This window comes from Marinicauda sp. Alg238-R41 (genome assembly GCF_947331485.1).
In the GTDB taxonomy this organism is placed as follows: Bacteria; Pseudomonadota; Alphaproteobacteria; order Caulobacterales; family Maricaulaceae; genus Marinicauda; species Marinicauda pacifica.
Map to the genome: position 1 here is coordinate 115,134 of NZ_CAMZOJ010000002.1, position 57,171 is coordinate 172,304.

52 protein-coding genes (2 of these 52 running past the window's edge) are annotated in these 57,171 nt (G+C 65.0%); 34 read left to right on the top strand and 18 right to left on the bottom strand.

Going from position 1 to position 57,171, the window contains the following annotated elements:
- The 6 genes from PGP17_RS09020 to PGP17_RS09045 all read left to right on the top strand — a co-directional run.
- Window positions 1-1,051, top strand: partial view of a TonB-dependent receptor gene (locus PGP17_RS09020; protein ID WP_270375085.1) — the end only. The gene continues 2,204 nt to the left of window position 1, outside the view; 1,051 of the gene's 3,255 nt are visible here — the last part of the coding sequence; its start codon lies beyond the left edge, outside the window; the stop codon is at window positions 1,049-1,051.
- 167 nt (window positions 1,052-1,218) lie between these two features.
- The gene (locus PGP17_RS09025) at window positions 1,219-2,817 is read left to right on the top strand and encodes an alkaline phosphatase D family protein (RefSeq protein WP_270375086.1); all 1,599 of its coding nucleotides are present in this window, start codon (window positions 1,219-1,221) and stop codon (window positions 2,815-2,817) included.
- A gap of 83 nt (window positions 2,818-2,900) precedes the next feature.
- Entirely contained in the window at window positions 2,901-3,923 is a 1,023-nt protein-coding gene (locus PGP17_RS09030) for an agmatine deiminase family protein (protein ID WP_270375087.1), read from the top strand.
- An 86-nt stretch (window positions 3,924-4,009) separates the two neighbouring features.
- Window positions 4,010-5,206, top strand: a complete 1,197-nt coding sequence (locus PGP17_RS09035; RefSeq protein WP_270375088.1) for a serine hydrolase domain-containing protein — start codon at window positions 4,010-4,012, stop codon at window positions 5,204-5,206.
- A gap of 9 nt (window positions 5,207-5,215) precedes the next feature.
- On the top strand, window positions 5,216-6,049 hold the full coding sequence (gene aguB, locus PGP17_RS09040) for an N-carbamoylputrescine amidase (protein WP_270375089.1): 834 nt from the start codon (window positions 5,216-5,218) through the stop codon (window positions 6,047-6,049).
- A gap of 233 nt (window positions 6,050-6,282) precedes the next feature.
- The gene (locus PGP17_RS09045) at window positions 6,283-7,833 is read left to right on the top strand and encodes a bifunctional GNAT family N-acetyltransferase/carbon-nitrogen hydrolase family protein (protein WP_135944463.1); all 1,551 of its coding nucleotides are present in this window, start codon (window positions 6,283-6,285) and stop codon (window positions 7,831-7,833) included.
- A 39-nt stretch (window positions 7,834-7,872) separates the two neighbouring features.
- Here PGP17_RS09045 and PGP17_RS09050 read toward each other — a convergent pair whose 3' ends face one another.
- Window positions 7,873-8,052 (bottom strand): hypothetical protein, encoded by a 180-nt coding sequence (locus tag PGP17_RS09050; RefSeq protein WP_135944462.1) that lies wholly within the window; start codon window positions 8,050-8,052, stop codon window positions 7,873-7,875.
- 140 nt (window positions 8,053-8,192) lie between these two features.
- On the opposite strand from PGP17_RS09050, the gene PGP17_RS09055 reads away from it, so the two are divergent.
- The gene (locus PGP17_RS09055) at window positions 8,193-8,762 is read left to right on the top strand and encodes a type 1 glutamine amidotransferase domain-containing protein (RefSeq protein ID WP_270375090.1); all 570 of its coding nucleotides are present in this window, start codon (window positions 8,193-8,195) and stop codon (window positions 8,760-8,762) included.
- A 79-nt stretch (window positions 8,763-8,841) separates the two neighbouring features.
- Here PGP17_RS09055 and PGP17_RS09060 read toward each other — a convergent pair whose 3' ends face one another.
- Together PGP17_RS09060 and PGP17_RS09065 are read right to left on the bottom strand one after the other, a co-directional pair.
- Window positions 8,842-9,039 (bottom strand): CsbD family protein, encoded by a 198-nt coding sequence (locus PGP17_RS09060; RefSeq protein WP_135944460.1) that lies wholly within the window; start codon window positions 9,037-9,039, stop codon window positions 8,842-8,844.
- Between the two features lie 90 nt (window positions 9,040-9,129).
- Complete coding sequence (locus PGP17_RS09065) at window positions 9,130-9,807, bottom strand: MarC family protein (RefSeq protein WP_270375091.1); 678 nt, start codon at window positions 9,805-9,807, stop codon at window positions 9,130-9,132.
- Window positions 9,808-9,996: 189 nt separating this feature from the next.
- On the opposite strand from PGP17_RS09065, the gene PGP17_RS09070 reads away from it, so the two are divergent.
- Window positions 9,997-10,707 (top strand): hypothetical protein, encoded by a 711-nt coding sequence (locus tag PGP17_RS09070; RefSeq protein ID WP_270375092.1) that lies wholly within the window; start codon window positions 9,997-9,999, stop codon window positions 10,705-10,707.
- Window positions 10,708-10,750: 43 nt separating this feature from the next.
- Complete coding sequence (locus PGP17_RS09075; protein ID WP_270375093.1) at window positions 10,751-11,578, top strand: DUF1206 domain-containing protein; 828 nt, start codon at window positions 10,751-10,753, stop codon at window positions 11,576-11,578.
- A gap of 94 nt (window positions 11,579-11,672) precedes the next feature.
- Here the strand turns inward: PGP17_RS09075 and PGP17_RS09080 are convergent, their stop codons facing one another.
- Both PGP17_RS09080 and PGP17_RS09085 read right to left on the bottom strand, forming a co-directional pair.
- On the bottom strand, window positions 11,673-12,722 hold the full coding sequence (locus tag PGP17_RS09080) for a 1,9-bis(guanidino)-5-aza-nonane synthase (protein ID WP_135944452.1): 1,050 nt from the start codon (window positions 12,720-12,722) through the stop codon (window positions 11,673-11,675).
- Window positions 12,723-12,729: 7 nt separating this feature from the next.
- Complete coding sequence (locus PGP17_RS09085; RefSeq protein WP_135944450.1) at window positions 12,730-13,968, bottom strand: type III PLP-dependent enzyme; 1,239 nt, start codon at window positions 13,966-13,968, stop codon at window positions 12,730-12,732.
- A gap of 375 nt (window positions 13,969-14,343) precedes the next feature.
- Here PGP17_RS09085 and PGP17_RS09090 point away from each other — a divergent pair, with 375 nt between their 5' ends.
- On the top strand, window positions 14,344-15,480 hold the full coding sequence (locus PGP17_RS09090; protein WP_270375094.1) for a substrate-binding domain-containing protein: 1,137 nt from the start codon (window positions 14,344-14,346) through the stop codon (window positions 15,478-15,480).
- A gap of 77 nt (window positions 15,481-15,557) precedes the next feature.
- On the opposite strand, the gene PGP17_RS09095 is transcribed toward PGP17_RS09090, so the two are convergent.
- Window positions 15,558-16,634 carry a glycosyltransferase family 4 protein gene (locus PGP17_RS09095; RefSeq protein ID WP_442915156.1) on the bottom strand — a complete coding sequence of 359 codons (1,077 nt, stop codon included), beginning with the start codon at window positions 16,632-16,634 and terminating at the stop codon, window positions 15,558-15,560.
- A gap of 184 nt (window positions 16,635-16,818) precedes the next feature.
- On the opposite strand from PGP17_RS09095, the gene putA reads away from it, so the two are divergent.
- The 4 genes from putA (at window position 16,819) to PGP17_RS09115 (ending at window position 24,406) form a co-directional block, all read left to right on the top strand.
- Window positions 16,819-19,962, top strand: a complete 3,144-nt coding sequence (putA, locus tag PGP17_RS09100) for a bifunctional proline dehydrogenase/L-glutamate gamma-semialdehyde dehydrogenase PutA (RefSeq protein WP_270375096.1) — start codon at window positions 16,819-16,821, stop codon at window positions 19,960-19,962.
- 384 nt (window positions 19,963-20,346) lie between these two features.
- Complete coding sequence (locus tag PGP17_RS09105) at window positions 20,347-22,221, top strand: ribonucleoside-diphosphate reductase subunit alpha (RefSeq protein ID WP_270375097.1); 1,875 nt, start codon at window positions 20,347-20,349, stop codon at window positions 22,219-22,221.
- 262 nt (window positions 22,222-22,483) lie between these two features.
- Entirely contained in the window at window positions 22,484-23,371 is an 888-nt protein-coding gene (locus tag PGP17_RS09110) for a hypothetical protein (RefSeq protein WP_270375098.1), read from the top strand.
- 21 nt (window positions 23,372-23,392) lie between these two features.
- Window positions 23,393-24,406, top strand: coding sequence for a lipid A deacylase LpxR family protein (locus PGP17_RS09115; RefSeq protein WP_270375099.1), 1,014 nt, complete (start codon window positions 23,393-23,395; stop codon window positions 24,404-24,406).
- Window positions 24,407-24,412: 6 nt separating this feature from the next.
- Here the strand turns inward: PGP17_RS09115 and PGP17_RS09120 are convergent, their stop codons facing one another.
- From PGP17_RS09120 to PGP17_RS09135, 4 genes are all read right to left on the bottom strand, one after another.
- Window positions 24,413-25,561, bottom strand: coding sequence for a trans-sulfuration enzyme family protein (locus tag PGP17_RS09120; protein ID WP_270375100.1), 1,149 nt, complete (start codon window positions 25,559-25,561; stop codon window positions 24,413-24,415).
- Entirely contained in the window at window positions 25,558-26,508 is a 951-nt protein-coding gene (gene metX, locus PGP17_RS09125; RefSeq protein WP_270375101.1) for a homoserine O-succinyltransferase MetX, read from the bottom strand. The genes PGP17_RS09120 and metX overlap by 4 nt, the downstream gene beginning before the upstream one ends.
- Window positions 26,508-27,479 carry a homoserine dehydrogenase gene (locus tag PGP17_RS09130; RefSeq protein WP_270375102.1) on the bottom strand — a complete coding sequence of 324 codons (972 nt, stop codon included), beginning with the start codon at window positions 27,477-27,479 and terminating at the stop codon, window positions 26,508-26,510. Before PGP17_RS09130 ends, metX begins: the two co-directional genes overlap by 1 nt.
- A gap of 232 nt (window positions 27,480-27,711) precedes the next feature.
- On the bottom strand, window positions 27,712-28,074 hold the full coding sequence (locus PGP17_RS09135) for a response regulator (protein WP_270375103.1): 363 nt from the start codon (window positions 28,072-28,074) through the stop codon (window positions 27,712-27,714).
- Window positions 28,075-28,363: 289 nt separating this feature from the next.
- On the opposite strand from PGP17_RS09135, the gene PGP17_RS09140 reads away from it, so the two are divergent.
- Both PGP17_RS09140 and PGP17_RS09145 read left to right on the top strand, forming a co-directional pair.
- Complete coding sequence (locus tag PGP17_RS09140; RefSeq protein WP_135944432.1) at window positions 28,364-29,398, top strand: ribonucleotide-diphosphate reductase subunit beta; 1,035 nt, start codon at window positions 28,364-28,366, stop codon at window positions 29,396-29,398.
- A 140-nt stretch (window positions 29,399-29,538) separates the two neighbouring features.
- Window positions 29,539-30,183 carry a MarC family protein gene (locus PGP17_RS09145; protein WP_158291228.1) on the top strand — a complete coding sequence of 215 codons (645 nt, stop codon included), beginning with the start codon at window positions 29,539-29,541 and terminating at the stop codon, window positions 30,181-30,183.
- A gap of 34 nt (window positions 30,184-30,217) precedes the next feature.
- On the opposite strand, the gene PGP17_RS09150 is transcribed toward PGP17_RS09145, so the two are convergent.
- Window positions 30,218-32,797, bottom strand: coding sequence for a bifunctional aspartate kinase/diaminopimelate decarboxylase (locus PGP17_RS09150; RefSeq protein WP_270375104.1), 2,580 nt, complete (start codon window positions 32,795-32,797; stop codon window positions 30,218-30,220).
- Between the two features lie 143 nt (window positions 32,798-32,940).
- Here PGP17_RS09150 and PGP17_RS09155 point away from each other — a divergent pair, with 143 nt between their 5' ends.
- From PGP17_RS09155 to PGP17_RS09180, 6 genes are all read left to right on the top strand, one after another.
- Window positions 32,941-34,233: an alkaline phosphatase family protein gene (locus tag PGP17_RS09155; RefSeq protein WP_270375105.1), complete on the top strand. Its 1,293-nt coding sequence runs from the start codon at window positions 32,941-32,943 to the stop codon at window positions 34,231-34,233.
- A gap of 85 nt (window positions 34,234-34,318) precedes the next feature.
- The gene (locus PGP17_RS09160; RefSeq protein WP_135944424.1) at window positions 34,319-34,534 is read left to right on the top strand and encodes an AMP nucleosidase; all 216 of its coding nucleotides are present in this window, start codon (window positions 34,319-34,321) and stop codon (window positions 34,532-34,534) included.
- A 7-nt stretch (window positions 34,535-34,541) separates the two neighbouring features.
- Window positions 34,542-36,041 (top strand): AMP nucleosidase, encoded by a 1,500-nt coding sequence (locus PGP17_RS09165; RefSeq protein WP_442915143.1) that lies wholly within the window; start codon window positions 34,542-34,544, stop codon window positions 36,039-36,041.
- An 88-nt stretch (window positions 36,042-36,129) separates the two neighbouring features.
- Window positions 36,130-36,900, top strand: coding sequence for a tyrosine-protein phosphatase (locus PGP17_RS09170; protein ID WP_270375106.1), 771 nt, complete (start codon window positions 36,130-36,132; stop codon window positions 36,898-36,900).
- A 17-nt stretch (window positions 36,901-36,917) separates the two neighbouring features.
- On the top strand, window positions 36,918-38,234 hold the full coding sequence (locus PGP17_RS09175) for an anthranilate synthase component I family protein (protein WP_270375107.1): 1,317 nt from the start codon (window positions 36,918-36,920) through the stop codon (window positions 38,232-38,234).
- Complete coding sequence (locus PGP17_RS09180; RefSeq protein WP_270375108.1) at window positions 38,231-39,049, top strand: aminotransferase class IV; 819 nt, start codon at window positions 38,231-38,233, stop codon at window positions 39,047-39,049. The genes PGP17_RS09175 and PGP17_RS09180 overlap by 4 nt, the downstream gene beginning before the upstream one ends.
- Here the strand turns inward: PGP17_RS09180 and PGP17_RS09185 are convergent.
- The 3 genes from PGP17_RS09185 to PGP17_RS09195 form a co-directional block, all read right to left on the bottom strand.
- Window positions 39,046-39,588 (bottom strand): TadE/TadG family type IV pilus assembly protein, encoded by a 543-nt coding sequence (locus PGP17_RS09185; RefSeq protein ID WP_270375109.1) that lies wholly within the window; start codon window positions 39,586-39,588, stop codon window positions 39,046-39,048. The genes PGP17_RS09180 and PGP17_RS09185 overlap by 4 nt on opposite strands.
- Entirely contained in the window at window positions 39,585-40,115 is a 531-nt protein-coding gene (locus PGP17_RS09190) for a TadE/TadG family type IV pilus assembly protein (RefSeq protein WP_135944413.1), read from the bottom strand. Before PGP17_RS09190 ends, PGP17_RS09185 begins: the two co-directional genes overlap by 4 nt.
- 100 nt (window positions 40,116-40,215) lie before the next feature.
- Entirely contained in the window at window positions 40,216-40,695 is a 480-nt protein-coding gene (locus PGP17_RS09195; protein ID WP_135944411.1) for a pilus assembly protein N-terminal domain-containing protein, read from the bottom strand.
- A gap of 274 nt (window positions 40,696-40,969) precedes the next feature.
- Between PGP17_RS09195 and PGP17_RS09200 the strand changes: the two genes are divergently transcribed.
- The 11 genes from PGP17_RS09200 to rmuC all read left to right on the top strand — a co-directional run bounded on the left by PGP17_RS09200 (window position 40,970) and on the right by rmuC (window position 52,228).
- Window positions 40,970-41,143, top strand: a complete 174-nt coding sequence (locus PGP17_RS09200) for a Flp family type IVb pilin (RefSeq protein ID WP_135944409.1) — start codon at window positions 40,970-40,972, stop codon at window positions 41,141-41,143.
- A gap of 186 nt (window positions 41,144-41,329) precedes the next feature.
- On the top strand, window positions 41,330-41,833 hold the full coding sequence (locus PGP17_RS09205) for an A24 family peptidase (RefSeq protein WP_270375110.1): 504 nt from the start codon (window positions 41,330-41,332) through the stop codon (window positions 41,831-41,833).
- Between the two features lie 114 nt (window positions 41,834-41,947).
- Window positions 41,948-42,754, top strand: coding sequence for a Flp pilus assembly protein CpaB (gene cpaB / locus PGP17_RS09210; RefSeq protein ID WP_270375111.1), 807 nt, complete (start codon window positions 41,948-41,950; stop codon window positions 42,752-42,754).
- Entirely contained in the window at window positions 42,751-44,331 is a 1,581-nt protein-coding gene (locus PGP17_RS09215; RefSeq protein ID WP_270375112.1) for a type II and III secretion system protein family protein, read from the top strand. Before cpaB ends, PGP17_RS09215 begins: the two co-directional genes overlap by 4 nt.
- Before the next feature lie 5 nt (window positions 44,332-44,336).
- A complete protein-coding gene (locus tag PGP17_RS09220; protein ID WP_270375113.1) occupies window positions 44,337-44,987 on the top strand; it encodes a CpaD family pilus assembly protein in 651 nt (216 codons plus the stop codon).
- Between the two features lie 12 nt (window positions 44,988-44,999).
- Complete coding sequence (locus tag PGP17_RS09225; RefSeq protein ID WP_270375114.1) at window positions 45,000-46,589, top strand: AAA family ATPase; 1,590 nt, start codon at window positions 45,000-45,002, stop codon at window positions 46,587-46,589.
- 21 nt (window positions 46,590-46,610) lie between these two features.
- A complete protein-coding gene (locus PGP17_RS09230) occupies window positions 46,611-48,140 on the top strand; it encodes a CpaF family protein (RefSeq protein WP_135944400.1) in 1,530 nt (509 codons plus the stop codon).
- A 3-nt stretch (window positions 48,141-48,143) separates the two neighbouring features.
- Window positions 48,144-49,136 (top strand): type II secretion system F family protein, encoded by a 993-nt coding sequence (locus tag PGP17_RS09235; RefSeq protein ID WP_233342059.1) that lies wholly within the window; start codon window positions 48,144-48,146, stop codon window positions 49,134-49,136.
- 12 nt (window positions 49,137-49,148) lie between these two features.
- On the top strand, window positions 49,149-50,123 hold the full coding sequence (locus tag PGP17_RS09240) for a type II secretion system F family protein (protein ID WP_135944398.1): 975 nt from the start codon (window positions 49,149-49,151) through the stop codon (window positions 50,121-50,123).
- Window positions 50,124-50,186: 63 nt separating this feature from the next.
- A complete protein-coding gene (locus PGP17_RS09245) occupies window positions 50,187-50,699 on the top strand; it encodes a hypothetical protein (protein WP_270375115.1) in 513 nt (170 codons plus the stop codon).
- A 107-nt stretch (window positions 50,700-50,806) separates the two neighbouring features.
- Entirely contained in the window at window positions 50,807-52,228 is a 1,422-nt protein-coding gene (gene rmuC, locus PGP17_RS09250) for a DNA recombination protein RmuC (RefSeq protein WP_270375116.1), read from the top strand.
- A 6-nt stretch (window positions 52,229-52,234) separates the two neighbouring features.
- Here rmuC and fghA read toward each other — a convergent pair whose 3' ends face one another.
- The 4 genes from fghA to PGP17_RS09270 all read right to left on the bottom strand — a co-directional run bounded on the left by fghA (window position 52,235) and on the right by PGP17_RS09270 (window position 56,170).
- Entirely contained in the window at window positions 52,235-53,077 is an 843-nt protein-coding gene (gene fghA / locus PGP17_RS09255; protein WP_270375117.1) for an S-formylglutathione hydrolase, read from the bottom strand.
- A gap of 25 nt (window positions 53,078-53,102) precedes the next feature.
- Window positions 53,103-54,209, bottom strand: coding sequence for an S-(hydroxymethyl)glutathione dehydrogenase/class III alcohol dehydrogenase (locus PGP17_RS09260; protein ID WP_270375118.1), 1,107 nt, complete (start codon window positions 54,207-54,209; stop codon window positions 53,103-53,105).
- Between the two features lie 93 nt (window positions 54,210-54,302).
- Window positions 54,303-54,755: a YaiI/YqxD family protein gene (locus tag PGP17_RS09265; protein WP_270375119.1), complete on the bottom strand. Its 453-nt coding sequence runs from the start codon at window positions 54,753-54,755 to the stop codon at window positions 54,303-54,305.
- A 602-nt stretch (window positions 54,756-55,357) separates the two neighbouring features.
- The gene (locus PGP17_RS09270) at window positions 55,358-56,170 is read right to left on the bottom strand and encodes a tetratricopeptide repeat protein (protein WP_135944387.1); all 813 of its coding nucleotides are present in this window, start codon (window positions 56,168-56,170) and stop codon (window positions 55,358-55,360) included.
- A gap of 131 nt (window positions 56,171-56,301) precedes the next feature.
- Between PGP17_RS09270 and PGP17_RS09275 the strand changes: the two genes are divergently transcribed.
- Window positions 56,302-57,171, top strand: the 5' portion of a protein-coding gene (locus tag PGP17_RS09275) for a leucyl aminopeptidase family protein (RefSeq protein ID WP_270375120.1). Its footprint extends 480 nt past the window's final position; only the first 870 of its 1,350 coding nucleotides appear in the window; it begins with the start codon at window positions 56,302-56,304; its stop codon lies beyond the right edge, outside the window.

The following is a 57,171-nucleotide window of genomic DNA, read 5'->3' on the forward strand; positions in this document are numbered from 1 at the left end:
TCCGCAAAACGGATACGTCTGGAACAACCTGGCCCAGACCGAACTCGGCGCGGCGCTGCCGACCGGCACCGCTCCGGACGGCCGCACCATCTACGCCGATCTGCAGGACCTCGGCATCGGCAACCTGACCGAGCTGTCCAACGCGGACGGTTCTGAAAGCCACATCCTGTCGGTCAGCCTGCAGAACGAGTTCGACAACGGCTTCGGCTTCTACGCCAGCTACGCCTACCAGGACGTGGAATGGGTCTCTGAAGGCAGCTCGTCGCGCGGCATCTCCAACTGGCGTGGCCTGACGGCGATCGACCGCAACAACCCGGAAGTTCGCACCTCCTACTGGGAAGTCGAGCACTCCTTCAAGATCGGCCTGTCCTACGAGCGTGACTTCCTGGCGGACCTGACGACGCGCTTCGACGTGTTCGGCGAAATCCGCTCGGGCATCCCGTTCACCTACACGTTCGACGTCGGCTCCAGCAACTCGCTGTTCGGCCGCGCCGGCGACTTCGAAAGCCCGTTCGATAACAGCCCGCTCTATGTCCCGACCCAGGGCGGCGATCCGCTGGTGGTCTATGCCAGCGGCTTCGATCAGACGGAGTTCTTCGACTTCGTGAGCGAGTACGACATCCCGACCGGCCAGATCCACGAAGTGAACACCGCTTCGTCGAACTGGAACCAGCAGTGGGATCTTCGCATCCAGCAGGAACTGCCGGGCATCCCGGGTGTCGGCCGCTTCGTGGGAGACAACAACTTCTCCTTCGTGCTCGACATCATCAACTTCCCGAACCTGCTCAATGACGAGTGGGGCGTGCAAAGCGGTGGCGTCGGCAACGGCCAGGCCGCGATCGTGGCCGCGGACCTCGTCTCGGCTGCCGACGTGGCCGCCAACGGTGTCGACGGAGCCACGGCTCTGACCGGCGACGATGCGCGCACGACCTGCACGACGGCCAGCTCCTGCGTCTATCGCTACAACGAGTTCGACGAGACCGACATCTCGCCGGTCAACCAGTTCGACTCGCTGTACGAAATCCGCGTCGGTCTGCGCTACGAGTTCTAAGCTCGAAGCCGGATTGTCCGGACACTAAAAAGGGAAGGGCGGCTCACACGAGCCGCCCTTTCTTTTTGTGTATCAAACCAAGCGGTTGAGGCCGGGTTTCGTGAAACCGTCAAACCCGTCGGGTATGAGACGTCCTGGCCCTTTTCATTCGCGCAACGGAGCGTCCCATGAGCAAGCTGATCCTTCCCGATCCGACCCGCCGCCTGATCCTGCGCGGGGCCGCCGGCGGTGCGCTGGCGGGGCTGGCCGCGGCCTGCCGGGTGCCGGAGACGAGCGCCTCGAACTATCAGCGCTTCGACACCGATCCGTTCACGCTGGGCGTCGCGTCCGGCGAGCCGACGCCGGAGGGCATGGTGTTGTGGACGCGGCTGGCGCCCAACCCGTTCGAGCCGGATGGGGGCATGGGCGAGTCCACGGTCGATGTCCGCTGGGAGATGGCCGAGGACGAGGCCTTCACCCAGATCGTGCGCCGCGGCGTCGGGCGCGCCGTTCCCGGTCAGGGCCATAGCGTTCACGCCGAGATTTACGGCCTGCCCGCGGGGCGGACCTATTTCTACCGCTTTCATGCCGGAGAGGCGACGAGCCCCGTGGGACGCACCGCGACGGCGCCCGCCTTCCTGTCCGGGGTCGACCGGATGCGGGTCGCCTGGGTCTCGTGCGCGCATTACGAGCAGGGCTTCTTCCACGCCTATCGCAATATCGTGGAGGAGAACGCCGACCTGCTGGTCCACACTGGCGACTATATCTACGAATCCAGCTGGGGGCCGCAGGTGCGCCGCCATGCCGTGCCCGAGCCCTACACCATCGCCGATTACCGCATGCAGCATGCGCTCTACCGGCTGGACCCGGACCTTCAGGCTGCCGCCTCCCATTGTCCGTGGCTGGTGACCTGGGACGATCACGAGGTGGATAACGACTATGCCGGCGATGTCGGGGAGGAGGCAGGCGTTTCGATCGCCGACTTCCGCAAACGGCGTCTGGCCGCCTACCAGGCCTATTGGGAGAACATGCCGCTGCGCCGCCGCTCCATGCTGGAACGCGCCCGCGGCGAGATGCGCATCTGGGGCGAAAGCGTGTTCGGAAACCTCGCCGCCATCTACATGACCGATGGGCGCCAGTTCCGCACCCCGATGGCGTGTCCGACCGAGTCCGACCGCGGCGGCAACATGATTGCGCGCGATTGCGCCGAGCGCCTCGACCCGGCGCGCACCTATCTGGGCAACGACCAGGAAGGCTGGCTGCGCTATAATTTCGCGCGCTCCGGGGCGCGCTGGAATCTGGTGGTCCAGCCCACCTTGTTCAGCCCCTTTTACGGCACCGATCCGGAAACCGGCGCGGCCAATGCCTGGTCGGATGGCTGGGACGGATACCCGGCGGCGCGCCAGCGCATGGTCGACCTGTTCGCCAGCCGGCCGGAATCCAATCCGATCGTGCTGGGCGGGGACACGCATTGCTACTGGGTCTGCGACGTGAAGCAGGACTATGAAGACCCCGCCTCGGCCACTGTGGCGAGCGAGTTTGTGACCACGGCCGTCACGTCTCACCACACCAATCACGACGCGTTTGCCCAGACGGCCAGCAATTTCGGACACATCAAGCATTTCGATGCGCGCGAGCGCGGTTACGGCCTGCTGGACCTGAGCGCGGAGCGTGCGGAGATTACCCTGCGCACCGTGGGCGAGGTGAAACGGCGCGACGGCTATGCACCGGGCGACCAGGCCCGCTTCGTCGTCGAGGCCGGCCGGCCCGGTCCGCAAGCGGTCTAGCAGGAGGTTCCGGCGGCTCTGCCGGCAGGGTGTATCGCGCACCGCCTCGCCCTCTCGCAGGCGGCGGGGCGCCATGGTATCGAATGACCATGACACAGCGCTTCATTCCCCACGAAACCGCCCCTCAGGCCAGCATCCACACCTGCTGGCCGGCCGCCGAAGACCTCTGGGAAGAGGATCTGTCCCCGGCCGAGGAGGAGTTTGCCGGCTTCCTGACCGCGCTCGCCGAACCGGGCCGCGACGCCCGGCGCACGCCGCTGGTGATCTATGCCGCGACGGCACGCGCCGAGGCCAATGCGCGCCGCGCGCTGGGCGCTCGTGCGCGCGTCGTCCGCGCCGAGTACGGTGATGTCTGGGCGCGCGATACCGGGCCGGTCTTCGCGCTGGAGGACGGTGCCCTGAAGGCCGTGCGCTTCCGCTTCAACGGCTGGGGCGGCAAGTATCAGTTTGCCGCCGATCACACGATCGGTGGCGAGATCGCCCGCCAGGCCGGCGCCGAAGAGGACCGGTTCGATCTGGTGGTGGAAGGCGGCGCCCTTGAGTTTGACGGGGCAGGCAGCGTGGTGACTACGCGCCAATGCCTGCTCAATACCAACCGCAATCCCGGCAAGTCGGAACGACAGGTCGCCGACACGCTGAAAGACGCGCTGGGCGTCTCCAATATCATCTGGCTCGACGAGGGCTTGGTCGGCGATCATACCGACGGGCATGTGGACAATATCGCGCGCTTCATCGCGCCGGGGATCGTGGCCTGCCAGAGCCCGACCGGGGCCGACGATCCCAATGCCCGCGTGCTGGGCGAGATCGCACGCCAGCTGGAGACGGCGCGGGACGCCAAAGGACGCAAGCTGCAGGTCGTGCGCCTTCCCTCCCCGGGACTGGTGGAGATGGAGGGCGAGGCGGTGGCCGCGTCGCACATGAACTGGGTTGTGGGCCGTGCCAATGTGGTGATGCCGGCCTATAACGAGCATGCACGCGATGCAGCCAGAGTGCTTGCCCGCGCGTTTCGCGATCATACGGTGGCTGCGCGTCCCGCCAACGCTATCCTCACCGGCGGCGGCGCGTTTCACTGTGTGACCTGCAATGTCCCGGCGCCACACGCCTGATCGATAGCTACGCGAGGGTTGAGCCTTACGTGTTTGCGGTACCGTTCTTCAGCGCTGTTTTTCTGGCCCAGCAAATCGCCGGGACGATGCCGGGCCCGTGGGCGCCCGGCGAAGCCCCGCGTATCGAAAGCGTCGACGCGCCCGTGCCGGCCTTTCCCACCGCCGAGGTGGAAAGCGCGCTGACCGCGCTGGCGCTGCGTCCGCCGGCCGAGCCAGGCTGGCTTGACGCGTTCACGCGCCGGCTGAACGAGGCGGCGCGTGCCGATCAGGTGGTCGGGCTGGCCGCGGCCGTCATCGAGAACAACCAGGTCGTCCTGACCTATACCTACGGCGAGACCGATGCGGGCGGGCGGGAGCCTGTGACGACCGACACGGCCTTCCGGGCCGCCTCGCTGAGCAAGACCTTTACCGGCACGCTCCTGTCCATCCTGCACACGCGCGGCATCGTCAATCTGAACGCCGCCGTGCCCGACACCGTGCTGCAGCTGAAGAGCGGGGAGGAGATCACCTGGCTGCAGCTATTGTCCCACCAGACCGGCCTGCCCAACAATGCCTACGACAATCTGATCGAGGCCGGACGCGACCCGGACCGGGTGCGCGAGCGCCTGGCCGATGTCGACCAGATCTGCGGTGTAGGCGCGTGCTACAGCTATCAGAACGTGGCCTTCGCCCAGGCCCGGGTGCTGATCGAGCAGGCCACCGGCATGAGCTACGAGCAGGCGCTGCGCACCTATCTGTTCGAGCCCTACGGGCTGGATCACGCGAGTGTGGGCACCGACCAGCTGCGCGAGAGCGAAAGCTGGGCCCGGCCCCACCGCGGCTGGCGCCGCTCGGTCGACCGGGCGGGACGTCCCGACACGCCCTATGACGGGCTGCCGGCCGCCGCCGGGGTCAATCTGACGCTGAACGATCTCATCGCGTGGGCGCGCGCCCACCTGGCGATGAGCGGCGGCGTCCCGCAGGAGGCGCGCAATTTTGCCTGGACGCCGCGGGTCAATTCACTGCGCGAGACGGTGCGCCTGGGCGCGGTGCGCGCGCGTGTCGACGAGACCGGCTACGGGATGGGCTGGCGCATCTATTCGTGGGGCGACCGGACGCTGATCATGCACTCGGGATCGCTGTCGGGCTATGGCGCGCAGATCGTGCTGGAACCGGAGACCGGGTTTGCCTATGTGGCATTGTGGAATGCGGATGCGCGCGCGCCATGGCGGCTGTGGCCGACGGCGATGGATTTGCGCACCGGTGACGGGCCGGGCGACTGGCTCGACGATCTAGACGGTTAGGAGGGTTTCATGCCCCGGACGATTTCCATCGGCGTCATTCAGGCCGCCTTCTCCAACGATATGGGCGAGAATATCGATACCGTCTCGCGCCTGGTGCGCGAAGCGGCCGGCAAAGGCGCGAAAATCGTCCTGCCGCCCGAACTCTTCCAGGGACCGTATTTCTGCAAGACGCAGGAAGAGCGCTGGTTCGAAACCGCCTATCCGTCGATGGACCACCCGTGCGTCACCGCGCTGCAGACGGTCGCGCGCGATCTGGACGTCGCCATTCCGGTCTCGATCTTCGAACGCGACGGGCCGCACTATTACAACTCCATCGTCATGCTGGATGCGGGCGGCGAGGCGCTCGGCGTGTACCGCAAGACGCATATTCCCGACGGGCCGGGCTATCAGGAGAAATACTACTTCCGCCCCGGCGATACCGGCTTCAAGGTGTGGGACACAAAGCATGGCCGGGTCGGGGTCGGCATCTGCTGGGACCAGTGGTTCCCCGAAACCGCGCGCGCGATGGCGATGATGGGCGCGGACGTCCTGCTCTACCCGACCGCGATCGGGTCCGAACCCCACGATACCAGCCTGGACACCGCGATGCGCTGGCGCCGGGCCATGCAGGGCCACGCGGTCTCCAATGTGATGCCCATCGGCGCGGCCAACCGGGTCGGCGACGAGGACGGGCAGGTCTTCTACGGGACGAGCTTCATCTGCGACCATACCGGCGAGGTGAAGGCCGAGCTCGACCGCGACCAGTCCGGCGTGCTGGTGGCCGAGTTCGATCTCGACTTCCTGGACCGCCACCGGGCCGCGTGGGGGTTCTTCCGGGACCGGCGGCCGGAGTTTTACCGGTAGACTTTCAATGCTGTCATCCCGGCCAAGCCCCGGACTTGATCCGGGGCGCCGAGCCGGGACCCCGCGTTGATGAAGATTGATCGCCGACGCAAGGTCCCGGATAACCGCTACGCAGTTTCCGGGATGACAAGGTTGGTGGCTCCTCGCAGCCCCCTGCTCACCCGCGCCATTTGGAACGCGCGTCCAACCGCTTATGTTGGACGCGAGATACTTCACGCCATTAGGACACCGTCATGACCGACCACCGCCGTTCTGCAACGCTGACCGTGCGCAATGCCACCGTGGAGGACGTGCCGGCGATCCTGGAGCTGCAGGACCGGGCCTATCCGGACATGCCGCCCGACCTGCCGGGTCAGATCCGCGGCCAGATCCAGGCCTTTCCCGACGGCCAGTTCGTGGTCGAGTACGAAGGCGATGTCGTGGGCTGGTGCGCCACCTTCATCATCGACGAGGCGACCGCGTTCGCGCCCCACACCTATGCGGAGATCACCGGCAACGGCTATGCCGCGCGCCATGACGATGACGGCGACTGGCTGTACGGCATGGAGGTCGCGGTCGACCCCAGCCGGCGCCGCCTGCGCATCGGCCAGCGCCTGTACAATGCGCGCAAGAGCCTGTGCCAGGAATGGGGCCTGAAGGGTGTGGTGTTCGGCGGGCGCATGCCCGGCCTGAAGCGGCGGCGCAAGAGCTATCCCAACCCGGAAGACTATCTGGCGGCGGTCCAGGCGCGCGAGGTCAAGGACCCGGTGGCCAATTTCCAGCTGCGCATGGGGTTCGAACCGGCCGGGATCCTGAAAGCCTATTATCCCGACGACAAGGACTCGCTGGGCAATGCCGCCCTGATGGTGTGGCGCAACCCGAAATATGTCGAGGTCTCCAATAATGGCCGCCGGCCCGACCCGCAGACGGTGCGCGTCGCGGCGGTCCAGTTCCAGGCCCGCGCGGTCGACTCCGTGCGCGAGTTCGAGCGCAACGTGGAGTATTTCGTCGACGTCTGCTCCGACTACAAAGCCGATTTCTGTGTCTTCCCGGAGATGTTCACGGTCGCGCTCCTCTCGCTGGAAAAGAAGAAGCTGACGCCGCAGGAGAGCATCGAGGCGCTGACCCGGCACACGCCGCGCTTCCTGGAATTCATGAGCAAGCTGGCCGTGCGCTACAACATCAACATTGTCGGCGGGTCCCACCCGACCAAGACCGATGACGGGGATATCCAGAACGTCGCCTATATCTTCCTTCGCGACGGCTCGATCCATTCCCAGGAGAAGATCCACCCGACGCCGAACGAGAAATACTGGTGGAACATCAAGGGCGGCGATTTCGTGCACGCCATCCCGACCGATTGCGGCCCGGTGGGTGTGCTGATCTGCTATGACATGGAGTTTCCCGAACTCGCCCGGCGCATGGCCGACGAGGGCGCGCGCATCATCTTCTGCCCCTACGCCACCGACGACCGCACCAGCCATCTGCGCGTGCGCTACTGCTCCCACGCGCGGGCGATCGAAAATCAGGTCTTCGTGGTGACGGCGGGCAATGTCGGCAATCTGCCCGATGTCGAGAACATGGACATCAACTATGCCGAGAGCGCGGTCATCACGCCGTGCGACTTCCCGTTTGCGCGCGACGGCCTGGCGGCCGTGGCCAGTGAAAGCGTGGAGACGGTCGCGGTCGCCGACCTGCGCGTGGACGACCTGACGGAAGCGCGCCGTTCGGGCACGGTGAGAAACCTGCGCGATCGCCGCTTCGACCTGTACCGGATCGTGTGGAGCGAACCGTCCGACCGGTAGACCGGGAGGGGGTGCCGGCCAGAACCGGCCGGCGAACGCCTAATCCTGCGTGCGCGAGGGCATGACCATGATGAGGGCGAGTGCGGCGCCGAGGCCGGGCCAGGCAAAGGCGATGGCCTGGTCCAGCGTGCCGTTGGCGAAACCGAACGCTCCGGCGAAGACGCCGAGCGAGGCGAGGCAGGCTGACGCCGCCATCAAGATGAGCCGTATACGCATCATCGTGCAAACCTGGGTTACAAGACCTCCCCATCATGACAGCACAGGCCTAAGATTGGGTGAATGGCGCGCGGAACAGAGTCCGGCTCATCCCGTTTCCTAAGCTCCCGCCCCATAATGCAAACACAAAGGGAGCCTCCCCCATGACCCAACGCCTCGCCAACAAGACGGTCGCCATCCTCGCCGCGGACGGCTTTGAAGAAGCCGAGCTGTTCTCGCCCAAGGAGGCGATCGAGCAGGCCGGCGGCAAAGCCGTCGTCGTGTCGATCAAAGGCGGTGAGATCCAGGCCAATCGCCATCGCGAACACGGCAAGTCGATCCATGTCGATGTGACGCTGGACGAGGCGAAAGCCGATGACTTCAATGCGTTGCTGATCCCCGGCGGCCTGTTCTCGCCCGATGCGCTGCGCATCCAGCAGAAAGCGCTCGATTTCGTGCATGACTTCTTCGCGCAGAAAAAGCCGGTCGCCTCGATCTGCCACGGTCCGCAGGTTTTGATCGATGCGGATGTGGTCGCGGGCCGTCAGATGACGTCGGTGAAGAATATCCGCACCGACCTGGCCAATGCCGGCGCGAAGGTGCGCGACGAGCCGGTTGTCGTCGACCAGGGCCTGGTGACCAGCCGCACGCCGGACGATCTGGAGGCGTTCAATGCCAAGATCGTCGAGGAATTCTGCGAGGGCAAACACGCCGAGCAAGCCCGCTCGGCCTGACCGGACGCCAGCACTTCGCACACAAAAAGGGCGGCCCATCGGGGCCGCCCTTTCGCGTTCGGTTATCGGGTGGGACCGATTATTTCTTTTCGATCCACTCGTTGACTTCTTTTTCGGCCTCGTCCTTGTCCTTGCCGTAGCGTTCCTGGACCTTGCCGACGAGTTTGTCGCGATCGCCTTCGATCGTCTTCAGGTCGTCATCGGTGAGCTTGCCCCAATGGCGCTTCGCTTCACCGGTAACCTGTTTCCATTTGCCTTTAAGTTCAGTCGCATTCATGGCGGTCTTCCTTTTTCGCGAGGGGGAGTTGTCTCGCCCTCATGAAACGCCGCGTGCGTGAAGCCTGTTCCCGCCCGCGCACCGCCGCCGTCAGGCCTGAAGCAGCGCCCCGGCGATGCCGTCGAAGATGAATTGCGCGGCCAGGGCCGCCAGGATGACGCCGAGGATGCGGGTGATCATCGCAGCCAGCGTGTCCCCGATCAGGCGCATCAGCGGACCGACCAGAAGGAAGAGCACCAGGCAGACGAGCAGGATGATACCCATGCCGGCAAAGACGAGGCCCTGATTGTAGAGGTTTCCGCCCGCTTCGCTCATGAACAGCATGATCGAGGCGATCGCGCCGGGACCGGCCAGCATGGGAATGGCCATCGGGAAGACAGAGATATCCTCGCCCGCCTTCAGAGGCTCGCCCGACGCGCTCTCGGCATCTTCATGCTCCTCCTCCCATTTCTCCGCGCGCTCCTCGCGCCGTTCGGTGCGCTTCTCGAAGATCATGTCGAGCGCGAGCATGAAGAGCAGGACGCCGCCCGCCGCGCGGAAGGAATCAAGGCTGACATGGAGGGCGTTCAGCAGCCACTCGCCGCCATAGGCAAAGCCGAACAGCACCGCGGTGGAAATGAGTACCGACTTGATCGCCATGCGCCGCTTGTGGGCGCCATGCGTGCCTTCGGTCAGGCTGGCGAAGATCGGCGCGACGCCGATCGGGTCGATCACCACGAAGAATGTGACCAGCGAGGCCGTCAGCAAGGAATAGTCGATCGCGTCCATTTTTCAGTCTCCGGCACGAGGGTGCGAGCAATGGGGTCGGCCTTATCACCGCTGACCGGTTATGGCGAGCCGCGCCATTGCATGGCGGGTTTGCATCCGGCGCCGCTTCACCCCCGTGGGTAAGGGCGGCCTTGACCCGCCCCCGATTGAAGATGACAGTTTGTTCATCTTGGCCAGGGGGCACAAAAAATGGCAGTGTTTGATCGGCTCGCGCAAGTCAACGCGTTGAGACAAGGCTATGAATCCAATGGATGGGCCTTGGCGCAGCATCTATTTCCCACAGAGGTGGTCGATTCTCTGCTTTATCAGTTCCAGACCGATCTGGGCGGATGCAAGGAGGATTACAAAGGGCGGTGGGAAAAGGGGCCGTTCACGAACGCGCACTGCTTTGAATCCTATGCCTACGACTATGCCGCTCAGGCCACGATGCTGTGGTCGATGACGCCGTGGATGCAGGCGCTGACCGGCAAGGAATTGCTGCCCGCGCACTCCTATTTCCGGGTCTATCGCAAGGGCGATATCTGCAAGCTGCATCTGGACCGGTGCGCGGCCGAACAGTCGATCTCGCTGACCCTTGGATATTCCGACGATATCGAATGGCCGCTCTGGGTCAGCGAGCAGCGCTATGAGGACGAGGTGAAGAAGAATGTCCACGGCGAGCTGCTGCCGCCGGGCCAGAAGCTGAGCTTCTACAAGGTCCCGATGAAGGCCGGCGACGCGGTGATCTACAAGGGCATGAACCATATCCACGGCCGCAACGACCCGAACCCGAATACCTGGTCGGCGCATCTGTTCCTGCACTGGGTCGACAAGAACGGGCCTTACGCCGAGCACGCGTTCGACGGCAATGCCGGGACAGTGGTGCGCAAGGCGCGGTTCGAGTTTCCCGAAGCCGTGTGAGCGGCGCGCGGAACGGGGCCGAAGCGCTCGCGTTTGAGACGCGATGTTCAGCCCCGAAAGCCGCTCACCCTATTACGAGATTGCCGGACGCACCGGCCTGTCGGCCCGCGCCATCGTCTATGCGCTGATCGCGGGGTTGATGCTGCGCGCCGTGTTTCTGGGCGGCGAAGATGACGGGGTCAGCCCGGGCGACGCGTTCAACTGGCTGGAAACCAGCTGGCCCGGCAAGGCCATGCTGATCGTGCTGGGCACCGGCCTGCTGGCCTATGCCGGGTGGCGTCTGACACAAGGCTTTCTGGACATGCCCGGCAAGGGCGACGACGCGATGGGCCGGACCGCGCGCCTGGGCATGATCATGTCAGGCCTGGGCTACGGGCTCGTCGGTCTGGGCGCCTTCGGCGTGCTGCTCGGCCAGAATGACGGCGGCGGACCCGGCGCCACGCAGAGCACGGTTCAATGGCTTCTGGGACAGCCGTTCGGGCGCTGGCTCATCATGACGCTGGGTCTGGTGTTTGCCGGCGTGGGCAGCGCGCAGATCTGGCGCGCGCTCGACGGAAGCTGGAAGGACTCCCTGGACCTGTCCGGCCCGGCCGGCTGGCTGACCCCGGTCGTCGGCTTTGCGATCATCGGGCGCGGCCTGCTCTTCCTGGTGCTCGCCCTGTTCGTTGTGATTGCCGGCTGGCAGGCGTCTCCGGAGGAGGCCAAGGGCCTGTCGGCAACGATCACCTGGCTGCGCGATCAGCCCTACGGGCTGGCGCTCTATCTCGGCTCGGCGCTCGTCCTGGCCGGCTATGCGGTCTATTCGGGACTGCAGGCGCGCTGCATGCGACTGAGTGAGCACTGCGCGGGCAGCTCCCGGCCAGCCACGTAAAGTCCGGCCACGTAAGCTCCGGACCTATGAGACCGGATATGAAAACGCCCCGGCCGATGGCCGGGGCGTTTGTCTGCCGGCTCGTGAGACGAGCCTAGTCTTCGAACATGTCGGCGAAGCGGTGGCGCGGACGCGATTTGTGGTTTCCGCGATGGAAGACGTCCGACACGATGATCGGCGCGACCGAGCTGGCCTCGGCAAACACCATCTGCTCGAGCGCCACGTCGACCTTGCCCCAGCTGGAGGCCTCTTTCAGCGTGGAGGAGGAGCAGGCCCCGTCGCGCACGTCGGCGACGGTGATCTGAACCGCATAGGCGTGCATCTCGACATCCTCGTGGCCGAGGATTTCCGCGCACACGACCGTGTCCTGGGCGAAGTTCTTCGGCACGCCGCCGCCGACCATGAACAGGCCGGTGCGTCCCGCCTTGATCTTGATGTCGGTCAGTTCGCGGAAATCGGCCACGGAATCGATGGACAGGTAGGGCTTGCCCTCCTTCATCCGCTCGACCTGGTGACGCACGAGGCCGAAGCCGGCCGAGCAGTCGGAGAAGGCCGGAACGAAGATCGGGACGCCCTGGTGGTAGCATTCCTCAAGCAGCGAGCCTTCTTTCTTGGCGTTGCCGTCGGCGAGCCATTTGCCCATCGCCTTGAGGAAGGCGCGCGAGCTCATCGGCTTGGCCGGCAGGGAGTCGGCGATGTCACCGATGGTGTGATCGCACGCCTGCAGCTCTTCCTCGTCGATATAGGTGTCGTAGATGCGGTCGATATAGAGCGAGCGCAGCGTGGTGTCGTCGGGCACTTCGTGGGCCTGGTAGTGCTTGAAGCCGAGGGCTTCGAAGAAATCCATGTCCACGATGGAGGCGCCGGTCGCCACGATGGCGTCGATCATGTTGTGGCGCACCATGTCGCGCCAGACATGCATGCAGCCGCCGGCCGAGGTCGAGCCGGCGAGCGTCAGGATGACGGCGCAGTCGGGATCGGCGACGGCCTTGTCCAGAATTCGCGCGGCCCGCGCGGCATCGCGCGAGGTGAAGCTCATCTTCTCCCACGCGTCGATGATCGGACGGCCATCGAAGCTGGCGATGTCGATGTGCTCGACCGGGCTGGAAAGAAGCTCGGCCTTGCGGTTGGTTTGATCGGTCATGATGTCTCTAACGTTTCTTCAGGAGGCGTTGGCGGCGGCGGCGGACCCGCGCGAAGGGGACGACCGAGCCTTCCCGGCGGGCCGGGCGAACGATCGTCTGGTCGTAAAGCGATTTGAACGGGAAATCGTTCACCTGAACGGTCTCCACGTCGCCAAACCCGTTAAACCGGGTGGCCATCGCCGTGCCGTACGCGCCCAGCATGCCGAACTCGATCACATCGCCTTCGCGAATGTCGGCCGGCAGTGTGTAGGGCCCCGGCATGGAGTCAATGGAATCGCAGGTCGGACCGTAGAGCTTGAACTCCGCGGTCTGACTGGACGGCTCGCCCTCGCGGCGGTGGACTAGCATCGGAAAGGGCCACCGCGCGTGAACCATGTCGAACAGCGTCCCGTAGGCGCCGTCATTCATGTAGATCGACTCGCCCTTGACCAGCTCGACGCGCGTGAGCACCGAGACGGACTCGGCAATGAGCGCACGGCCGGGCTCGCACCACAGATCGGCGTTTTCAAGGACCATCATGTCCTCGAACGCGTTTTCGATGGCCGCGATATAGTCTTCCAGCGGCGGCGGGGTCAGGCCGGGATAGACGGACGGGAAGCCGCCGCCCACGTCGACGATGTCGACCGTGACGCCCGCGCGCGCGATCAGGCGCGAGGCCTCCATCATCGCCGCGCGATAGGCGGCGGGGGCCATGCACTGGCTGCCCACGTGGAAGCTGACGCCCAGCTCTTCGGCATAGGCGCGCGCCTTCTGCATCAGATCCGGGGCCTCGGTCTCGTTCGCGCCGAACTTGCCGGCCAGCGGCAGGGTCGCCCCGTCATTTGACACGGCGATGCGCACGACCAGGGTGAGGTCTTTCGCATAGCCGGTCTCGGCGAGGATCTTGTCGAGCTCCGCCTCGCAATCGAGCACGAAGATGCGCACACCATGGTCGAAATACGCGCTCGCGATCGCGGCGCGCGATTTGACCGGGTGCATGAACGCCATCTTCGCATCCGGACAGCGCGCGGAAACGAGTTCGACTTCCGGAAGGGAAGCGACATCAAAAAAGCGAATACCCGCCGCGTACAGGGTGTCGATCACCCAGGGCGAAGGATTGGCCTTCACGGCGTACAGAACGTCGCCGGGAAAATTTTTCTGGAACCAGGTTGCTGCGATCGTCAGTCGATCGGGCCGCGCACAGGCGACCGGGCCTTCAACAGGCCGAGAGCGGACCAGGTCCAGGGGCGTATGGTAGTCGTGCAATTCACGAGACCCCCTGTTGGCAGTTAACCCAATCCGGCATCGTCGCCTCCGCCGGGACCGCGGCTGATAAGGCTTCCCTTCGGCCATGTAAAGTGGAATTCCATCCGTTGCAGCTCTCATGAGGGCGCGCGCGTCAGGAACGGACATTAGGTCACTGACAGGCTCCTGCCAAACGCGGGGATTTTTCGGCTTAAAATTAATAGCTTGATCGATATCCACCGTCCGGACGGCGAGGCTGCGGCCGGTGCAACTGCGTCCGGCGGGCCGACTGCCATCTTCGTGTCACACAGCTGTGGTTTTCACAGGCGAACAAAACCGCGGCCGCACACTCCCGGGTGCCGCGCGTCGTCCAACGTTTGAACGGATCCAGCCCAAATGAAAAACCGTCTTCTTCTGGCCGCCGCAGCGGCCGCTTGCACTGCAGCCGGTCTGGCCGGCGCCCACGCGGTGCAGAACCGCGACGTGCTGCGCGTGGTCGGGTCGTCCACCGTCTTCCCCTTCACCACGGCGGTGGCGGAGAATTTCGGAGCGCGAACCAATTTCCCGACCCCGGTCGTGGAATCGACCGGCACGGGCGGCGGAATGAATCTGTTCTGTGCGGGCGTGGGGACCAACCATCCCGACATCACCGGCGCGTCGCGGCGCATCAAGGCGAGCGAGTTCGAGCGCTGCCGCAATAACGGCGTCACCGAGATCACCGAGATCATGATCGGCTATGACGGCATCATCATCGGCAATTCCAGCGCCGCGCCGGCAACCGAGATGGACCGGTCCGATCTGTTCCTGGCGCTGGCCGCCGAAATTCCGGCCCCGGTCGATGCCGAGGGCGAGCTGCTGGTGACCGAATCCGGCGCGCTGCGGCCCGGAGCCAGCTTTTCCCAGGTTGCCGGCTATAGCTGCGAGACGATCGTTGCGAACCCGCATACGCGCTGGTCGGACGTGAGCCCGGCCCTGCCGAACGAGATCATCGAGGTCTACGGCCCGCCCCCGACCTCGGGCACACGCGATGCGTTCGTGGAGCTGGGTCTGCACCCCGGCGCGGAAGAGATCGAATGCCTTCACACCATGTCGCAGTCGGATGCGGACCGCTTCAACGCCATTGCCAGCCGGATCCGTGAAGACGGCCGCTGGATCGACTCCGGGGAAAACGACAACACGATCGTGCAGACCCTCGCCAATACGCCGACCGCGTTCGGCATCTTCGGCTACTCTTTCCTGGAGCAGAATGGCGACCGGATCGAGGGTGTTGTCGTGGAAGGCGTCGAGCCGACCTATGACGCCATCTCGGATGGCGACTACCCCATTTCGCGCTCGATGTATGTCTATGTGAAGAACCAGCATGCCGACGTGGTGCCGGGCGTGCGCGAGTTCGTCAGCGAGCTGACCAGCGAGGATGCATGGGGCCCGTTCGGCTACCTGGCCGAGCGCGGGCTCATCGCGCTCCCCGACCAGGCCCGCGCCAGCGAGGCGGCCTCCGGCCGGGCGCTGACCGCGATGGATGCGCCGGAATAGACGGCAGGTATCAGGCGAGAAAACAGAAAGGGCGGCCCCGCTGGAGGCCGCCCTTTTTCTTGTCCGAAGCCCGACGCCTAACCCGGGCGGCCGAAGCGGCGGATGCGGCGCCAGATACGGCGGCGCTCCGGGCGTGGCTGGGGCTTGAGGTTCTTGACGAACTCCTCCGCGCACTTGCGCCAGGAGAAGGTCTCGGCATAGGCGCGCGACTCCTCGCGGCTGCAGTCGAGCGAGCCCAGGCAGGCCTCGCGCAGGTCCTCGCTGACCACGCCGCCGCCCGAACCGGGAATGATGTCCTTGGGACCGGGCGCCGGGAAAGCGGCGACGGGTGTGCCGCACGCCATCGATTCCAGGATCACCAGGCCGAACGTGTCGGTCCAGCTGGGGAAGACCGAGACGTCCGCGTCGGCAAAATGGCGCGCCAGCTCCTCGCCCGATTTCGAGCCCGTGAACACGACATCCTTGTAGCGCCGCTTCAGGTCTTCCAGCTGCGGGCCGGGACCGACCACGACCTTGGTGCCGGGAAGATCGAGATCGAGGAAGGCCTCGATATTCTTCTCCACCGCGACGCGCCCGACATAGACGAAGATCGGGCCTTCCAGGCCCTCGTAGACGTTCTTGCCGTCCTGATGCCGGCGGGAGGGGTGGAACTGTTCGGTGTCCACGCCGCGCGCCCAGGGCGTGATGTTGTTGAAGCCGCGCTTGGCCAGGTCGTCACGCATGGTCGGGGTGGCGACCATCAGCCTGTTTCCCGAATTGTGGAACCGGCGCATGTACCAGTAGCCCGTCGAAAGCGGGATGAACGGAAAGCGCGCGTGCACGTATTCGGGAAACCTTGTGTGGTAGCTGGTCGTGAAGGGCAGCTTCCAGTTCAGGCAAATCTTGCGCGCCGCCTCCCCCAGACTGCCTTCGGTCGCGATGTGGATCGCTTCGGGCTCGAAGGCCTTGAAGCGCGCTTCGATGTCCTTTCGGGCGCCGAGGGCCATCTTGATGTCAGGATAGGTGGGCAGCGGGATCGTCCGGTAGCCGAGCCCCGGGTGGATGACCTCGACCTCGTGGCCCATCTCCCGGCATTCCTCGGTGACGCGCGACAATGTGCGCACGACCCCGTTGACCTGCGGTTCCCAGGCATCGGTCACCAGCATGATGCGCAATGGCGCGCCGTCTTCCATGAAAGACTCCCTAGAACAAACAAGAGGGCGTGGCCTCTTAACGCGATTTTGCGTTCACGCGAAGTGCGCACGCAGCAGACTTCACTTGCCGTGCCATGAAACGACTACCATTGTCCCGCGTTGATAGAGGGGGCAAAACCCGACCCTTGGCCTTCAGGATACTCTCATGCGTGACGACGTTGCTATTTCCATCGATTGGGACGGGCTCGACGCCCGCAAATACGCTGATGAACGCGACGCCGTTCACCAGCTGGACGGGCAGATCTCCCTCGACCATGCCCAGCGTCTGAGTGCGGGCGAGACTGCGGTCGATCTGGTCGAACGCGCGCGCAAGGGCAAGAACCGGACCGGGCTCATGGAGTCCTTCCTGCAGGAATTCGGGCTCTCGAACAAGGAAGGCCTGGCGCTGATGTGCCTGGCGGAAGCGCTGCTGCGCGTTCCCGATGCGGAAACGGCCGATACGCTGATCGCCGAGAAGATCGGCTCCGGCAAATGGGCGCAGCACGCCTGGAAGTCGGAAAACTGGCTGGTTAACGCCTCCACGCTGGGTTTGATGCTGACCGGCTCGCTGATGGAAGTCGATCCGGACGCCAAGAATGACCCGGGCAGCTACTTTAAGCGGATGGCCGGACGCATGGGCGAGCCGGTAATCCGTACCGCAACCCGTCAGGCGATGCGGATCCTGGGTGAACAATTCGTGCTGGGCCGGTCGATCTCCGCGGCGATCAAGCGCGGGCGCGGCTGGAAATTTCCCGAGGGCGCCAAGCCGCTCTTCTCCTTCGACATGCTGGGCGAGGGCGCGCGCACCGAAAAGGACGCGCAGCGCTATCAGCAGCGCTACATGGACGCGATCGCGGTGGTCGCCAAGCACCGCCAGGACGGGCCGATCACCGAAGCGGACGGGGTGTCGGTCAAGCTGTCCGCGCTCTATCCCCAGTATCACGCCTATAAGGAAGACGAGGTGATGGAGCACCTCTATCCGCGCGTTCTGGAGCAGGCGAAAGCCGCCCGCGATGCGGATATTGCGCTGTGCCTGGACGCCGAGGAAGCCGACCGGCTGGTCATCCAGATGAAGGTGCTCGAGCGCCTGTCGCGCGAGCCCGACCTGGCCGACTGGCACGGGCTGGGCCTGGCGATCCAGGGATACCAGAAGCGCTGCCGCGACCTGATCGAGCGGCTGATCAAGCTGGGCCGGGATACCGGACGCCGCTTCCCGGTGCGTCTGGTCAAGGGCGCCTACTGGGACACCGAGATCAAGCACGCCCAGCAAGCCGGCGTGCCGGACTTCCCGGTCTGGTCGACGAAATCGGCGACGGATCTGAACTTCATCTCCTGCGCCGAGCTCATGATGAGTGCGCCCGAAGCGATCTATCCCCAGTTTGCCACGCATAACGCGCACACGCTCGCCAGCGTGCGCGAGATCGCCAAGATGACGGGCAATGACGACTACGAATTCCAGCGTCTGCACGGCATGGGCGAGCCGCTCTACAACGCCGCCTACGAGGCGTTCGACGACATGAAGCCGGTGCGCATCTATGCGCCGGTGGGCAGCCATAAGGACTTGCTGCCCTACCTGGTGCGCCGCCTTCTGGAAAACGGTGCCAATACCAGCTTCGTGCACTCCTTCCTGGATCCCGATGTGCCGGCCACCGATGTGGCCCAGGGCCCGTTCGAGGGTGCCGCGACGATGGATCGCCACCCCTTCATTCCGGCTCCCCCTTTCCTATACGGCCCGGACCGGCGCAATTCGCGCGGCCTGGACCTGACCATCCGGTCCAATCTGGACCGGCTGGCCGAGGAACAGAAGACATTCGACGCCAAGGCGCCCTACGCGGCCGGCCCCATCGTCAACGGCAAGACCAGCAAGGGCGAAGAGACCGATACCTTCAGCCCGGCCGATCTCGACTTCAAGGTTGCCAGGCTGTCCCAGGCCAGCGAAGCCGATATCGAGACCGCCTTTTCCACCGCGCATGCCTATTTCGACGAATGGGATCATGCCGGCGGGGCCGCGCGCGCCAGCATCCTGCGCAAGATGGGCGATCTGCTCGAGGACGAGATGGAGCGCCTGATCGCGCTGATGACGCGCGAAACCGGCAAGTCGCTGGAAGATGGCGTGGCGGAGGTCCGCGAGGCGGTCGATTTCCTGCGCTATTACGCGAGCCAGGCCGAGGAAAAATTCGCCTCGCCAGTGCGCCTGCCCGGACCGGCCGGGGAAACGAACCATATCGAGCTGAAGGGCCGCGGCATCTTCGTGTGCATCAGCCCGTGGAATTTCCCGCTGGCGATTTTCACCGGCCAGCTGGCCGCAGCACTGGCCGCCGGCAATACCGTGCTGGCCAAGCCGGCCGAGCAGAGCCCGCTGATCGCCTATGAGGCGGTCAAGCTGTTCCAGAAGGCGGGGCTTCCTACCGAAGCGCTGCACCTTCTGCCCGGCGACGGCAAGGTCGGGGCGGCGCTGGTCAAGGACAAGCGCGTGCGCGGTGTGGCCTTTACCGGCTCGACCGAGGTGGCGCGCATCATCAACCGGACGCTCGCCGAGAAGGATGGCCCGATCACACCGCTGATCGCCGAAACCGGCGGGTTGAACGGCATGTTCGTGGACACTTCGGCCCTGCGCGAGCAGGTGGTCGACGACGCCATCCTGTCCGCCTTCGGCTCGGCGGGGCAGCGCTGTTCGGCGCTACGCGCGATCTTCCTGCCGGAAGATACGGCAGACATCGTCATCGAGGCGCTGAAAGGCGCCATGGATACGCTGGCCCTGGGCGATCCGGCCGATCCGAGCAAGGATATCGGCCCGGTGATCGATGCGGACGCGAAGAAGACCCTGGAAGAGCATATCGAGCGCATGGGCAAGGAGGCGAAGATCGTCCACCAGACCCCGCTCTCGCGCGAGCTCAAGGACAAGGGCTATTACCTTCCGCCGACTCTGGTGGAATTGCCGTCGCTCGACCTGTTGCCGGAAGAGAAGTTCGGTCCGATCCTGCACGTCGTGCGCTACAAGCGCTCCGACCTGGTTGGCCAGGCCAAGGCGCTGGCCGACAAGGGTTACGGGCTGACGCTGGGCGTGCATTCGCGCCTGCAACGCTTCTTCGACGTCATTCGCGAGACCGTGCCGGCCGGCAATGTCTACGTGAACCGCAACATGACCGGCGCAGTCGTGGGCGTGCAGCCCTTCGGCGGTGAAGGTCTGTCGGGCACCGGACCCAAGGCGGGCGGGCCGAACTACCTGCCGCGCTTCGCCTCCGAGCGAGTCGTCACGATCAACATCGCGGCCCAGGGCGGCGACCCGGAACTGCTGAACCTGACGTAGACGGAGCAGGCCCGGGGCAGAAAATACCCCGGCCCGGCGCAGTCAGAATCGCTTGACACGAGCGCTCCCGGATTCGCTTCCGGGGGCGTTTTCGTGCCGGGGTGCAGTTGCGTCCCGTCTTCCACATTTTTCCCCAGCCAATCGCATCGCCCGATCCCTTAATGAGTCCGGGCGCGGAGAGAATTCTGGTACCTTTTGTTAACTAAAAAGTCGCCTCGAACCGCCTTCGACCCGTTGACGATGTTTGGCAGCGCGATCACTATATGTAGCGGTTTCGGATGAAGCCGTAACCAGTTCTAGAGTTTTTCCAGCCGGCACACGGTTTTTGGGGACTGCCCTCGGGCAGGCAACCGGTGTGCGCTGGCGCCAAGGGAGCCGACGATCATGACCGCGTTCGACAGTGCGAGCACCGCCGCCGTAAAATCCTCGCGCGAGTTCCGCCGCGGCAAGCCGAAATCGGTCGAACTCTCGCTCGTCAAGGCGGTGAAGATCGACCGGTCGCGCGATGCGCTGCTGACCGATTTCGGCAAGAAAACGCTGGTCGACCGCTACCTGCTGCCCGGTGAGTCCTACCAGGACATGTTCGCGCGCGTCTCGGTCGCCTATGCCGACGATTCCGACCATGCCCAGCGCCTCTACGACTACATGTCGCGCCTGTGGTTCATGCCGGCCACGCCGGTCCTGTCCAATGGCGGCGCAGAGCGGGGCCTGCCGATCTCCTGCTTCCTCAACTCGGTCCACGATTCGCTCGACGATATCGTCACCACCTGGACGGAGAATGTGTGGCTCGCCTCGAACGGGGGCGGAATCGGCACCTATTGGGGTTCGATCCGCTCGATCGGGGAGAAGGTCGGCCAGAACGGGCAGACCAGCGGGATCATCCCCTTCATCCGTGTGATGGATTCGCTGACCCTGGCGATTTCCCAGGGGTCGCTGCGCCGCGGATCGGCCGCAGTGTACCTGGACGTGCATCACCCGGAAATCGAGGAATTCCTCGAAATCCGCAAACCGTCGGGCGATTTCAATCGCAAGAGCTTGAACCTGCACCACGGCATCAATATTACCGACGATTTCATGGACGCGGTGCGCGAGGACGAGGATTTCGAGCTGAAGAGCCCGAAGACGCAGGAAGTCATCAAGACGATCTCTGCGCGCAAGCTGTGGCAGAAAATTCTGGAGCTGCGCCTGCAGACCGGCGAGCCCTACATCATCTTCTCCGACACGGTGAACCGGGAGCTGCCCGCCCACCAGCGCAAGCTGGGCCTGAGCGTGCGCCAGTCCAATCTGTGCTCGGAAATCATGCTGCCGACCGGCGTCGACCATAACGGCAAGGACCGCACCGCCGTGTGCTGCCTGTCCTCGGTCAATGCCGAGAAATACCTGGAATGGAAGGACGATCCGCAATTCATCGAGGATCTGTTCCGCTTCCTGGACAATGTGCTGCAGGACTTCATCGACCGGGCCCCGGCCGAGATGGACCGGGCTGTTTACTCGGCGATGCGCGAACGCTCCGTCGGCCTCGGGCTGATGGGCTTCCACTCCTTCCTGCAGGCAATGAACGTGCCGTTCGAGAGCGCGATGGCGAGCTCGTGGAACCGGAAAATCTTCAAGCATCTGCGTCAGAATGCCGACCTCGCTTCGGTGAAGCTGGCCGAGGAGCGCGGCGCCTGCCCGGACGCGGAAGAAAGCGGCGTCAAGGCGCGCTTCTCCCACAAGCTGGCGATCGCGCCGACGGCGTCGATCTCCATCATTTGCGGAGGCACCAGCGCGGGCATCGAGCCGATCCCGGCCAATGTCTACACCCACAAGACGCTGTCGGGCTCCTTCACCGTGAAGAACCCCTTCCTGGAGAAACTGCTGGAAGAAAAGGGCAAGAACACCGCCGGTGTCTGGTCCTCCATCCTGGAGCACGAGGGCTCGGTCCAGCATCTCGACTGCCTGACCCAGGACGAGAAGGACGTGTTCAAGACCGCGTTCGAACTCGATCAGCGCTGGGTGATCGAGCATGCCGCCGACCGCACGCCCTATATCTGCCAGTCACAGTCGCTGAACGTCTTCCTGCCGGGCGATGTGAATAAATGGGACCTGCACATGCTGCATTGGACCGCATGGGAGAAGGGTGTGAAATCGCTGTACTATTGCCGGTCGAAATCCATCCAGCGCACCGCGTTCGCCGGGGCTGCGGAGAAGACCGGGATGGAGAAGGCGATGAGCGAGGCGGCGCCCACCGATTACGCCGAATGCCTCTCCTGTCAGTGAGACTCGGCCAGGTGTCTGAAAGATCCACACCCCGCGCTTCGGCGCGGGGTGTTTTCTTGTGCGTCAGGCGTTCACGCGCCAGCGCACCGAGTGTGGCCTTCCATCAACGCAGGCATGCGAAACTTCGCGGGAGCTGCGTCATTCGTTTGTAGTTCGGTAACCAAGCCCCGCATCATACTCAGTGTGAAAGAGCGGGAACATGGTAGTGTATCTGCGAGTTCATAAAGCACTGATGCAAGCTTTTACGGGGACTTGAAACACCGTGCGGATCGAATCCGGACATATCATTGCCGCCGCTGCAGCGATCCTTGCCACGAGTGCAACGGCGAGCGCGCAGTCGGCTCTTCCCGGGCCCTCGCAAGAGACCCGCGCGATGATCATGGGTCCGCTGGTTTCCCGCATCGAGGCGCAATCCGGCGTGCGCGCCGCGAACGAGGCCAGTCTCTCCTCCGCCCCGGCCGTCACCTACATCAACGCCCGATCGACCCGGCCGAACGTGACCCGCTTCGCGGCGGAGGCACTGGATGCGCGCTCCCCGCTTTTCGGACGCCGCGGCGTGTCCGGCTTTTCCGGCCGCGAGGCTACGCTGGAAAGTTCCGGAAATTCGCGCGTCATTGTCTCGATTTCCGAAGCCAACGATCCGTCCAACCTGTTTTCGAACGTCTCGCCCGACTATGTCGAGGCTGGCGGCATGCGGGTGGCGGGTATCGGAGAGGACCGGGCCCGTTCAATGGGCCTGAGCTATGAGACGCGCTTCGACGCGGTCGGCCGCGACAACAGCCTGGATGTCGGCATCGCCCCGCGCGCCGGCGTCAGCCTGGGCCAGTTCGGTCCCTCCTACGAGGCCGGGGCGACCCTGCGCGTGGGTCAGTACGTAAAGGAAGAGCTGGAAGGGCGTCCGGCCTGGTGGCTCTTCGCCGGTGCCGACCGCGAGACCGTGATGTTCGACCCGGGTGAAGGCCTGTCCAACTCGTTCGCCTATGGCGAGACCGCGATGGTCGGCGATGCCCAGGCCGGTGTCGCGATGCGGTTCTATGGCGCCGACCTGTCGGTGGCCTATGTTCATCGCGAAACTACCTATTCCATTCCTACCCATTCGTGGGAGACTTCCGAGGGCTTTGCCGCGTTTTCACTGAGCCTGCAGCACTAACTGCCACGGAAGACCATCATCATGAGATTTCCCGTCCGGGCCGCGCTGGCGGTCCTGGCCTTTTGCGCTGTCCCCGCTGCCCTCGCAGAAGAGGGCGAGGGAGAGCAGCGCAGAGGCGTGCCTGAGGGCAGTGTGGTGTCCCTGGTCGTGGAAAACGATTATTTCGTACGTAGCGACGACAACTATACCAACGGCTTGCGCCTCGAGGTCGTCTCGGCGGCCGACCGGGTCCATCCCTGGCTGCGAGAGCTGGCCAAATTCCATCCGCTGATCGATCTGGAAAGCACCGACCTGCGCGAGGGGTTCACGCTCAGCCACGCCATCTATACCCCCGACGACATCTCACTCGCCGTTCCGCCCGAGGACAGTCACCCGTATGCGGGTTATCTCGGCCTTTCCGGCTTTGCCAGTGCGCGTTCGCTGACGACCGAACGCACGCTGACGGTGGAAATCGGACTCGTCGGGCCGGCGGCCGGCGGCGAGTTTGTTCAAGCCAACTGGCACCGGCTGATCGATGGTGAAGAGCCGGCCGGTTGGGATACCCAGCTGGGCAATGAGCTGGTCTTCGCCGTTTCCGGACAGCGCCTTCAGAGATTCGAGGGTCCCCGCATTCTGGGCCTGCAGACCGATCTGATCAGTCACGCCGGGGCGACGCTGGGTACGCTGCGCACGAGCGCCTCTGCCGGGGCGACCCTGCGCATCGGCACCGATCTCTCGTCTGATTTCGCGCCGCCGCGCATCCGGCCCGCGCTGGCGCCGTCGAGCCTGTTCGTGCCGAGCTCCGGGATTGGCGGGTACATCTTTGCCGGGTTCGGCGGCTATCTGGTCGGCAAGGACGTGTTTCTGGACGGCAATACGTTTTCGGACTCGCGCTCAGTCGACAAACGCCACCTGACCGGTGACTTCCAGGCTGGCGGCGTGTTGCGCGTGGCCAGCTACCGGCTTTCGCTGACCTATGTCGTGCGCTCCGAACAATTCGTGGGCCAGCAGGCTTCCGACAGTTTCGGCGCGATCTCGCTTTCCTACGCGTTCTAGGTCCGGCTACCGGATCTCGAGACCTGCCTGCAAGTCCTCCCAGAGGTCCTCCGCATCCTCAATCCCGACCGAGAGACGCACCAGACCGTCCGCAATACCGGCTTCGGCTCGCGCTTCGGCGCTCATGGCCGCATGGGTCATCGTCGCCGGAATGCATACCAGGCTTTCGACCCCGCCGAGCGACTGGGCGAGGGTGAAAAGCTGGAGCGATTTGACGAGCTCGATGGCTTGCGCCGTTCCGCCCGACACTTCCAGGCTGAGCAGGGGGCCGCCCCCCGATTGCTGGGCGGCCGCGATGCCGCGCCCGGGATGGCCTTTCAGGAAAGGATAGTCGACACGCACAATCGCGGGGTGTGCGGCCAGCCGGGAAGCGAGTTCGAGCGCCGTCTCGCATTGCGCGCGCGCACGCAGCGGCAGTGTGCGCAGGCCGCGGGTCGCCAGAAAGCTGTCAAAGGCGCTGGCGCCCAGCCCAGCCGCATTGGCCCACCACGCGAGGCGCGTGTGCCGGTCGGCGTCCGAGCAAGCGACCACACCGCCGACCATGTCCGAATGACCGTTCAGCATCTTTGTGACCGATGAGACGCTGATGTCCGCGCCCAGCGAAAGCGGGCGCTGGAGGGCCGGGGTGAGAACGGTATTGTCCACGGCCACAATCGCCCCGGCATCGTGACCGAGGCGCGCGGCCTGTTCGATATCGGTAAGACGCAGGCGCGGGTTGGAGGGTGTCTCCACGAAGAGCAGATCGGCACCTTTGCGCAGCGCAGCCTGCAGGGCGTCAGGGTCGGTCGTGTCGGCATAGGTCAGCGCAATGCGCTGCTGCGCCGCGCGCGCATCGAACAGGCGGCGCGTGCCGCCATAGCAATCATGCGCGCACACGACGTGCGCGTGCGGCGGCAGGTCGTTCAGGATGAGGTCGATCGCGGCCATGCCGGACGCAGTGACGGTCGCGCCGGCGGCACCTTCAAGTTCGGCCAGTGCCGATTCCAGAAGAGCGCGGGAGGGCTGCTGGGTGCGGGCATAGTCGAACGCGCCCGGCTGACCGGGATCCTGGCGCCGGTAGCAGGCCGACACGCTGATCGGGGCCACGACCGCGTTGTGGCCGGGATCGGCATTGAGTCCGGCGCGTACGGCCCGGGTCGCAAAACGGTGGGTCACAGAACACTCTCCAGAAAGGCGTTTACGCGCGCGCACTCTTTCAGGAAGCCGTCATGGCCGAAGAGGCTGGGCGCGATTTCATGGCGGGCGCCGCGAATCTGGGCCGCGGTCCAGATGATGTCGCCCGGCGGGACGAGGCGATCGCTCTCGAAGCCGAGCAGGGCGCACGGGCAGTCAATCCTCGCAAAATCGATCTCGACACTGTCCATCGACTTCGACAGTGCGAGGAAGCGTTCCGGCGCCGTCGAGGCGGCATATTGCGCGCCGCGAACCTTCAGATACGCGGCCACCCCGGCGGCATCGCGCGACCCGGGGGCCGGCTCGACGAAGCGCGACTCAAACTCCTCGTGGGTGCGGTAGGTCGTCATTGCGAGCCGGCGGGCCAGCTCCAGCCCGCCAGCGCCATCGTTTCGCGCCAGCGCAAAGCTGACCATGTCGCGCTGGATGGAGCGCCAGGCTTGCGCCATCGGGTGAACACGCCCGGCTGCCGCGAGCAGCGCCAGGCTCGCGATACGCTCCGGCGCGCGCTGGGCCATGGCCAAGGCCACCACCCCGCCATAGCTCGCCCCGACAACCGCGAAGCGTGCGAGCCCCGCCGCGTCGGCCAGGGCCAGCACGGCCTCGGCCTGATCGTGGACGGTCGGGAAGGGGGCAACGTTCTCGGCGAGAAAATCGACCGAGAGGAGCTGGAAGCGGCGCGGATCCAGGGCATGGCCCTCGCCTGCCACGCCCGGCCACCAGCCGGCCTGTCCGTTCTGCGTCACGAGGCAACGCGTTGCGCTGACACCGCCGAGCACGGCGATGGCCGGCGCACCCGCTGGCCCGGTCAACCGCCCGGTCGCCTGGACGAACTGCCCGCCGGACAATTCCAGGCTGACGACATGCTCGCTACAGGCCGGACCGCAGTCTTCGTCCGCGCTGCCGGCTCGGGAGGCTGCTGAGGCCATCAACACGTCTCCGCGAGCAGGCGGGCGATGTCGCCCAGCATGCTGGCCGCCGTCGGACCTTTGCCCGCGCCCTTGCCGGAAAGGACAACCGGCAGGCCGGTCTCGGCATGAAGTACGACGCAATTGGCCTCGTCTTTCGTGCGCGACAACGGATCGTCCAGGCTGAGCGTTTCGAGCCTGACCTCCGCCGTGACCGTACCGCCTTCGCGCCGCAGGCTGGCGACCTGACGGATGCGGCAGCCATTCTCCACCGCGCGGGCCGGTGCGGCCGGATCGAGGTCGCGCAGCGACTGAGCGGGGATGGCGCGGGGATCGAGATCGACGCCCCAGGCCGTGCGCGCCATCAGGGCGAGCTTGCACGCGGCATCATGACCGTCGAGATCTGCGCCGGGGTCGGCCTCAGCAAAGCCGGCCTCCTGTGCGGCGGTCACGGCCGTTTCAAGCGATTGCCCGGCGGCGAGCCGGTCCAGAACGAAGTTGGAGGTGCCGTTCACGACTGCACGGGCCCGGGTCAGTTGCCGGCCCTGGGCCTTCAGCTGCGCGATCGCTTCGAGCACCGGCACCCCGCCGCCTACTGCGGCGGCGTAGGCGAAAGTCCGTCCGGCCTGCCGGGTGCGGGCTTCAAGATCGGGCCGGCGTGCGCAGACATCCTTGTTGGCGCTGACGATATGGCATCCGGCCGCCACGGCGCGTTCGAGCGCGCGTTCGGCCGCCTCTCCGCCGGGGAGGGCCTCGATCACGAGTTCGGGCCTGAGCGAGAGGATGTCGTCGATATCGGTGAAGACCGGCGCCCGGGTGGGCCTCGCGCGCGTCCGGTCCCTGACCAGGATGGCTTCCAGACGGATCGCCCGCGGGAGGTGAAGCAGCACCCCGGAGCCGACCGTGCCGCAACCCAGCATGACCGCGCGAATCGATCCCGTGGACGAAGCCACGGGCGAGGCGGCGGGAGCGAGTGTGAACAGGGTCGTCATGATCGGTCTCCGGTGTCGGTTCAGACGCGGAAAACCTATTCAGCGGACGGTGGGAAGAGACGGAAACTAAACGGGATGGCGTGAGCCGAATGCCCTTTTTTGGTTCTCGTCGCTTCGCTTTAGCCGAATTTGTTCCGCGCCCGCAAGCTGAAGCTCAAATCGGCGCGACTTCACGTATAAGGATATCTTTATGTGATGGCAAGCCCAATTCCGGCAAGGGGCCAGGTGCCGCTCATGACAGGATGCCGACCCGGACAAGAGCATGGCGCAGATCGCTTTTCATGACCGGCTTGGGCAAGAGAGGGGCGGCCGCGAAATCCGATTCGATTTCGCTGTGCGCATAGCCGCTGGCGAGAATCACCGGGATGGAGCGTTCGCGCAGGGCGTATGCGATGGGCCAGCTGCGGTCGGTGCCCAGATTGATATCAAGCATCGCTGCATCGGGTGGCGATTGCTCGATGAGTCTCAGCGCATTTTCCACGTTGGCGGCCGGACCCAGCGTGTCGCAGCCGAAGCTGGCCAGCATCTGGGACATGTCCAGTGCGATGATGGCGTTGTCTTCGACAAGCAGGATGGAGTGAGGTTTCTCGGTCACGCGGTTTCCTTTTTCAGGTTGCCCTTATCAACAGGGTCCCGCGCAATGAGTTCCGGGCGTGAGCAGCGGGCCGGAGGCTGCGGCGTGCGCGCTTCCGCCCCCTTGCGCCGGACCGGTCACGGCCTTCATGATGGCGTTGCACTGATCGTGTCCGTGGAAAACTTGCCATTCTCAGACACAAGGGGTGGACGTTCAGCACCTCTTAACCACTATATATTGAGATAGCCGGACATCGAAGAATCGCCGATCTCCCGGCCGCACGCACCAAGCCGTTCAGGAATTAATCGCCATGACCACGCCACAGATAGACAAACCCGGCCTCTTGACCACGAGCTTGTCCTACAAGCCGTTCCGCTATCCGTGGGCATACGAATTCTGGAAGAAGCAGCAGCAGGTCCACTGGATGCCCGAAGAGGTGCCTCTGGGCGAGGACTGCAAGGACTGGGCGACCAAGCTGAACGATCAGGAGCGCAATCTGCTGACGCAGATCTTCCGATTCTTCACCCAGTCGGACGTCGAGGTCGGCGCCAACTACATGGAAAACTACATGCCGCTCTTCAAACCGGTTGAAGTGCGCATGATGCTGGCGGCCTTCTCCAACATGGAGACGATCCACATCGCCGCCTACGCGCTGCTGCTGGAAACCATCGGCATGCCGGACTCCGAGTTCTCCGCCTTCATGGAGTACGAGGAGATGGCGGCCAAGCACGACTATCTCGGCCAGTTCGGCGTCGACAATGACGAGGATCTGCTGACCTCGATGGCGGTGTTCGGCGCGTTCACCGAGGGCCTGCAGCTCTTCGCCAGCTTCGCCATGCTGATGAACTTCCCGCGCTTCAACAAGATGAAGGGCATGGGCCAGATCGTGACCTGGTCGATCCGCGACGAGTCGCTGCACTGCGAAGGCATGATCAAGACCTTCCACACCTTCGCCGAGGAGAGCGGCGCGTTGACCGCGAAGGTCAAGGAGCGGATCGCCGAATGCTGCCGGACGGTCGTGGCGCTGGAAGACAAGTTCATCGATCTGGCCTTCGAGATGGGCCCGGTGGAGGGCATGACGCCGGACGATATCAAGTCCTATATCCGCTACATCGCCGACTGGCGGATGACGCAGCTTAAGCTCGATCCGATCTACGGCATTTCCGAACACCCGTTGCCCTGGCTGAGCGAAATCCTGAACGGGGTCGAGCACGCCAACTTCTTCGAAGCGCGCGCCACCGAATACTCCAAGGGCGCGACCAAGGGCGACTGGCACGGCGACGAGGGCGTGTGGAACACGTTCGACGTCTGGCGCACGAAGAAGGCGGCCGAACCGGCCGAATAGGGCCTGCGCCAAACGCACAGGTCGAGTATGCACAAACGCGCGTGCTGCAAAGCTTGCGCAGGATGCGGCGAACCCGTAAGGCGCGGGTTCGCCGCTTTGTTTTGCGGCTCTACTCGTGTTTGCAGACGGACGGCCTCGCGATGGATATCGAATTCTTCACCCGGTTTCTCGCCGCGATGTTCGCGATGCTGAACCCGCTTGCGGCGATGCCGGTGTTTCTCTCCCTGACCGAGGGCGAGACCGAGGCCAGCCGGCGGGCCACCGCGGTCACGGCAACGATCGCGACCTTCATCGCCTGCTTTGCCGTCGCGCTTCTCGGGCGTCAGATCCTCGGTCTGTTCGGGATCGGGATCGACAGCTTCCGCATTGCGGGCGGCATCCTGCTGTTCCAGATCGCGTTGACGATGATTTCGGGGGCGCGCCACACTTCCAATGCCGGCACCGAGCGCGAGCGCGGACAGATGGAGCGCGTGGACAATCCGGGCATCTATCCGTTCACCATCCCGATGACGGTCGGCCCGGGCGCTATCGCCACGCTGATCATCTTCTCCGAGCAGGTGGACAGCCCCGTGCGGGCAGGCCTGTTCGCAGGGGTGATTACCCTCATTGTGGGACTGCTCTTCGCCGCGCTGATGATCGCTCCGCTGATCGACCGGGTCATCAGTCAGAGCGCGCGGACCGTCTCCATCCGGATCATGGGCATCATCCTGGCCGCCCTCGCCGTGGAGTTCGTCATCAACGGGCTGAAGGGCTCCGGTCTGCTCAATATCGCCCTGCTGGGGTAGGCGCCGGGCCGTCATGGCCGGGGCTGGCCCCCGTCTAGTCCAGCACGTATTCACCCGCCGGCTCGCGCAGATTGTAGCGCGACCCCATGACCTGACCGTAGGCGCCGGCGGTGGCGATCAGGATGACGTCGTCCTCTTCGGTCTCGGGCATCAGGCGGTCGGCGCCCAGAAGATCGGCGCTCTCGCAGACCGGCCCCACGATCGAGGCCATTCCCGCCGGGGCGTCGCCGAAGCGGGTCAGGTTCACGATTTCGTGGCGCGCGCCGTAGAGCGCCGGGCGGATCAGCGAATTCATGCCGGTCGAAACACCGATGAAGCGGGTCGACATCGTATGCTTGATCTGGGTGACCCGGGTCAGAAGCACGCCGGATTCGGCAACCAGATAGCGGCCGGGCTCCATCCACAGGTCGAAGCCGGGCGCCGCCTTCTTCAGGGTCTGCAGATTGCGCTCCACCTTGGCGAGGTCGAGCACGGGTGCGTCCGGCATCTCCGGCACGCCCAGCCCGCCGCCGACATTGAGCAGCCGGACATGGTCAAAGCGCTCGGCCGCCTGCGCCAGGATCGTCCCGATCTCACGCCAGTGCTCGGCCTCCGCCACGCCGGACCCGGCATGGGCGTGCAGCCCGACGATACGCGCGCCGGCTGCTTCGGCCGCCGCGCGTGCCGCCGGCAGCATGTCGAGCGCAATGCCGAACTTGGCTTTGGGACCTGCCGTCTTGACGTGCTCGTGATGGCCCTTGGGGCGGTCTGGATTGACGCGCAGGATCAGATCCGCGCCCTTGAACAGCTCCGGCCACTGGGTGAGCGGATGCAGACCGTCAATCGTCAGATTGACGCCGAGCCTGAGGGCCGCCTCATACTCCTCGCGCGGGGCGAAGTTGGGCGTGAACAGGATTTCGTCCGGATTCAGAGCGTTCACGTGCTTGCGCGCATGGGCCACTTCGCCCATCGAGACGCATTCCAGGCCCAGCCCGGCTCCGTGGATCGTATTCAGCAGCTCGGGATGATTGTTCGCCTTCATCGCATAGAAGGCGCGCGAGACCGATCCGAGACCTGCAACCGCAGCGGCCTTCGACGCCACGGTGGCGCGGTCGTAGACATAAAGCCCGCCCGTGCCGGGCACGAGGTCGAGCAGCGCGTCGCGCCGCGCCTGCCACCAGGGCGGGTCGCGCCGGTCCTTCGCCTCGGCCGGGCCGGTGATCTCCGCCCAGCTCGGCCCGAAGACCCGGCTTTGCGAAACACTCCCGATCAGGCTTTCATGCAGGCGCGCGGCGAGCGCCTTGCCCTCGGGTCCATCCACAACGACGGTGAAGTTCAGATCGTTGGCCGCCTGGCTGACGAGCAGGATCGGCTTGTCCTGGAAGGCTTCGAGCGCCGGGGCAAGCTGGTGCAGGATCCGCCTTATGCCGTAGCCGACCATGGAGACTGCGGCCGCGTCCTCGATGATGCGCACCCGGCAGAGCGGTTCGAGCTCGCGCTTGAGATGGTCGAGCCGGTTGGTGTCGAGCCCCGGATCGGGGTCGAGGCTCACCGTCACGTTGGTTTCCGACGTCGAGACCAGGTCGACAGAGACGCCGCATGTCTTGAACACGGTGAAGACGTCGGCCAGGAAGCCGGCCTGGCGCCACATGCCCGCGCCTTCCATGACCACCAGCCTGATGTCCGATTTGACCGAAACCGCCTTCAGGCTGGGCCGGTCGTCGCCGGGCGCGCCGGAAATCCGCGTGCCGGGCAGGTCCGGACGAAACGTGTCGCGCACCTCGACCGGGATATTCGCACGGCGTGCCGGGCCGATGCAGCGCGGATGGATGACCTTGCCGCCCATGGTGGCGATTTCCTGGGCCTCCTCATAGCTCAGCGCCTTTAGAAGGCGGGCTCCGGAGGTCAGACGCGGATCGGCGCTGAACAGGCCAGGCACGTCGGTCCAGATTTCCAGCTTCTCGGCCTGCAGCTTGGCCGCGAAATAGGCCGCCGAGGTGTCCGACCCGCCCCGGCCGAGCACGACGGTGTCGCCACGCGCATTACGCGCGATGAAACCCTGGGTCAGGACCAGTGTCTCACTGTTCAGACGCGCCTGTAGCTCCGTATCGGGATCGGCGTCCGACGTATTGTCGAGATAGGCGCGGGCATCCTCGCCGTTATTGCGGGCCGCAATCGCGTCGCGTGCGTCCAGCGCAGTGGGTTCGAGCCCGGCCCGGGCGAGGGCTGCAAGCCCCAGTGCCGACGCCATGAGTTCCCCGTGTGCCATGAGCTCGGCGCGCACGCGCGCGCTCGCCTCGCCGACCAAGGCAATGCCGGCCGCGAGTGTGGCGATACGCTCGAACAACAGCTCAAGCGCGGGCGGGATGGAGAGGCCGGCCTGCCCGGCGAACTCGCGGTGGCGCGCCTCGATCTCGGCCACGGCCGCCTCGGCCCGGCCGTCCATCGCAGCTGCGGGCAGGGCTTCGAGCGCATTGGAGACGCCGGAAAGCGCCGAATGCACGATCAGCACCCGTTTGCCGCTTTCGAGATGACGCCGCGCCAGGCGCGCAATCACGTCCCAGTTTTCGGGGCGGGCAACGGAGGTGCCGCCGAATTTCATCACGATAAAGGGCTGGGACAGTGCGCCGGACATGGCCGATCCTCTTGACGGGCAAAGCAAACTCGAGAGCGATAGCCTGTTTGTTGCGCTGCGAAAAGCGCAAGCAGTGTCACGCGGGCGTCATAAGGGCCGCCTATGCGGTGGCCAAACCACACTAGGGTATGAGGGAGATTATGATGACTGCACGGTTTCACACGCTGGGCCTCGGCGCGTTCGGCCTGGGGGCTCTGGCGCTGTCGGCGTGCGCAAGCCAGGGCGGTGAGGCGCCTCGCATGGCTCAGGCCGACGAGGGCGAAATCGTCCTGATGATTGGGCTGGACGGGCTGCGCGCCGATTTCATCGACCTGTACGACGCACCCAACCTTCAGGCGCTGGCCGCCCGCGGTGTGCGCGCCGAGGCAATGATCCCGGTGATGCCGTCCGTGACTTTCGTCAATTTCTATTCGCTGGCGACCGGGCTCTATCCGGAGAGCCACGGCCTGGTCACGAACGCGCCCTATGACCGGGAGTTCGACACGGTGTTCGAGAACGGAGTCTCGACGCAGGAGGAGCGCTGGTGGGGCGGCGAGCCGATCTGGATTACCGCAGAGCGCCAGGGTGTCCGCTCGGGCGTCATGTTCTGGGTCGGGTCGGAAACTCAAATCGACGGCCAGCACGCGAGTGACTGGTCAGTCTACGAACACGAGAAGCCCTATGACGAGCGGGTCGACACCGTTCTGTCCTGGTTCGACCGACCGGCCAGCGAGCAACCGCGCTTTGCGGCGGTGTATTTCGACCGGGTCGACACAGTCGCCCACCGGGAAGGACCGGAGCATCCGCTGGTCGCAGAGGCGGTCGCCGATGTGGATGCCCGGGTGGGCGCGCTGGTCGCCGGCCTTGAGGCGCGCGGCCTGCTCGAGCGCACGAACATCATTGTCGTGTCCGACCATGGCATGACCGAGATCGACCCGGACAACGCCATCGCGCTCGATACGGTCATCGATTTCGACACGGTCTTCGTGCCGGAGATGGAAGGGCGCGGCGGTGCCGGGCACCGGCCGTTTGCCATGGTGTACGGCGAGCCAGATGCGATCGACGCGGCGTATGCGGCTCTGGATGGCGCGCACGAGCACATGCGCGTGTGGCGCCGCGGCGAGACGCCCGAGCATTATCACTTCAATCACGAGACGCGCGGTCCCGACCTGTTCGTGCTCGCCGACACAGGCTGGTCGCTCACGGCGCCGAGCCTGTGGTCGCGCGGCTATCCGCCCTATCCCGGGGTGCACGGCTACGACAACCACCACCCCGACATGGCCGCGACCTTCGTGGCCGCCGGTCCGATGTTCGAGAGCGGGGTCACCGTGCCGGCGTTCGAGAATGTGAACGTTCATGCGGTCATCGCGTGCGGGCTGGGCATCGAGCCGGCCGAGACCGAGGCCGATCCGGCAACGGTCGAACGTCTCACCGGCGGGCGCTGCCCCGCCCCCTGAGCCAAGTCCAGAGAAGCGCTTGGAAGGTGGGGGCGAACCCTGTATCGAAGGGGTAACCCGTTAGTTCGCGACAAGGAGTGCCGACATGGCCGACCAACCCCACCGCATCACTTTCCTGGCGAAGACCTTCTCGGCCGCCGCACTGGAATTCCACCGCGGACGCATGGCCGAGAAGGGCTACCGCACCGACGGACGCATCGAGTCGACCGTGTTCAACATGATCGACGAGGACGGGAAGATCGACACTGCGTTCGACGGCGCGCCGCTTTTCGCCGTGACCTTCGTCAAGCGCGAAGACTAGATCGCGCATGCAACCCAGCCTCGTCGCCGCAGAAGAGATCGAACACAGCTTCCAGATCGCCGCGAGCGCAGACGCCGCGGTGGACCGGCTCTGCGAGCTTTACGATGAGGCTGTCGCGGCGCTTCGGGAGGAGCTGAAGATCTACCTGGATGGTGGTCCGCCGCCTTCCGAGGCGGACCGGCGCGCCGGCGCGTTTGCCTATCCCGAGCTGCGTATCACCTACCTGCCCGAAGGGCCGGTGCCACCGATCAGCCGGGCTTACGGCAAATTCTCCGAAAGCGGCATCTACGCCCAGTCGATCACTCATCCGGCCTTGTTTCGCGCCTATCTGATCGAGCAGATCGAGCTGCTGCAGTCGGAATACGAGGTGAAGGTCGAGACCGGTCTCTCGCTTCAGGAAATTCCCTTCGCCTATGTGCTGGACGGGGCGGAGGAATTGTCGCTGACCGAGGCCCGTCCGGCCGAGCTGGTGCGCCACTTTCCCTATGCCGACCTGTCGCGCATCGACGATGCCCTGCCGAACGGGGAGCGCGTCCACGCCGATCCCGGTGTGCGTCCGCTTTCGCTGTTCGATGCGCGCCGGACGGACTATTCGCTGCAGCGCCTGCGCCACTATACCGGCACGCCCTACGAGGATGTGCAGCAATTCGTGCTGTTCACGAACTATCACCGCTACATGGATGCCTTCGTGGAGTGGGCGATCGAGCAGGTCCAGTCGCCGGACAGCGAGTACACGGCGCTCTCGGCTGCCGGTTTCGTGCGCATCGACGCGGATACGAAAGATCCTCACAAGGTGATCGACGAGGCGCCCTGGAGGCGCTTCCAGATGCCGTCCTATCACCTGATCGCGCCGAACGGGCGGGGCATCACCCTGGTCAATATCGGGGTCGGGCCGTCGAACGCGAAGACGGCGACCGATCACCTGGCAGTCCTGCGCTCTGAATGCTGGCTGATGATCGGCCATTGCGGCGGGCTGCGCCACTCCCAGCGTCTGGGCGATTACGTGCTGGCGCACGCTTATCTGCGCTACGATCACGTGCTGGACGATGTGCTGCCGCGCGAGATTCCCATTCCGCCGATCGCCGAGATCCAGATTGCCCTGGCCGATGCGGTCGCGCGCGTCAGCGGAGACGAGGGCAAGACGCTCAAGCGCCGCCTTCGGACGGGGACGGTCGTGACCTATGACGACCGCAACTGGGAGCTGCGCTACCACCAGGTGGCCAAGCGCATCAACCAGTCGCGCTCCATCGCCGTGGACATGGAGAGCGCCACGATTGCCGCCAACGGTTTCCGCCTTCGCGTCCCGTACGGGACGCTGCTGTGCGTGTCGGACAAGCCGCTGCACGGGGAGCTGAAGCTGCCCGGCGCCGCGAACCTATTCTACCAGCGCTCGGTTTCCGAACACCTGCGCGCCGGCATCGAGACGGTGGAAATCCTCAAGCGCGAAGGCAGCGCCGCGCTGCATTCACGCAAGCTTCGCAGCTTCGACGAACCGCCGTTCCGGTGAGGCGCAGCTCAGACACAGGGCGGCGCTTGGACACGGTTCGCGCAAGAGCGCGTTGGATCGCGCCCTCTCCGGCATTAGGTATGATCGTATGAAAGATCGCGTTTTTCCGCTCGAGGGCGTCCATAATTTCCGCCGTTTCGGTGACTTTGAAACCGGGTCCGGGCGCAAGGTGGCCAATCGGCTCTACCGGTCGGGTCAGTTCTCGCGTGCCAGCGAGCGCGACCGCGAGACGCTGACGGGGCTCAATATCCGTCAGGTCGCCGACTTGCGGCGTCCGCGCGAGCGCGAGGCGGAGCCGTCCTTCTGGACCGGGGAGCAGGCGGTTTCGGTCTATGAAAGCGACCATGCCGGAGCGGCCGAGCCGCCGCACCTGGTCTTCCTGCGCGAAAGCGACATGTCGTTCGACTCGATCCGCGAGTTCATGACGCAGACCTACCGGCGCCTGCCCTTTGACGAGGGCAATAAATTCGTGTTCCAGCAAGGCTTTCGTGGACTGGCCGAGAGCGGACCGGAGGACGGCTTCATCGTCCATTGCGCAGCCGGGAAGGACCGGACCGGCATGTTCTGCGCGCTGCTCCTGACCGAGCTGGGCGTGGATGAGGAGACGGTTCGCAAGGATTATCTCTTCACCAACGAGGCGGTGGATTTCGACCGCATCACCCCGGCGATACGGCGTCGCCTGAAAGAGCAGACGGGCCGAGAGGTTGGCGAGCGCGAAATGCGCGCCTTCCTGGGGGTCGAGGCCGCGTATCTGGATGCGGCGATGGAAGAGATCGGCGATCCGCGCGAGTATCTGCGCGGCGAGCTCGGCCTCGAGGATGACGAGCTGGAGCGCGTGAAGCGCGCCCTTCTCACCTGACGCAGGAGAAGTCACCGGTGGGCCTGTTCGCCCTGGATAGTGATGGCGACACGGCCTGGGTGGAGCCCGTGAGCGTGCTCGCGGGGCTGGCTGACGAGCCCTACACCCTGCTGATGCATGGCGGGGGTGAGGGCGAGCAGGGCCGGCTGAGCTATCTGTGCGCCTTTCCCAGCTTCACCGTGGAAGGCAAGGGAGCCGGCGTCTTCGAACAGGCACGGGCCGCCAGCCACCGTCTCCAAACGGACTCGTCACGATTTTCCGGCGGCTTTGCCGGACTCTTCTTCTACGAACTCGCCGCCGCGTTCGAGCGGCTGGACCTGCCGCAGGACCCCGGCTGGCCCGATCTTGCGCTCGGCTGGTATCCGGCAGTCGCCGTATTCGATCACGCAGACAGACAGATTTCCATTCTGGGCGAGCCGGCCGCGCGCCTGCGCCTGGCCCATGCGATCAATACTGCCCGCGGCCGGGAGGTCGAACCGGGCCCGGCCGGGTCGCTCGCGCCGGTCTGGAGCGAAACGGACTATCTTCACGCGGCGCAACGCGCGGTGGAGTATGTGCGCGCCGGCGACGTCTTCCAGATCAATCTCTCCCACCCCTTCCGGGGCCAGATCGCCGGAGCGGACGCGCCGCTTCGCGTCTTCGAGCGCCTGGTCAGGCAGAGCCCGGCCGCGTTCTCGGCCTATTTCCGGCTGGACCCGGACCGGGCCATCGTGACGAATTCGCCGGAACGCTTCGTGCGCCTGAACGAGGGAGGGCGTGTCCAGACGCGCCCGATCAAGGGGACGCGCCCGCGCGGCCGCACGATAGAAGAGGACGCGCGCCTGGCTTCGGAGCTGCTGGCTTCGGACAAGGACCGGGCCGAGAATCTGATGATCGTCGACCTGATGCGCAACGATCTCTCGCGCGTCTGCAAACCGGGTTCGGTCAACGTGCCGGAGCTGTTCTCGGTCGAGCGTTATTCCAACGTCCACCATCTGGTTTCCACGGTTGAAGGCGAGCTTGAGCCCGACCGCGACGGCTTCGACCTCGTTGCGGCAAGTTTTCCGCCCGGCTCCATCACGGGCGCGCCCAAAGCGCGGGCGATGGAAATCATCGCGGAGCTGGAAGGCGAGGCGCGCGGGCCTTATTGCGGCGCGCTCGGATGGGCGTCGGATGGCAGGCGCGTCGATCTCAACGTAATGATCCGCACACTCAGCTTCGTGCGCGATCAAGGCGGCTGGGCGCTGGAGGCTCGCTCGGGCGGGGCGATCACGATTGACAGCGATCCGCAGGACGAGCTGGCCGAGACCCACGCCAAGATCGCGGCGCTCAAACGGGCTGTGGAGGCGACATGAGCCGGGTCTGGCTGAACGGCCATCTGGTCGAGGCGCATCAGGCCCGGATCGATCCGGCCGACCGCGGCTTTCTGCTGGGTGACGGCGCCTTCGAGACCATGCGCTTCGAGGCGGGACGCATCCGGCGCTGGCCGGCTCACCGCAGCCGGCTCTCCGCTGCGCTGGATATCCTGCAGATCGCGCAGCCGGACTGGCTCGCGATCGAGGACGCAAGCCGCGCGCTGGCGGACGCGAACGCGCTGACCGCGGCCATCCTGCGGCTGACGATCACACGCGGGCCGCACGGCCGCGGCATGGATGCGGTCCATGGAGAGGCGGGCACGGTTCTGATGACAGCGTTGGCGCGCCCCGACCCGCCCGTGAGCATCAGACTCGAGCCGGTGTCGGCGCCGCGGCGCGACCCGGCCTCGCAAGCGACCCGGTTCAAGCCGATCGGCTATGGCGACGAGCTCCATGCGCGACGCCTGGCCCGTTCAGCAGCAGCCGACATGGCGCTGCTTCACGACGGGGAGGGACACCCCTCCTGCGCCGACTGTGCCAATGTGATGTGGATCGCGGGAAATGACCTGGTGGCGCCGGGCCCCGAAGCCGGAGCGCTTTCCGGCACGACGCGGGCGGCTCTTCTCGAACGCCTGTCCCAAGCCGGTCTGACGCTGGTTCCGTCCGCACAGCTGGCTCTGGAGCGAGCCGAAGCAGTGCTCGTGTGCAATGCGGTTCAAGGCGTGGTTGCCGTCAGGGCAATCGGGTCACACAGCTATCCGGTAGACCATTGGGCCGTGAGGCGTCTGCGCGAGATCGAAGCAGAGCTCGACTAGTCCCTGCGCCGGATCCAGAGCGAGCGGCGCGGGCGCAGATAAGCCTTGTCGGTCAGCGTGAACTCACCCAGCTCCAGCGTATTGAACGGGGTGGAGTAGGTGTAGATCATCTCGACGAATATGATCGAATTGCTCGGGGCTAGCAGCCCCTCGGGCAGGTCGAGAACGCTATCCTGGCCATACCCCGACAGGCCGTTGCGTCCTTCGGACCAGTCGACAAAGATGTCGCCGTCATTATTCATGCGCACTGACGTGATCCGCACGGCCATGTCGGACTCGTCGAAGGGCTGCATGATGGCGGCCCCCGCCGCGACGATGTCGTCGATCTGGGCGCTATCGATCATCTCGGTCTGGGTGACCAGATCGCCGATCACATTCGTGGCCACCGACACCTTGCGGTCCACCGTCAGGCCGAGCGACAGCTGGACCGCGCCGAGGTAGGAGGCGATGAGGATCGGCGCGATCAGCGCGAACTCGATCGCCGAGACCGCGCGTGTGTCGCCCAGGAAGCGGGCGAGGAAGCCGGGCCGGGCACTCATTGATAGGGCTCGTTTCTGAACGCGGTCGCCGAGGCGATCAATCGCTTGTTCCCGGGCAGGTTGGCGAGCCCGATCGAGGGCAGGAACAGCTTCATCGGGTAGTAGGCGCGCACGACAACGATGTCGCTCGGACCGCCCGGCGTGAAGTTGAAGCCGCTGGAATCGAAACTGCCGCCCGCTCCGATCGGGCTGGAAAAGTCGGTCTGGGAGAAGTTTTCGTAAGTGCGCACATCCACCGAGATGAGCGTGCAATCCGAAATCATCGCGACGCGCCGGCACAACTCGTCACGGAAGGATTCTTCGCTGCCGCCCTGTGTCTGCAGGCGTCCGGTGCGGATTTCCCGCGCGCTCTCGTTGAGCGCATTGTCCATCATCGTGCCGACGAAGAAGACAAGGGCTATCTCGATGATGGCCATGATGAGGGTGAAGAAGGGCAGGGCGACCAGGGCAAATTCCACGGCTGTCGCGCCGCTGCGCTCGCGCGCGAAACGCTTGATGAAGCCTGTTCGCGTCTTCAGGCGTGCCATGGTCTTTCCTTCATTCGCCGGCGGGCAGGCCGGCTACAGGCATGGATTATTGCCCGGTTGCGTTTAACGCCGGGTGAAAGGACACGGTTAAGAGGCGGGTCTAGTTGTTCTGAGGACGCGGGCTGCCCTGGCTTGCCGGCAAGCCGGCCTGGGCCGCGCCGATCCGGTCGGCCTGCTGGGAGGCGCGATCGGTAAACCAGTCGGTCTGGTCGCCAACTCGGGGCGCCGCTTCGCAAGTCGGCGCGCAGGAATAGCTTTCCCGGTTCACGTTGCGGAAAACCTCAACCGAGCCGCGATCGGAGCGCGAGACCACGAGATCGTTGGTGTAGACAACGCGCCCGTCAGTATCGAGCGCGATCAGATTGGTGCGTCCGAACAGCTTGCCCGTCACAAACAGGGTCTGGCCGTCGTAAAGGGTCGCATCCGCAATGGAGGGGTTGCCCACCACGACCGCGCTGGCCGTGTCGGGCAAGCGGATCAAGGTGGCATGATCGGCGGGGACCTGAACCGGGCGGGCCTCGGCTGCGGCGCCAAGGGCGACGGCAGAAAGCAGGGCGGCGGTCAGTGCGCGGCGGACCATGGGAGCGCTCCTTGATGGACTCTAAGGTACGCGCGGATTTAACCGCGCCGCGATAAAGGAAGTCTAAACGCGCGTGTACGACCCGATTTTGAACGCCAGATGCCGCCGCCATATTGACCAAGTATTAACTATAGTGATGAGCTGGCCGCGTTTACCGATAATAAAGCATGTCTTTTTACGCGGCCTAAATGGTCTTCGGTTTTACTATGCCTATGTTCAGGACGGGTCGGGACGGACTTGTCTCCTGGGCGTGGCAAACCAACGGAGTATAGTGATGAAGACCCTGTTTTCGCGTTTCATGAATGATGAGTCGGGTGCCACTGCCATCGAGTACGGCCTGATCGCCGCGCTCATCGGTGTTGGCCTCGTGGCAATCCTCGGCACGTTGAGCGGCTCGCTCGAAGGCGTGTTCCAAGGTGCTGCCGACGAGCTGGACAGCGCTCTCTAGTCTGACAGCAGCGTAAGGGCACTTCTCGTGCCCGCGCAGGTGAAAGCCGCCCGACTCCGGGCGGCTTTTTCCGTTTGCCGGTTGCTCGTGCGCGGAGTGTGCCTCGCGCCATTTACCCGATATTGAGCCTATCGCCTCTTACTGGCGCGACGGATTTCGTCTCACAGCGCCGGATACTTCTCTGCCATGATCGCCACTCTTTGCGTGTCCCTCTTCCTGGTGCTGATGCTCACGGCAGCCTGGACCGATCTTGCCGGCTTCCGGATTCCAAACTGGATTCCCGGCGCCCTGATCGCGATCTGGCCCGTAGCAGCGTGGGCAATGGGGATGGGGTGGAGTGAGGCGGGATACGCGCTCCTGACCTTTGTGATCGTACTGGTCCTGGCCGTCGGGCTCTGGATGCCGGGTTTTATCGGCGGCGGCGATGCGAAGCTGATCGCGGCGGTGGCGCTATGGTTTGCCTGGCCGGGCGTGCTGATCTTTGTCCTCTGGAGCGTGATCGCGGGCGGCGCACTGGCTGTTCTGCTTCTGGCCTTGCGCCGGATTGCGCCGGCATTGCCGCTACAGCCGGAATGGGTCGCCAGAAGTCCGCTGGCCGAGGGCGCGCCGGCTCCCTACGCGGTCGCGCTCGCCGCCGGAGCGCTTATCGCCCTGCCGCAAACCACGCTCATTGCCGCATTCGGCCCGTAAAATCGTTCCAGGACACGACAACACAGCCGCAGGCTCCAAGATTAACGCGGCTTTGAGGTTTTCGCGGTCTGATCGCAGGCAGAGTTACTGCGCGCCAAAGGATCGCGAACGGCTATGAACATCGCCCGCATTCTCATTCTGGCACTGGCCGGCCTTGCTGCCGTTGCTGCAGCAATTTTCGTGCGAGGGGCCATGCAGCCCACCAGCACGCCGGCTCCGGCCCGCGTGGAAGCCCCGGCCCAGGCGCCGACTGCGCATGTCCTGGCATCCCGGTCCGGCCTGGAAATCGGCCAAAGGGTCGATGCCAGCACGCTCTACTGGCAGCCCTGGCCGGAAGAAGCGATGTCGCCGGGCTACATCACCCAGAGCGCCCGCCCTGCGGCTATCGAGGAATTCTCCGGTGCGGTCGCACGCGCGCCCATGGCCCAGGGCGAGCCGGTGACCGAGCGCAAGCTGGTTCAGCCCGGCGATGCGGGGTTCATGGCGGTCGTGCTTTCCCCGGGCATGCGCGCCGTTGCGGTGCCCATCTCCGCCAGTAGCGGAGCGGGCGGGTTCATTCTGCCCAATGACCGCGTGGACGTGATCATCACGACCGACGCCAATGGCCGCATGGCGTCGCGGACCGCGATCGAGAATGTGCGCGTCCTGGCGATCGACCAGAGCTATTCGGATTCCGAAGACGGGGTCGTGCTCGGCTCGACGGCCACGCTGGAACTGGCACCGCGCCAGGCCGAGGCGCTGGCCCTGGGCGTGGCCGAGGGCGACGTCTCCCTGGCATTGCGCTCGATTGCCGATACCGGCGAGGGAAACGAGCTCGACACAACCGACACCACGTCCGAGCCCGCCCCGCGGCGCGACACGATGGTGCGCGTCTTCCGCTACGGGCAGGAACAGCAGGTCATGCTGGGAGGCAATCGATGAGATCCTGGCCCGCCCTTCTGCTTTCTGCGCTGACGGTGCTTTGCGGCACCGTCGCGCCCGCTTCTGCCCAGAGCGATCTCGAGCGTAACAATTCGATGCAGATCACGATCCGGGAGCCGCGCGGCGGCCCGGTTTCGGAAAGCCTGAACCTGCCGCTCGGCCAGGCCGCCGTGGTGCATTTGCCGGTCGAGGCCGGTGACGTGATGGTCGCGAACCAGGGTGTGGCCGATGCGGTAGTGCGCACGACGACGCGCGCCGTGATCCTCGGTCAGGCGGTCGGACGTACGAATATCTTCTTCTTTGCGCCGGACGGGCAGCTCATCCTGGACCTCGACGTACGCGTCGAACGCGACCTGACGGCGCTTTCCGATGCCCTGCAGCGCTTCGTCCCCGAGGGCCGGATCGACGTGGAATCCATGAACGCCAATATCGTGCTGTCCGGCACGGTACCGTCGGCATCCGCGGCCAGCACGGCGCTCCAGGTGGCCCAACGCTGGGCGGAGGATCCCGAGCAGGTGATCAGCCTCATCGGCATCGAAGGGCGCGATCAGGTCATGCTGAAAGTGCGCATTGTCGAAATGGAACGCTCGATCGTGCGTCAGCTGGGTGTGAATCTGAGCGGCCAGCACAATTTCGGCGACTTCACGCCTCCGGTCCGCACCCAGATGACGGGCGATAACGGGCAGCCGTTGCTCAACCAGAATGGCAGCCCGATCTTCGAGGTCATTCAGGACGGACGCTACCAGTCCAATTACGGGTACGGCACGGCCAATGCGTTCGGCATTGCCGGACGCGCGCTCGGCGGCCTGGCCGCCTCTGTAGGGACCCAGAACCTGGTCGACGGCGTGCTGCAAAGCTCGCTGGAAGCCACGCTGAACGCGCTGGAGCGCGTGGGCCTCGTCCGTACGCTCGCCGAGCCGACCATCACCGCCATCAGCGGCGAGAGCGGCAGCTTCCTGGCCGGCGGCGAATTCCCGGTACCGGTAGGCCGCGACCGCGACGGCAATATCACGATCGAGTTCAAACCGTTCGGCGTTGGCCTGGGCTTCACCCCGGTCGTGTTGTCCGAAGGCCGGATCAGCCTGCGTCTGTCGACCGAAGTCTCCGAGCTGTCCAATGACGGCGCGATTTCGCTCGGCGCCTCCGATGTCGTGGACGAGAACGGAAATGTGGTCGGCACCGTCCAGGGGCTGACGATTCCCGCCCTGACGGTCAACCGGGCAGAGACCACGGTGGAAATGCCCTCGGGTGGCAGCCTGGTCATCGCCGGTCTCATCCAGGAAGACACGCGTCAGGCGATGGATTCAGTCCCGGGGATCGAGCGTCTGCCTGTTCTGGGCCAGCTTTTCCGCTCGCGCGATTTCGCCAATAACGAGACCGAACTGGTCATCGTCGTCACGCCCTATCTGGTCGAACCTACCGATCCGGACAATCTGCGTACGCCCGGTGAGGGCTACACACCCGCCTCGACCCTGTCGCATGTCTTCCTCGGCCGCCTGAACCGCGTGTACGCGGCACCGGGCGCCGACGTGGAAGGCCGCGGGTGGCTCGGGCCGGTCGGCTTCATGCTGGAGTAAGTGAAATGATGCGTTCTGCCCTTCTTTCGCTCACCGTCCTGACCGCTGCAGCAGGCTGCGCGAGTGCACCGACGGCCCGGCCCGAAGCGACCGCGGTCGCAGAGCAGGTGCGCGTGCCGATGCCGGTCAATCCCAGCGATAACGGCCTGACCTGGGATCAGCAGGATCTCGTCAATGCACTGGCCGCCGAATACAAGGCGGTCGGCCACGGTCCCTTCGTGATCACGTATCCGGCGCACGGCCCGAACTCGGACGCAGCGATCGCGGCGATCGCGCAAGTGCGCACGCGCCTTTACGATGCCGGCCTCGACTGGCGCGACATCAGTGGCAGCGCCTATGACGCAGCCGGCCGCCCCGATGCCCCGGTCATCTTCTCCTTTCAGCGCTACGTCGCCGTGGCTCCGGCCTGCTCGCAGGGTTGGGAGGACCTGGCTCATCCGCGTGCCGGGGAGACGTGGGACCAGTTCGGGTGCGCGACGGCCAACAATCTTGCCGCGATGGTCGCCGATCCGCGCGATCTGGTGACCGCGCGGGGGCTGGCGGCACCCGATGCTGCGCGCCGACAGACCGTCATAGACGCGTGGCGCCGGGGCGAGGGTACCGCGACACGCCGCTCGGACGAAGAGAGCGGCGCTGTGACTGAAGTCGTCGAGTAAGGAAATCGAACCATGGCTGATGCCTTCAAGGACGACAACGCGTTCGACCCGGAAGACGAGTTTCTCGACACTGGCCCGGTCGAAAGCGACTTCGATGATGCTTTCTCCGGCACCGATGAAATCGAGCGCCGCCTGCTGGGCGACGATGAACCGGCTGTTATGAATCGTGGCGGGTCCGATCCGGCCGAGGAAGGGCCGAGCCCGTTTGGCGCGCGCCTGGCCGAGGCCAATTCCTCCGACCGGTTCAAGGCGGACGAGGATGACGATTTCGGTGACGCGGCTGCCGTGCAGACGCGGCCGGAGCCGCGCCGCCAGTCCGCGGCCGACCTGCCGCCACTGAGTGCTGGAACGACCGGGCGCGGCATCTATGGCGAGATTTCTGCCGAGGACGAGGATGAGCTGGTCGCGCCGGTGCCGCGCATTACGATCCACGCCTTCTGCGATCGTCCCGAAACCGGCGCACTGATCCACAATGCCAGCGACGACCGGCGCCTGGCCAAGGCTCATGTGACCGTGGAACTGGGCGGTCTGCCGTCTGCGATCGAACGCTTCTACGACGAATCCACGCCCAACTTGCTGATCGTCGAAACCGGCATGCAGGGCAAGGCCCTCTTCGAGCAGCTCGAGGAACTCGCCGGGGTGTGCGATCCCGAAACGCGCGTCATCGTCGTGGGCGCGACCAACGATATCGGACTTTACCGCGAGCTGATGCGCCGCGGAGTAAGCGAATATCTCGTACCGCCCATGTCTCCGCTTCACCTGATCAAGACGATCTCCGGGCTGTTCACAGATCCCGAGGCACCGTTCGCAGGCAAGACGATTGCGTTTATCGGAGCCAAGGGCGGGGTCGGGTCCTCGACCGTGGCCCACAACGTCTCCTGGTGCATGAGCGAGAACCAGCGTACCGACGCGGTGCTTGTCGATCTCGACCTGTCCTATGGAACGGCCGGACTCGACTTCAACCAGGACCCGGCACAGACCATCTCCGAGGCGCTGGCCGAGCCCGATCGCCTGGACGATGCGTTGCTTGATCGCCTTCTGGTGCGCTGCACTGACCGGCTAAGCTTGTTTTCCGCGCCGGCCACGCTGGAGCGCGATTGGGAATTCCCGGTCGAGTCCTACGATGCTGTGATCGAGAAGGTTCGCCGACAGGCGCCGTTCATCGTGCTCGATTTGCCGCACACCTGGTCGCCCTGGGTGCGCCAGACCGTGCTCTCGGCCGATCAGGTGGTGGTGACCGTCACCCCGGATCTGGCGTGCCTGCGTAATGCGAAGAACCTGTTCGATCTGGTCCGCCAGCAGCGCCCGAATGACGAACCGCCCAAGGTGGTCGTGAATATGGCCGGCTGCCCCAAGCGTCCCGATATTCCGTTGAAAGATTTCGCCGATGCGCTCGGTGCAGCGCCGGCGCTTGTGCTGCCCTTCGACCCGGAACTGTTCGGCAAGGCGGCCAATAACGGTCAGATGATTTCCGAAGTCGATGACAAGTCGCGCGCCGCGGAGGGCTTCGCTCACCTGGCCGGGCAGGTCACGGGGCGTTCCAGCGCAACCGTTTCCAAATCGCGCGGGCTGTTTTCCAGCCTGTTCAAGCGCAAGAGCTAAGAAGCGAAGGTAAGGCATACGATGTTCGGCAAGAGGTCAGGGGGGCAGTCCGGCGGATTTGGTCAGTCAGGACCGAAGGCGGCGCCCGCACGTCCGCCCGAGCCCGCCGATACGGGGGTTGCCACGAAAGCCAGGCCTCAGCCGGCGGCTCCGCGTCCCAAGCCCGCAACGCCAAAGCCGCAGCCAGAGCCGGTCTCGAAACCGGTGGCAGCTGCCGAGCCGTCCAAAGCCAAGCCGCGTCCCAAGGCGGTCGTGGAGACGGTCGGCGCGGAGCGCTCGCGCGAGTATTACGAGATCAAGACGACGATCTTCAACGCGCTGATCGACACCATCGACCTGTCCCAGCTCTCGCGCCTCGACACCGAAACGGCTTCCGACGAAATCCGCGACATCGTCACAGAGATCATTTCGATCAAGAATGTGGCGATGTCGATCGCCGAGCAGGAACAGCTGCTGCAGGACATCTGCAACGATGTGCTCGGTTACGGTCCGCTCGAACCTCTGCTGGCGCGCGATGATATCGCCGACATCATGGTCAATGGAGCCGGGGACGTCTTCATCGAAGTCGGCGGGCGCGTGAAGAAGACCAATATCCGCTTTCGCGACAATGGCCAGCTGATGAATATCTGTCAGCGCATCGTGAGCCAGGTTGGACGCCGCGTGGACGAAAGCTCGCCGATCTGCGATGCGCGCCTCGCCGACGGAAGCCGCGTGAACGTGATCGCGCCGCCGCTTTCGCTGGACGGTCCGACGCTCACCATCCGGAAGTTCAAGAAAGACAAGCTCCGGATGAAGGATCTGGTGGGATTCGGGTCTATCACCACCGAAGGCGCTCGCGTGCTGGAGATCATCTCGGAATCGCGCTGCAACGTCCTGATCTCCGGGGGGACCGGTTCGGGCAAGACCACACTTCTCAACTGCATGACCGGCTTCATCGGCGAGGATGAGCGGATCATCACCTGCGAAGATGCGGCCGAACTTCAGCTCCAGCAGCCCCACGTGGTGCGGCTGGAAACCCGCCCGCCCAACCTGGAGGGACAGGGACAGGTCACCATGCGCGACCTGGTCAAGAACTGCCTGCGCATGCGCCCCGAACGCATCATCGTGGGCGAGGTGCGCGGCCCGGAAGCATTCGACCTGCTGCAGGCCATGAATACGGGCCATGACGGGTCGATGGGGACGCTTCACTCCAACTCGCCGCGCGAGGCGCTGTCGCGTCTGGAATCCATGATCACGATGGGCGGATACAACCTGCCGTCAAAGACGATTCGTGAAATGGTTGCCGGCTCGATCGATGTCGTGATCCAGGCTGCGCGCATGCGCGACGGCTCGCGCAAGATCACCCACATCACCGAAGTCCTCGGCATGGAAGGCGATGTGATCGTCACCCAGGACTTGTTCCTCTACGAAATGACGGGCGAGGATGCGGACGGGAATATCCTCGGCCGCCACGTTTCTACCGGCATTGCCCGCCCCAAATTCTGGGATCGCGCCCGCTATTACGGGCTGGATCGCGACCTGGCCGAGGCGCTCGACGCCTCGGAGGCGTAGACCATGGTCGGTGGCGATCTCGCATTTGTGCTGGCCGCGGCCTGTGCCTTCGTGGCGGTGGCTGGCGTCGGCCTGGCGGTCACCTCCAGCGGACCGTCGAAGACGCAGGCCCGGCGGACCGCGCAAGCCGTCGGTGAGCCGGCACGGCGCACGAAGCGCCAGGGGCCGCTGGATGCCGGCGCGCAGAAGCGCAAGCAGGTCCAAGACAGCCTGAAAGAGATCGAGGAACGCCAGAAGCGGGCGCGCAAGAAGACGCTGACCTTGAACGCGCGGCTGGAGCAGGCTGGCCTGAGCTGGACGCCGCAGTTCTTCTGGATCCTGTCAGGCGTGCTGGCAGTCCTGGCATTCCTGCCGCTGCTCTTGACCGGGCAGAATCTTCTGCTGACCCTGGGCGCAACGCTCGTTGCCGGCCTCGGTGTGCCGCGCTGGATCATCGGCTTCAGGAAAGGGATGCGGGTCAAGGCATTCACCGCCAACTTCGCGGATGCACTGGACATCATCGTGCGCGGCGTGAAGTCCGGTTTGCCGCTGAACGAATGCCTGAAGATCATCGCACGTGAATCCCCCGAACCGATCAAGTCCGAGTTCCAGAAACTATGCGAGGGCATTGCGGTCGGCGTCGATGTCGACGAAGGCATGCGCCGCATGGTCACTCGGATGCCGGCGCCGGAGCTGCAATTCTTTGCCATCGTGCTGAGCATTCAGTCAAAGTCGGGCGGCAATCTGGCCGAGGCGCTGCAGAATCTCTCCGGCGTCCTGCGCGGGCGCAAGATGCTCAAGGAGAAGATCGGCGCGCTCTCGTCCGAGGCCAAGACGTCGGCCATGATCATCGGTGCGCTGCCGCCCCTGGTCTGCGGGATCGTCTCCTTCACCGCACCCGACTACATGGCCCTGATGTTCACCACCTCGAAGGGTCAGATGATGCTCATCGGCGGCCTGACGTGGATGGGAATCGGCATCTTCGTGATGCGTTCCATGATCAACTTCAAACACTAGGGAGGCGCACTCATGCTAGATTCGATTGCCGAGTTCATCACCGCGCCTTCCAACCTGTTTGCCGTGGTCACCGCCGTTCTGGTGTTTGCCACCGTGCTGACCCTGTCCGGACCTGCCCTCAATCCCGACACGACGAACAAGCGGCTCAAACAGGTCGCGAACCGGCGCGAGGAGTTGCGACGCAAGAACCGGGAAGCGCTTCAGGATGCGCAGAATTCTTCGCTTCGGGGAAAGGATACGCGCAGCCTTTACCGCCGGACGGTCGAAAAGCTGAATCTGGAAAAGCTCCTCGAAGACCCCAATCTGAAGATCAAGCTGCTTCAGGCCGGTCTGCGCGGGCCCGGCCCGGTTTCGGCCTTTTATTTCGCGCGCTTCATCGCACCCTTCCTCCTGTTTGCCATCAGCGCGCTCTACCTGTTTTTCGTCAACGATTTCGAACTGGAAAGCATGGCGCGTTTTGCCATTGCGATGGCGTTCGCGGTGCTCGGCTATTACGCGCCGGCTATCTATCTGACCAACCTCGCGTCCAAGCGGCGCGAATCGATCATGCAGGCCTTTCCCGATGCGCTCGATCTGCTGCTGATCTGCGTGGAATCGGGGATGTCGATCGAGGCGGCCTTCCAGAAGGTGGCCAATGAAGTCAGTTCGTCTTCGATCGAGCTGGCCGAAGAGCTGACCCTGACCACGGCCGAGCTGGCTTATCTGCAGGATCGCCGCAAGGCCTACGAGAATCTGGGCATTCGCACCAATCATGCCGGGGTCAAAGCGGTTGCAACCGCCCTGATCCAGGCCGAACGCTACGGCACCCCGCTGGGACAGGCGCTGCGCGTCATGGCCAAGGAAAACCGTGACATGCGCGTGGCGAACGCGGAGAAGAAGGCTGCTGCCCTGCCAGCCAAGCTGACGGTGCCGATGATTGTCTTCTTCCTGCCGGTACTGTTTGTCGTCATTCTCGGCCCCGCGATTATTAGCTACCAGAACCTGTGACGTGACGTGCCGTTCGGTCTAGCCTAGACCTTGCACGCTGCGACAGGTGAGGAGAGGTATCCCATGTTTGGGGGCCGCAAGGCGGAAGAACGGCGCCGCGAAGAGATTCGCATGGCCGACCAGGCCGCCGACCACGCGCTCGCCGCGATGGGAGCAGGCGATCTTGACCGTGCGAGAGACGAGCTCTCCGCCGCGCCGAAGAAACTCGACTTTGCCGATATCGGCTGGAAGGTGGAGGCCGTCAGTGCCCTGCTGGAGCTCGCCACCAACAAGCGCAAGGCAGCGATCAAGCGCCTGACCGAATTTGCCGCCAGGCTGGACGAGACGTCCCTCTCCAAGGACGACAAGGGCTATCTGCGGCTGTTTGCGCTCTACCGGGCGATCGAAGCGAGCAAGACCAACAAGGCCCCGGCCGAGCTTCGCATGCACACCGAGGATTTTCGGTTCGACCACACGCTGGTCTCGGGCGCTCTCAAGAGCCGCTTCCCGCTGAAGAAGACCGAACCGTCCGAACCCGCCCCGCCGCCCATTGCGGCGCCGCCCGCATCGAGCGACGACGGCAAGGGGCCGTTCTGACCGGACTGCCCTGGGCGGGACCTGTGCGCTGGCGCCCGCGGCTCGACTCGGCCATGATGGCGCGCGAACAGAACGCGAACCTCTAACAGGGCAGGAGAATGGACGCGGTGGCGCCGGAACTGATCATTTACATCGTCGGAACATTGCTGCTTGTCGGCCTCTTCGGCTTGCTGTGGATCCGCAAGCCGGACCAGGGCGGGCTCGACCCGGCACTTCTGGAGGAGGCCAAGGCTGACCGCGACGACTGGCGCCGGCAGGCCGAGCAGGCCAGGGGCGAGTTGTCCGAAACACGCGAACGCCTGGCCCGGCTGGAAAGTGCCGGCGAAGAGCGCGACCGGCTTCGCGACCGGCTCGAAACCCTGCAGCAGGACAGGGACGCGCTGAGCCGCGACCTGTCGGGCCTGAAGGAAAAGCACCAGGCCGCCGAGCGCCATCATGGCGAGAAACTGGCCGAGCTGGAGAAGGCTCGTGAAAGCCTGTCCGTGACGTTCAAGAACCTGGCCAACGACATCCTGAAAACGAGTGGCGAACAGCTCAACAAGCAGGGCACCGAGACCCTGTCCCAGATGCTGCGCCCATTGCGCGAGCAGCTGGACGGCTTCCAGAAACGCGTCGCCGAGGATGCCGAGAAGCGCTCGACCCAGACCGGCGCTCTGCACCAGCTCGTCAGCACCCTGCACAACGATGCGCGCCAGATGGGCGAGGACGCGAAGAATCTGGCCAACGCGCTGCGCTCACAGTCCAAGGTGCAGGGCGACTGGGGCGAGTTCGTGCTGTCCAGCATCCTTGAACGCGCCGGACTGCGCGAAGGTCAGGAATTTCACACCCAGGACTCGGTCAGCGACGAGAGCGGAGCGCGCCAGCGCCCGGACGTCATCGTGGACATGCCCAACCAGCAGAAGCTGGTGATCGATGCCAAGGTGTCGCTGACGGCGTTCGAGCGCTGCGTGAACGCCGACACGGACGAGGAGCGGGCGCTGGCCCTGAAACAGCACCTGACCTCGGTACGAAACCATATCAAGGCACTGGGCGAGAAGGATTATCCAAAGCACTATCCCGGCGTGAGCTTCACCTTGATGTTCGTGCCCCTGGAAGGCGCCGCGTCGCTGGCCCTGCAGAATGATCCTGACCTGGCCGCTTTTGCCTGGGACCGCGATGTGATGATCGCAACCCCGACGACGCTGATGATGGCGATGCGCACGGTGCAGAACCTCTGGGTCATCGAGCGCCAGAACCAGAACGCCGCCCAGATCGCGGAGCGCGCGGGCAAGCTCTACGACAAGTTCGAGGGCTTCGTGAAAGACCTCGACACCGTCGGGACCCGCCTGAACCAGGCCCAGGACGCCTGGCACGGGGCCAAGAGCAAGCTGGTCGAGGGCCCGGGCAATGTCGTTCGCCAGACCGAGATGCTCAAGCGGCTCGGCGCGGCCACCAAGAAGTCCCTGCCGGACGAGTATATTGCAGCGTCCGGCGCCGACGAGGACAACGACCCGGCCGCGCTGGAAGCCCCGCGCAGCGAGGAAGACTAGGCCGGCTTACGCCTTCAGGCGCTCGGCAGCCCAGCGGATGTGGTCGCCGATAAAGGTCGAGATGAAGTAATAGCTGTGATCGTAGCCGGCCTGGCGGCGCACGGTCAGCGTGATGCCGGTATCCCGGCACGCCTCTTCCAGGCGCTCGGGACGCAGCTGTTCATCCAGGAAATTGTCGGCCAGGCCCTGATCGACGAGGATTTCGGGCACACGGGCCCCGTCCTCGATCAGGGCGCAGGCATCATAGCGCCGCCAGGATTTGCGGTCCTCGCCGAGATAGCGCGAGAAGGCCTTCTCGCCCCACGGGACCTCGCTGGGCGCGCAGATCGGTGCGAAGGCAGAGACGGATTTGAACCGGTCGGGATGACGCAGCGCCAGCGTCAGCGCGCCGTGCCCGCCCATCGAGTGGCCGGTGATCGAGACCCGGTCCATGTCGAGCCCGGGCGCCGCCATCTCGGCCGCGTCGAGCAACTCACCCCTCACATAGCGGGCCATGTGATAGTGGGCGTCCCAAGGTTCCTGCGTGGCGTTGAGATAGAAGCCCGCGCCGGAGCCGAAATCGTAATCGTCATGCTCGCCGGGCAGGTCGAGGCCGCGCGGGGACGTGTCCGGGGCGAGCAGGGCGATGCCGTGCTCGGCGCAATAGTGCTGCGACCCGGCCTTGGTGATCACGTTTTCATGCGTGCAGGTCAGCCCCGACAGGAAGACGAGAACCGGAACCGGACCCTCCTCTGCCTGGGGCGGCAGGTAGAGCCCGAAGGTCATGTCGGTGGCCGTGGCCTCCGATTTGTGCGTCCAGACCTGCTGGCGGCCGCCAAAGCAGAGCGCTTCAGATGTCTTCTCGATCATGGGGCTCCGGTCTCTCCTGTCGCGCCTAGTATTCGATCACCGAACGGATCGACTTGCCTTCATGCATCAGATCGAAGGCCGAATTGATCTCGTCCAGACCCATCGTGTGGGTGATGAGATCGTCGATATTCAGCTTCCCGTCCATGTACCAGTCGACGATCTTCGGCACGTCGGTGCGTCCGCGCGCGCCGCCGAAGGCACTGCCGCGCCAGACCCGGCCGGTCACGAGCTGGAAGGGCCGGGTGGAAATCTCCTGGCCGGCTCCGGCGACGCCGATGATGACGCTCTCGCCCCAGCCCTTGTGCGCGCATTCCAGCGCCTGGCGCATCGTCTTCACATTGCCGATGCATTCGAACGAATAGTCCGCGCCGCCCTTGGTCAGGTCCACGATGGCCTCGACGACGTTGTCGACCTTGGTCGGGTTGATGAAGTCGGTCATGCCGAACTGTTCGGCCAGCGCCTTCTTGTTCTCGTTGATGTCGATGCCGACGATTTTGTTCGCGCCCACCATGCGGGCCGCCTGGATCACGTTCAGGCCGATGCCGCCGAGGCCGAAGACGACGACATTCGAACCGGGCTCGACCTTGGCGTCGAACACGACCGCGCCGACGCCCGTGGTCACGCCGCAGCCGATGTAGCAGACCTTGTCGAACGGCGCGTCCTCGCGGATTTTAGCCAGCGCGATCTCGGGCATGACGGTGTAGTTGGAGAAGGTCGAGCAGCCCATGTAGTGGAAGATCGGCTCGCCATCGAGGGAGAAGCGGCTCGAGCCGTCCGGCATCAGGCCCTGGCCCTGGGTGCCGCGGATCTTCTGGCAGAGATTGGTCTTGGGGTGGAGGCAATACTCGCACTCGCGGCATTCCGGTGTGTAGAGCGGAATGACGTGATCGCCTGGCTTCACGCTGGTCACGCCGGCGCCGACCTCACGCACGATACCCGCGCCCTCATGGCCGAGAATGGCGGGGAAGAGGCCCTCAGGATCGTCGCCGGAGAGGGTGAAGGCGTCGGTATGACAGACGCCGGTGGCCATGATCTCGACCAGAACCTCACCGGCGCGCGGACCCTCCAGATCGACCGTTTCGATGGAAAGCGGTGCCCCGGCTTTGTGGGCGATAGCGGCGCGTGTCTTCATGGGTCGAACTCCCGGATTGTCTGTCAAAGCTGGCGGGGAAGGTAATCGATCCGCGCGCGAAAGCGATGGTCGGGCTGAAAAAGCCTGGCCGTTCTAGCGCCCGCGTTTCAGTGCCTGGAAGACGCGTTCGAGCCCGTTCAGGAAATCGGACCGGTCGCGCGGGCCGAAGGGTTTGCCGCCGCCGCCTTCCATCTGGCCGGCGCTTCTCAGATCGGTCATCAGATCGCGCATCGCCAGTTTCGACCCGATGGAGCTCTCGGTGAATTCGGTACCGCGGTGATCGAGCACGCGGGCTCCGGCCTTCACGCATCGGTCAGCCAGGGGGATGTCGCCGGTAATGCAGACATCGCCCGGTCCGGCACGCTCCGCGATGTAATCGTCGGCCGCATCCGGGCCTTCCGGCACGATGACCAGCTCGGCCCACTCGCTGAGCGGGCGGCGCAGGCCGCCATCGCAGACCAGCAGGATCCTGGTGCGGTGGCGCTCGGCCACACGGATGGCCTCGTCCTTGACCGGGCAGGCATCGGCATCGATGAAAACTGTCATCGGGTGGAAATAGCGAACTGGCGCCGGACGATCCAGCGCGGTCAGCTTTGAGGGTGCGCTTCGGTGGGGTTTCCGGCGGGATGTCGTGAGACTCCGGGGCCGAAAGGCGGGCGCTGACCTCCTACTACTACGACTATCACGGCGCTTATATTGGGGCGGTGGCGATTCTGGCGTGTTGTCACAGGATGAGAAAGAGCCTCGCGAGGGTAGGGGATGCGGGAGGGGAGGGGGACAGCGTCTCGTCCTCCAGGTCCTTCTCTTTCTCTTTCCTGACGTAAGTCAGGACCCAGAGAGGACAGGGCGCCCTTCGCCCTTTGGGTCGCGTTGCGCCTGCCCTCCGATGCTTCGAGGCTCGCTACGCTCGCACCTCAGCATGAGGGTGCCGGGTGGGATAAGTTTTATATTTTAATACAATGGGTTGATGTCGTCCTCGCCCTTATCCTGAGGTGCTTCGGGCGCAGCCCGGAGCCTCGAAGGGTCGGATGACGGCGCAAGGAGGTGAGTACCCCTCATCGAAGGAGGGCAGTCCTGCCTCTCCTGGGGGGCAAGTGTCTTCAGCGAGGATTGAAGCCTCTTACGCGCTCGATGGCCCAAGCCCCGTCTCAGCCTTCGGCGCCGCGCAGATCGTCCCAGCGGCGCGGACTGCTCATCATGTCGCGCACATAGGCCATGTTGGCTTCGGCCATTTCGGGGGTGACGTCCTCCAGCGCGATCTGCTCGGCTTCGTCGAACCGGCCCTGAAGCGCGACGACGAGGGCGAGATTCTGGCGCACCTGGGAGTCCACGCTGCCGCTCGCGACCGCGCGGCGCAGGAAGTCCTCGGCGCGTTCCGGGTCGCCGGCCAGCGCGTAGGACAGGCCGAGATTGGAGAGGACCGCCGGCTCGCCGGGAGCCAGCAGGAGGGCCTGCGTAAAGCGTTCGCGCGCCTGGGCGCTGCGTCCGGCCTGATCGAAGGCGACCCCGAGCGCATTGATAAGGCGCCAGTCATCGGGGGCATTGCGCAAGGCCGCCGACAAAGGTTCGATGGCCTCGCCGCCCTGGCCGGAGGCGGTCAGGGCCAGACCCAGCTCCCGGTTCAGCTCGGTCGATTGGGGGCGAAGCGCCAGCGCCTGGCGGGCAATCTCGCTCGCGCGCCGGGCATTGCCCAGACGCCGCACGACGGAAGCCAGCTTGTAGGCGGCCTCATGGTCTGCCGGGTTCAGCTCCATCGCCTCGGCCCAGAAGGCGGCCTGGGTGAGCAGGTCCTGATTCTCCATCGCCGCTCGCTCGTCGGCCGTGGCCGGGACGATCGAGGCCGATTGCAGCTGGGCGGCGAGCGCTTCTTCCTGCTCGGTCGGAGCAAGTTCGGCGCTTGTGGCACACGCGCCGAGCGAGATCGAAGTCATGAGAAGAAGGGCGGACAAACGCGTTGCCATGGTCTACCTCTTTGGGCGCCAGACGGTGAAAGCTCAATGTCTCTTGCTCTGGTCAAGAAGGCGTTAACGCTTTGGCCCAACCCTGCGGGCACCGGTCTGGCTGGCATTAGGCAGACGCAAAAAAGAGGCCCATGACCGACACTTTCGCGCCCGAGAACGGCGATGCGCGGACTGCCCGCATCGTCCCCGCCGCCGAGCTGGAATCGCTCCGCGCCAAGATCGGCCATGTCAACCGGACGGCGTTCCAGGCCGATCCGGGCGAGTGCCTGGTTCTGCCCGACGGCCCTGTCGATGCGCTGATCGGCGCCGGTCCGGCGAACGGTCCTTTCGACATAGCCTCGGCCGCGATGTCGCTGCCCGAAGGCGACTGGCGCCTGGAGGCCCTGCCGGAAGACTGGGACCCGACCCAGACACAGATCGCGCTGGCGCTGGGCGGTTATGCCTTTACCCGGTACCGTACGCCACCGCGCAAGCCGGCGCGTTTCGCGCCCATCCAGGGCGCCGACATGGCCGATGCCGCGCGTATCGTGGCCGGGGCTTTCCTGACGAGGGATCTGGTCAATACGCCGGCCGCGGACATGCTTCCAACCCAGTTGGAAGCTGCGGCCCGCACGCTGGCCGAGGCCCATGGTGCGAGCGTCAGCGTGGTCACGGGCGACGACCTGCTGACCCAGAACTATCCCATGATCCATGCGGTCGGGCGCGCCTCCACGGACGCGCCGCGCCTGATCGAGATGGAATGGGGCGATCCCGCTCACCCGCGTGTGGCGCTGGTGGGCAAGGGCGTGTGCTTCGATTCCGGCGGGCTGGACGTGAAGGGCGCGACGGGCATGCGCCTGATGAAGAAGGATATGGGCGGAGCGGCGAACGTTCTGGGTCTGGCGTCGATCATCATGGATGCCGGGCTGCCCGTGCGCCTGCATGTGCTCATCCCCGCGGTCGAGAACGCGATTGCCGGCAACGCCTTCCGTCCCGGCGACGTGCTGGCCTCGCGCAAGGGT

Coding starts and splice junctions, on each gene's coding strand:
- PGP17_RS09265 (WP_270375119.1), bottom strand. CDS start 54,755: ATGACAGTTTTCATCGATGCCGATGCCTGCCCGGTCAAGGACGAGGCC.
- PGP17_RS09180 (WP_270375108.1), top strand. CDS start 38,231: ATGAGCCGGGTCTGGCTGAACGGCCATCTGGTCGAGGCGCATCAGGCC.
- PGP17_RS09145 (WP_158291228.1), top strand. CDS start 29,539: ATGGATATCGAATTCTTCACCCGGTTTCTCGCCGCGATGTTCGCGATG.
- PGP17_RS09045 (WP_135944463.1), top strand. CDS start 6,283: ATGACCGACCACCGCCGTTCTGCAACGCTGACCGTGCGCAATGCCACC.
- PGP17_RS09225 (WP_270375114.1), top strand. CDS start 45,000: ATGGCTGATGCCTTCAAGGACGACAACGCGTTCGACCCGGAAGACGAG.
- PGP17_RS09240 (WP_135944398.1), top strand. CDS start 49,149: ATGCTAGATTCGATTGCCGAGTTCATCACCGCGCCTTCCAACCTGTTT.
- PGP17_RS09115 (WP_270375099.1), top strand. CDS start 23,393: ATGAGATTTCCCGTCCGGGCCGCGCTGGCGGTCCTGGCCTTTTGCGCT.
- PGP17_RS09080 (WP_135944452.1), bottom strand. CDS start 12,722: ATGACCGATCAAACCAACCGCAAGGCCGAGCTTCTTTCCAGCCCGGTC.
- PGP17_RS09200 (WP_135944409.1), top strand. CDS start 40,970: ATGAAGACCCTGTTTTCGCGTTTCATGAATGATGAGTCGGGTGCCACT.
- PGP17_RS09215 (WP_270375112.1), top strand. CDS start 42,751: ATGAGATCCTGGCCCGCCCTTCTGCTTTCTGCGCTGACGGTGCTTTGC.
- PGP17_RS09060 (WP_135944460.1), bottom strand. CDS start 9,039: ATGAATGCGACTGAACTTAAAGGCAAATGGAAACAGGTTACCGGTGAA.
- PGP17_RS09150 (WP_270375104.1), bottom strand. CDS start 32,797: ATGTCCGGCGCACTGTCCCAGCCCTTTATCGTGATGAAATTCGGCGGC.
- PGP17_RS09195 (WP_135944411.1), bottom strand. CDS start 40,695: ATGGTCCGCCGCGCACTGACCGCCGCCCTGCTTTCTGCCGTCGCCCTT.
- PGP17_RS09025 (WP_270375086.1), top strand. CDS start 1,219: ATGAGCAAGCTGATCCTTCCCGATCCGACCCGCCGCCTGATCCTGCGC.
- metX (WP_270375101.1), bottom strand. CDS start 26,508: ATGGCCTCAGCAGCCTCCCGAGCCGGCAGCGCGGACGAAGACTGCGGT.
- PGP17_RS09260 (WP_270375118.1), bottom strand. CDS start 54,209: ATGAAGACACGCGCCGCTATCGCCCACAAAGCCGGGGCACCGCTTTCC.
- PGP17_RS09155 (WP_270375105.1), top strand. CDS start 32,941: ATGACTGCACGGTTTCACACGCTGGGCCTCGGCGCGTTCGGCCTGGGG.
- PGP17_RS09205 (WP_270375110.1), top strand. CDS start 41,330: ATGATCGCCACTCTTTGCGTGTCCCTCTTCCTGGTGCTGATGCTCACG.
- PGP17_RS09245 (WP_270375115.1), top strand. CDS start 50,187: ATGTTTGGGGGCCGCAAGGCGGAAGAACGGCGCCGCGAAGAGATTCGC.
- PGP17_RS09230 (WP_135944400.1), top strand. CDS start 46,611: ATGTTCGGCAAGAGGTCAGGGGGGCAGTCCGGCGGATTTGGTCAGTCA.
- PGP17_RS09050 (WP_135944462.1), bottom strand. CDS start 8,052: ATGATGCGTATACGGCTCATCTTGATGGCGGCGTCAGCCTGCCTCGCC.
- fghA (WP_270375117.1), bottom strand. CDS start 53,077: ATGATCGAGAAGACATCTGAAGCGCTCTGCTTTGGCGGCCGCCAGCAG.
- PGP17_RS09170 (WP_270375106.1), top strand. CDS start 36,130: ATGAAAGATCGCGTTTTTCCGCTCGAGGGCGTCCATAATTTCCGCCGT.
- PGP17_RS09190 (WP_135944413.1), bottom strand. CDS start 40,115: ATGGCACGCCTGAAGACGCGAACAGGCTTCATCAAGCGTTTCGCGCGC.
- PGP17_RS09030 (WP_270375087.1), top strand. CDS start 2,901: ATGACCATGACACAGCGCTTCATTCCCCACGAAACCGCCCCTCAGGCC.
- PGP17_RS09075 (WP_270375093.1), top strand. CDS start 10,751: ATGTTCAGCCCCGAAAGCCGCTCACCCTATTACGAGATTGCCGGACGC.
- PGP17_RS09035 (WP_270375088.1), top strand. CDS start 4,010: ATGCCGGGCCCGTGGGCGCCCGGCGAAGCCCCGCGTATCGAAAGCGTC.
- PGP17_RS09185 (WP_270375109.1), bottom strand. CDS start 39,588: ATGAGTGCCCGGCCCGGCTTCCTCGCCCGCTTCCTGGGCGACACACGC.
- PGP17_RS09160 (WP_135944424.1), top strand. CDS start 34,319: ATGGCCGACCAACCCCACCGCATCACTTTCCTGGCGAAGACCTTCTCG.
- aguB (WP_270375089.1), top strand. CDS start 5,216: ATGCCCCGGACGATTTCCATCGGCGTCATTCAGGCCGCCTTCTCCAAC.
- PGP17_RS09090 (WP_270375094.1), top strand. CDS start 14,344: ATGAAAAACCGTCTTCTTCTGGCCGCCGCAGCGGCCGCTTGCACTGCA.
- PGP17_RS09105 (WP_270375097.1), top strand. CDS start 20,347: ATGACCGCGTTCGACAGTGCGAGCACCGCCGCCGTAAAATCCTCGCGC.
- PGP17_RS09055 (WP_270375090.1), top strand. CDS start 8,193: ATGACCCAACGCCTCGCCAACAAGACGGTCGCCATCCTCGCCGCGGAC.
- cpaB (WP_270375111.1), top strand. CDS start 41,948: ATGAACATCGCCCGCATTCTCATTCTGGCACTGGCCGGCCTTGCTGCC.
- PGP17_RS09235 (WP_233342059.1), top strand. CDS start 48,144: ATGGTCGGTGGCGATCTCGCATTTGTGCTGGCCGCGGCCTGTGCCTTC.
- PGP17_RS09165 (WP_442915143.1), top strand. CDS start 34,542: ATGCAACCCAGCCTCGTCGCCGCAGAAGAGATCGAACACAGCTTCCAG.
- PGP17_RS09065 (WP_270375091.1), bottom strand. CDS start 9,807: ATGGACGCGATCGACTATTCCTTGCTGACGGCCTCGCTGGTCACATTC.
- PGP17_RS09070 (WP_270375092.1), top strand. CDS start 9,997: ATGGCAGTGTTTGATCGGCTCGCGCAAGTCAACGCGTTGAGACAAGGC.
- PGP17_RS09130 (WP_270375102.1), bottom strand. CDS start 27,479: ATGACGACCCTGTTCACACTCGCTCCCGCCGCCTCGCCCGTGGCTTCG.
- PGP17_RS09140 (WP_135944432.1), top strand. CDS start 28,364: ATGACCACGCCACAGATAGACAAACCCGGCCTCTTGACCACGAGCTTG.
- PGP17_RS09220 (WP_270375113.1), top strand. CDS start 44,337: ATGATGCGTTCTGCCCTTCTTTCGCTCACCGTCCTGACCGCTGCAGCA.
- PGP17_RS09270 (WP_135944387.1), bottom strand. CDS start 56,170: ATGGCAACGCGTTTGTCCGCCCTTCTTCTCATGACTTCGATCTCGCTC.
- putA (WP_270375096.1), top strand. CDS start 16,819: ATGCGTGACGACGTTGCTATTTCCATCGATTGGGACGGGCTCGACGCC.